Source organism: Pseudoduganella danionis, from assembly GCF_009720775.1.
Lineage (GTDB): Bacteria > Pseudomonadota > Gammaproteobacteria > Burkholderiales > Burkholderiaceae_D > Rugamonas > Rugamonas danionis.
The window spans coordinates 1-57,671 of record NZ_WNKW01000010.1 but is presented as its reverse complement, the minus strand read 5'-3'; the positions used below and the strand labels follow the sequence as shown (position 1 = coordinate 57,671).

General features: G+C 61.6%; 45 protein-coding genes (1 of these 45 running past the window's edge). 30 read left to right on the top strand and 15 right to left on the bottom strand.

The window, feature by feature from the left end; genetic code table 11:
- Positions 1 to 4,697: the 3' portion of a GH36-type glycosyl hydrolase domain-containing protein gene (locus GM655_RS21360; protein ID WP_155436689.1), read on the top strand. 3,967 nt of this gene lie to the left of the window's left edge; 4,697 of the gene's 8,664 nt are visible here — the last part of the coding sequence; its start codon lies off the left edge, out of view; the stop codon is at positions 4,695 to 4,697.
- On the opposite strand, the gene GM655_RS21355 is transcribed toward GM655_RS21360, so the two are convergent.
- A complete protein-coding gene (locus GM655_RS21355) occupies positions 4,686 to 5,261 on the bottom strand; it encodes a TMEM165/GDT1 family protein (RefSeq protein ID WP_155436688.1) in 576 nt (191 codons plus the stop codon). The two genes, GM655_RS21360 and GM655_RS21355, sit on opposite strands and share 12 nt — an antisense overlap.
- An 85-nt stretch (positions 5,262 to 5,346) precedes the next feature.
- On the opposite strand from GM655_RS21355, the gene GM655_RS21350 reads away from it, so the two are divergent.
- Together GM655_RS21350 and GM655_RS21345 are read left to right on the top strand one after the other, a co-directional pair.
- Positions 5,347 to 7,203 (top strand): M1 family metallopeptidase, encoded by a 1,857-nt coding sequence (locus GM655_RS21350; RefSeq protein WP_155436687.1) that lies wholly within the window; start codon positions 5,347 to 5,349, stop codon positions 7,201 to 7,203.
- On the top strand, positions 7,200 to 8,834 hold the full coding sequence (locus tag GM655_RS21345) for a serine hydrolase (protein ID WP_229632687.1): 1,635 nt from the start codon (positions 7,200 to 7,202) through the stop codon (positions 8,832 to 8,834). The genes GM655_RS21350 and GM655_RS21345 overlap by 4 nt, the downstream gene beginning before the upstream one ends.
- Before the next feature lies 1 nt (position 8,835).
- Here the strand turns inward: GM655_RS21345 and GM655_RS21340 are convergent, their stop codons facing one another.
- Positions 8,836 to 10,572, bottom strand: coding sequence for a GGDEF domain-containing protein (locus GM655_RS21340; protein WP_155436686.1), 1,737 nt, complete (start codon positions 10,570 to 10,572; stop codon positions 8,836 to 8,838).
- Between the two features lie 329 nt (positions 10,573 to 10,901).
- Here GM655_RS21340 and panD point away from each other — a divergent pair, with 329 nt between their 5' ends.
- Positions 10,902 to 11,261: an aspartate 1-decarboxylase gene (gene panD, locus GM655_RS21335; RefSeq protein ID WP_155436685.1), complete on the top strand. Its 360-nt coding sequence runs from the start codon at positions 10,902 to 10,904 to the stop codon at positions 11,259 to 11,261.
- Between the two features lie 115 nt (positions 11,262 to 11,376).
- On the opposite strand, the gene GM655_RS21330 is transcribed toward panD, so the two are convergent.
- Entirely contained in the window at positions 11,377 to 11,997 is a 621-nt protein-coding gene (locus GM655_RS21330) for a Crp/Fnr family transcriptional regulator (RefSeq protein ID WP_229632686.1), read from the bottom strand.
- Between the two features lie 443 nt (positions 11,998 to 12,440).
- On the opposite strand from GM655_RS21330, the gene GM655_RS23265 reads away from it, so the two are divergent.
- The 11 genes from GM655_RS23265 to GM655_RS21275 are packed head-to-tail and all read left to right on the top strand — an operon-like array spanning position 12,441 to position 23,094.
- On the top strand, positions 12,441 to 13,607 hold the full coding sequence (locus GM655_RS23265) for a methyl-accepting chemotaxis protein (RefSeq protein ID WP_155436684.1): 1,167 nt from the start codon (positions 12,441 to 12,443) through the stop codon (positions 13,605 to 13,607).
- Positions 13,608 to 13,630: 23 nt separating this feature from the next.
- The gene (locus tag GM655_RS21320) at positions 13,631 to 13,999 is read left to right on the top strand and encodes a response regulator (protein ID WP_155436683.1); all 369 of its coding nucleotides are present in this window, start codon (positions 13,631 to 13,633) and stop codon (positions 13,997 to 13,999) included.
- A 15-nt stretch (positions 14,000 to 14,014) separates the two neighbouring features.
- The gene (locus GM655_RS21315; protein WP_155436682.1) at positions 14,015 to 14,329 is read left to right on the top strand and encodes an STAS domain-containing protein; all 315 of its coding nucleotides are present in this window, start codon (positions 14,015 to 14,017) and stop codon (positions 14,327 to 14,329) included.
- A gap of 45 nt (positions 14,330 to 14,374) precedes the next feature.
- Positions 14,375 to 16,537: a chemotaxis protein CheA gene (locus GM655_RS21310; RefSeq protein ID WP_155436681.1), complete on the top strand. Its 2,163-nt coding sequence runs from the start codon at positions 14,375 to 14,377 to the stop codon at positions 16,535 to 16,537.
- Positions 16,538 to 16,553: 16 nt separating this feature from the next.
- Positions 16,554 to 17,135 carry a chemotaxis protein CheW gene (locus tag GM655_RS21305; protein WP_155436680.1) on the top strand — a complete coding sequence of 194 codons (582 nt, stop codon included), beginning with the start codon at positions 16,554 to 16,556 and terminating at the stop codon, positions 17,133 to 17,135.
- A 12-nt stretch (positions 17,136 to 17,147) separates the two neighbouring features.
- Positions 17,148 to 17,954 carry a CheR family methyltransferase gene (locus GM655_RS21300; RefSeq protein WP_155436679.1) on the top strand — a complete coding sequence of 269 codons (807 nt, stop codon included), beginning with the start codon at positions 17,148 to 17,150 and terminating at the stop codon, positions 17,952 to 17,954.
- Positions 17,951 to 18,478, top strand: coding sequence for a chemotaxis protein CheD (locus tag GM655_RS21295; protein WP_155436678.1), 528 nt, complete (start codon positions 17,951 to 17,953; stop codon positions 18,476 to 18,478). Before GM655_RS21300 ends, GM655_RS21295 begins: the two co-directional genes overlap by 4 nt.
- A complete protein-coding gene (locus GM655_RS21290) occupies positions 18,475 to 19,548 on the top strand; it encodes a protein-glutamate methylesterase/protein-glutamine glutaminase (protein WP_155436677.1) in 1,074 nt (357 codons plus the stop codon). Before GM655_RS21295 ends, GM655_RS21290 begins: the two co-directional genes overlap by 4 nt.
- 11 nt (positions 19,549 to 19,559) lie before the next feature.
- The gene (locus GM655_RS21285; RefSeq protein WP_155436676.1) at positions 19,560 to 20,834 is read left to right on the top strand and encodes an EAL domain-containing response regulator; all 1,275 of its coding nucleotides are present in this window, start codon (positions 19,560 to 19,562) and stop codon (positions 20,832 to 20,834) included.
- Positions 20,835 to 20,872: 38 nt separating this feature from the next.
- Positions 20,873 to 22,552, top strand: a complete 1,680-nt coding sequence (locus tag GM655_RS21280) for a methyl-accepting chemotaxis protein (RefSeq protein ID WP_155436675.1) — start codon at positions 20,873 to 20,875, stop codon at positions 22,550 to 22,552.
- Between the two features lie 11 nt (positions 22,553 to 22,563).
- Entirely contained in the window at positions 22,564 to 23,094 is a 531-nt protein-coding gene (locus tag GM655_RS21275; RefSeq protein ID WP_155436674.1) for a chemotaxis protein CheW, read from the top strand.
- A 61-nt stretch (positions 23,095 to 23,155) separates the two neighbouring features.
- On the opposite strand, the gene GM655_RS21270 is transcribed toward GM655_RS21275, so the two are convergent.
- Entirely contained in the window at positions 23,156 to 23,977 is an 822-nt protein-coding gene (locus GM655_RS21270) for a class I SAM-dependent methyltransferase (RefSeq protein ID WP_155436673.1), read from the bottom strand.
- Between the two features lie 390 nt (positions 23,978 to 24,367).
- Here GM655_RS21270 and GM655_RS21265 point away from each other — a divergent pair, with 390 nt between their 5' ends.
- From GM655_RS21265 to GM655_RS21220, 10 genes are all read left to right on the top strand, one after another.
- Positions 24,368 to 26,005, top strand: a complete 1,638-nt coding sequence (locus tag GM655_RS21265; RefSeq protein WP_155436672.1) for a TldD/PmbA family protein — start codon at positions 24,368 to 24,370, stop codon at positions 26,003 to 26,005.
- A gap of 17 nt (positions 26,006 to 26,022) precedes the next feature.
- Positions 26,023 to 27,360 carry a TldD/PmbA family protein gene (locus GM655_RS21260; RefSeq protein WP_155436671.1) on the top strand — a complete coding sequence of 446 codons (1,338 nt, stop codon included), beginning with the start codon at positions 26,023 to 26,025 and terminating at the stop codon, positions 27,358 to 27,360.
- 61 nt (positions 27,361 to 27,421) lie between these two features.
- The gene (locus GM655_RS21255; protein WP_371866921.1) at positions 27,422 to 29,059 is read left to right on the top strand and encodes a TldD/PmbA family protein; all 1,638 of its coding nucleotides are present in this window, start codon (positions 27,422 to 27,424) and stop codon (positions 29,057 to 29,059) included.
- A 3-nt stretch (positions 29,060 to 29,062) separates the two neighbouring features.
- The gene (locus GM655_RS21250) at positions 29,063 to 30,400 is read left to right on the top strand and encodes a TldD/PmbA family protein (protein WP_155436669.1); all 1,338 of its coding nucleotides are present in this window, start codon (positions 29,063 to 29,065) and stop codon (positions 30,398 to 30,400) included.
- An 18-nt stretch (positions 30,401 to 30,418) separates the two neighbouring features.
- Positions 30,419 to 31,039: a DUF4159 domain-containing protein gene (locus GM655_RS21245; RefSeq protein WP_371866920.1), complete on the top strand. Its 621-nt coding sequence runs from the start codon at positions 30,419 to 30,421 to the stop codon at positions 31,037 to 31,039.
- 1 nt (position 31,040) lies between these two features.
- Positions 31,041 to 32,057: an AAA family ATPase gene (locus tag GM655_RS21240; RefSeq protein WP_443094159.1), complete on the top strand. Its 1,017-nt coding sequence runs from the start codon at positions 31,041 to 31,043 to the stop codon at positions 32,055 to 32,057.
- A gap of 15 nt (positions 32,058 to 32,072) precedes the next feature.
- Positions 32,073 to 32,972 (top strand): DUF58 domain-containing protein, encoded by a 900-nt coding sequence (locus tag GM655_RS21235; protein WP_229632685.1) that lies wholly within the window; start codon positions 32,073 to 32,075, stop codon positions 32,970 to 32,972.
- The gene (locus GM655_RS21230; protein ID WP_155436668.1) at positions 32,969 to 34,039 is read left to right on the top strand and encodes a BatA domain-containing protein; all 1,071 of its coding nucleotides are present in this window, start codon (positions 32,969 to 32,971) and stop codon (positions 34,037 to 34,039) included. Before GM655_RS21235 ends, GM655_RS21230 begins: the two co-directional genes overlap by 4 nt.
- Positions 34,023 to 36,062 (top strand): DUF4175 family protein, encoded by a 2,040-nt coding sequence (locus GM655_RS21225; protein ID WP_155436667.1) that lies wholly within the window; start codon positions 34,023 to 34,025, stop codon positions 36,060 to 36,062. Before GM655_RS21230 ends, GM655_RS21225 begins: the two co-directional genes overlap by 17 nt.
- 8 nt (positions 36,063 to 36,070) lie before the next feature.
- Positions 36,071 to 37,825 carry a hypothetical protein gene (locus GM655_RS21220; RefSeq protein WP_229632684.1) on the top strand — a complete coding sequence of 585 codons (1,755 nt, stop codon included), beginning with the start codon at positions 36,071 to 36,073 and terminating at the stop codon, positions 37,823 to 37,825.
- Here GM655_RS21220 and GM655_RS21215 read toward each other — a convergent pair.
- Complete coding sequence (locus GM655_RS21215) at positions 37,782 to 38,438, bottom strand: pyridoxamine 5'-phosphate oxidase family protein (protein WP_155436666.1); 657 nt, start codon at positions 38,436 to 38,438, stop codon at positions 37,782 to 37,784. The genes GM655_RS21220 and GM655_RS21215 overlap by 44 nt on opposite strands.
- Before the next feature lie 89 nt (positions 38,439 to 38,527).
- Between GM655_RS21215 and pdxR the strand changes: the two genes are divergently transcribed.
- Positions 38,528 to 40,006, top strand: a complete 1,479-nt coding sequence (gene pdxR / locus GM655_RS21210; RefSeq protein WP_155436665.1) for a MocR-like pyridoxine biosynthesis transcription factor PdxR — start codon at positions 38,528 to 38,530, stop codon at positions 40,004 to 40,006.
- On the opposite strand, the gene GM655_RS21205 is transcribed toward pdxR, so the two are convergent.
- The 10 genes from GM655_RS21205 to GM655_RS21160 form a co-directional block, all read right to left on the bottom strand.
- Positions 40,003 to 42,423 (bottom strand): TonB-dependent receptor plug domain-containing protein, encoded by a 2,421-nt coding sequence (locus GM655_RS21205; RefSeq protein ID WP_155436664.1) that lies wholly within the window; start codon positions 42,421 to 42,423, stop codon positions 40,003 to 40,005. The two genes, pdxR and GM655_RS21205, sit on opposite strands and share 4 nt — an antisense overlap.
- 249 nt (positions 42,424 to 42,672) lie before the next feature.
- A complete protein-coding gene (locus GM655_RS21200) occupies positions 42,673 to 43,440 on the bottom strand; it encodes a spermine/spermidine synthase domain-containing protein (protein ID WP_155436663.1) in 768 nt (255 codons plus the stop codon).
- Between the two features lie 64 nt (positions 43,441 to 43,504).
- Positions 43,505 to 43,999, bottom strand: a complete 495-nt coding sequence (locus GM655_RS21195) for an FxDxF family PEP-CTERM protein (RefSeq protein ID WP_229632683.1) — start codon at positions 43,997 to 43,999, stop codon at positions 43,505 to 43,507.
- Between the two features lie 214 nt (positions 44,000 to 44,213).
- Positions 44,214 to 45,551, bottom strand: coding sequence for a sensor histidine kinase (locus tag GM655_RS21190; protein WP_229632682.1), 1,338 nt, complete (start codon positions 45,549 to 45,551; stop codon positions 44,214 to 44,216).
- Between the two features lie 29 nt (positions 45,552 to 45,580).
- Positions 45,581 to 46,915, bottom strand: a complete 1,335-nt coding sequence (locus tag GM655_RS21185) for a sigma-54-dependent transcriptional regulator (RefSeq protein WP_155436661.1) — start codon at positions 46,913 to 46,915, stop codon at positions 45,581 to 45,583.
- A gap of 66 nt (positions 46,916 to 46,981) precedes the next feature.
- Positions 46,982 to 48,217, bottom strand: coding sequence for an ABC transporter permease (locus GM655_RS21180; RefSeq protein ID WP_155436660.1), 1,236 nt, complete (start codon positions 48,215 to 48,217; stop codon positions 46,982 to 46,984).
- A 44-nt stretch (positions 48,218 to 48,261) separates the two neighbouring features.
- Positions 48,262 to 49,578 (bottom strand): ABC transporter permease, encoded by a 1,317-nt coding sequence (locus GM655_RS21175; RefSeq protein ID WP_155436659.1) that lies wholly within the window; start codon positions 49,576 to 49,578, stop codon positions 48,262 to 48,264.
- 10 nt (positions 49,579 to 49,588) lie between these two features.
- On the bottom strand, positions 49,589 to 50,299 hold the full coding sequence (locus GM655_RS21170) for an ABC transporter ATP-binding protein (protein WP_155436658.1): 711 nt from the start codon (positions 50,297 to 50,299) through the stop codon (positions 49,589 to 49,591).
- Positions 50,300 to 50,315: 16 nt separating this feature from the next.
- Positions 50,316 to 51,584: an efflux RND transporter periplasmic adaptor subunit gene (locus tag GM655_RS21165; RefSeq protein WP_155436657.1), complete on the bottom strand. Its 1,269-nt coding sequence runs from the start codon at positions 51,582 to 51,584 to the stop codon at positions 50,316 to 50,318.
- 209 nt (positions 51,585 to 51,793) lie between these two features.
- Positions 51,794 to 53,755, bottom strand: a complete 1,962-nt coding sequence (locus tag GM655_RS21160) for a phosphoethanolamine transferase (protein WP_155436656.1) — start codon at positions 53,753 to 53,755, stop codon at positions 51,794 to 51,796.
- Between the two features lie 270 nt (positions 53,756 to 54,025).
- Here GM655_RS21160 and rpsL point away from each other — a divergent pair, with 270 nt between their 5' ends.
- The 4 genes from rpsL to GM655_RS21140 all read left to right on the top strand — a co-directional run.
- Positions 54,026 to 54,409, top strand: coding sequence for a 30S ribosomal protein S12 (gene rpsL, locus GM655_RS21155; protein WP_008444270.1), 384 nt, complete (start codon positions 54,026 to 54,028; stop codon positions 54,407 to 54,409).
- A gap of 154 nt (positions 54,410 to 54,563) precedes the next feature.
- Entirely contained in the window at positions 54,564 to 55,034 is a 471-nt protein-coding gene (rpsG, locus tag GM655_RS21150) for a 30S ribosomal protein S7 (protein ID WP_155436655.1), read from the top strand.
- A gap of 111 nt (positions 55,035 to 55,145) precedes the next feature.
- Entirely contained in the window at positions 55,146 to 57,251 is a 2,106-nt protein-coding gene (gene fusA / locus GM655_RS21145) for an elongation factor G (protein WP_155436654.1), read from the top strand.
- A 71-nt stretch (positions 57,252 to 57,322) separates the two neighbouring features.
- On the top strand, positions 57,323 to 57,671 hold a 349-nt coding region (locus GM655_RS21140), incomplete at its 3' end, for a GTP-binding protein (RefSeq protein WP_196308821.1).

Genomic DNA, 57,671 nt, shown 5'->3' with positions numbered 1-57,671 from the left:
TGCTGGCGATAGGCTATAACGTCAGCGAACGCCGGCTCGATAGCAGTTATTACGATCTGCTGGCTTCGGAAGTACGGCTGGCCAGCTTCGTCGCCATTGCGCAAGGCCAGCTACCGCAGGAACACTGGTTCGCACTGGGCCGCCAGCTATGCATCGTGGCAGGCCAGCCCGTGCTGCTGTCGTGGAGCGGCTCGATGTTCGAATACCTGATGCCGCTGCTGGTCATGCCCAGCTATCCCGATACGCTGCTGGACCAGACTTACCGCGCCGTGATCGCTGCGCAGATCGAGTATGGCCGGCGCCGCAACGTGCCGTGGGGGATATCGGAATCGGGCTACAACATGGTCGATGCCAGCCTGAATTACCAGTACCGCGCATTCGGCGTGCCGGGGCTGGGCCTCAAACGCGGGCTCGGTGATGATCTGGTGGTGGCGCCGTATGCCAGCATGCTGGGGCTGATGGTGCAGCCGGAAGCGGCGTGCAGCAATCTGCAGAAAATGGCCGCGCTCGGCTATCTGGGCCGCTACGGTTTCTACGAAGCGGTGGACTTCACGGCAGCGCGCCTGCCACGCGGGCAGACGGCCGCCGTGATCCGTTCCTTCATGGTGCACCATCAGGGCATGGGCCTGCTGGCGCTGGCCTACCTGCTGCATCAGCGCCCCATGCAGCGCCGCTTCGAATCGGACCCGCTGCTGCAATCGACCCTGCTGGTGCTGCAGGAACGCAGCCCGCAGCTGGGCGCATTCTATTCCAACACCACCGAGCAGGCGGCGCTACGCAGCAATGTCGTCGAGCCGAGCATGCCTATGCGCATACTGGGCCAGCCCAGTACGGCCGTGCCGGAAACCCAGTTGCTGTCGAACGGGCGCTATCACGTGATGGTGACCAATGCAGGCGGCAGCTATAGCCGCTGGAAGGATATGGCCGTGACGCGCTGGCGCGAAGACAGCACGCGCGACCACTGGGGCAATTTCTGCTATGTGCGCGACCTCGATGATGGGCGCTACTGGTCCACCACCTATCAGCCCACGCTGGTAGAACCGCGTCGCTACGAAGTGATCTTCTCGGAAGGGCGGGCCGAGTTCCGCCGTAGCGACCGTGGCATCGATCTGTACACGGAAATCGTGGTGTCGCCGGAAGATGATATCGAACTGCGCCGCAGCCGTATCACCAACCAGTCGGAGCAGGTACGCACGCTGGAAATCACCAGCTATGCGGAAGTGGCGCTGGCACCGGCCGCCGCCGATGCTGCCCATCCGGCATTCAGCAAGCTGTTTGTGCAGAGCGAAATCCTGCATGGCGAGAATGCCATCCTGTGCACGCGCCGCCCGCGCGGCGCGCACGATGCGACACCGTGGCTGCTGCACGCCATGATGGTGCATGATGGCGTGGTCAGCGCCGTCTCGTTCGAGACGGACCGTTCGCGCTTCCTCGGCCGTGGCCGCAGCGCGCTCGATCCGGCCGCCATGGCGGAAGGCAGTACGCTGGGCGGCGCCGAAGGCTCGGTGCTCGATCCCGTGGTGGCGATACGCCAGACCATCACCCTGCAGCCCGACCAGACCGTGATTGTCGATATCGTCACCGGCATGTGCGAACAGCGCGAAGCGGCGCTGCACCTGATCGACAAGTATCAGGACCGCCATCTGGCCGACCGCGTGTTCGAACTCGCGTGGACCCATAGCCAGGTGGTGCTGCGCCAGCTCAATGCCAGCGAAGCCGATGCGCAGTTGTATGCGCGGCTGGCCAACGCCGTGATCTATCCCCATGCTTCGCTGCGCGCCGATGCGGCCATCCTGATGCGCAACCAGCGCGGCCAGTCCGGCCTGTGGGCGTATGCGATTTCGGGCGACCTGCCCATCGTGCTGCTGCAGATCCGCGACCCGGCGAATATCGAACTGGCGCGCCAGATGGTGCAGGCACACGCTTACTGGCGCCTGAAAGGGCTGGTGGTGGATCTGGTGATCTGGTACGAGGACCAGAGCGGCTACCGCCAGCTACTGCATGACCAGATCATGGGCCTGATTGCTTCCGGCATCGATGCGCAGGCCATAGACCGGCCCGGCGGCATCTTCGTGCGACTCGTGGACCAGATCGCCAACGAAGACCGCATCCTGCTGCAGTCGGTGGCGCGCGCCATCCTGAGCGATCAGCGCGGCACGCTGGCCGAGCAGATCAAGCGTTCCGTGCCCGCGCCGCTGCGTATGCCGCTGCTGCAGCCGGAAGGCGGCACGGCCTATGCCGAGGCGCTGCCGGCCTATGAAGAAACTGCGCTGCCGCAAGGCCTGCTGCTGGCTAACGGCATGGGCGGCTTCAGCGCCGACGGCCGCGAATACGTGATCGTTTCCGGCGCTGGCGAGCGCACCCCGGCGCCATGGTCGAATGTGCTGGCCAATCCGCAGTTCGGCAGCGTGATCTCGGAAAGCGGGCAGGCCTATAGCTGGCACGAAAATGCCCACGAGTTCCGCCTCACGCCGTGGCATAACGATCCTGTCAGCGACAGTAGCGGCGAAGCCTTCTACATCCGCGACGAGCAGACCGGCCAGTTCTGGTCGCCCACGCCGCTGCCGGCACCGGCGGCAGGGCGCTACGTGACGCGCCACGGCTTCGGCTACAGCAGCTTTGAACACAGCACGGCCGGTATCGCCAGCACGCTGACCACTTTCGTGGCCATTGATGCGCCTATCCGCTACACGCTGCTGAAAGTGAAAAACCTCTCGGCCAGCAGCCGCCGGCTGTCGCTGGCCGCTTATGTGGAATGGGTGCTCGGCGATATGCGTGCCAAGTCCGGCATGCATCTGCTGACGGAAGTGGATGGACCCAGTGGTGCGCTGTTTGCGCGCAATCCCTACAACACCGAGTTCACGGGGCGGGTGGCCTTCTTCAACTGCGATGCGGCGCTGCGCAGCCACACGGCCGACCGTAGCGAATTCATAGGCCGCAACGGCACGCTGGCCGCGCCGGCCGCGCTGCGCCGCTTGCGCCTGTCCGGCCGCACAGGCGCCGGTCTCGATGCGTGCGCAGCCCTGATGGTGCCGATCGAACTGCTGCCGGGACAGGAGCGCGAAGTGGTGTTTGTGCTCGGCGTGGCAGGGCGGCGCAATGCCGACGCGAGCACGCTGGTGCAGAAGCACCGCAGTGCCGAAGCGGCATACGAAGCGCTGGCCGCCGTACAGGCCTACTGGCAGGCCACGCTAGGCGCCGTGCAGATCCGCACGCCCGAGCCGGAGCTCGATGTGCTGGTCAATGGCTGGCTGATGTACCAGACCATCGCCTGCCGCATGTGGGCGCGCAGCGGCTATTACCAGTCCGGTGGTGCCTTCGGCTTCCGCGACCAGTTGCAGGATGCCATGGCCACCATCCACACCCGTCCTGCACTGCTGCGCGAACAGTTGCTGCTGTGCGCTGCCCACCAGTTCCTCGAAGGCGATGTGCAGCACTGGTGGCATCCGCCGTCCGACCGCGGTGTGCGCACCCACTGTTCGGACGACTACCTGTGGCTACCGCTGGCGGCAGCGCGCTATGTACAGGCCACGGATGATCTGGCGGTGCTGGATGAGGCGCAGCCCTATCTGGAAGGGCGCGCCGTCAAGCCGGAAGAAGATTCTTATTACGACCTGCCACTACGCTCGGCGCAGCAAGGTACGCTGTACGAGCACTGCCAGCGCGCTATCCGCCACGGCTGGCGGCTGGGCGCGCATGATCTGCCACTGATCGGCTCCTGCGACTGGAACGACGGCATGGACAAGGTGGGCGAGCAGGGCCGCGGCGAGAGTATCTGGCTGGCCTTCTTCCAGTGCGAAGTGCTGCAGCGTTTTGCTGAAGTGGCCGAGCAGCGGCAGGATGCCATCTTTGCCGCCGAATGCCGCACCCATGCGCGCGCGCTGGCTGCCGCCGTCGAGCAGCATGGCTGGGATGGCGAGTGGTACCGGCGCGCCTATTTCGACGATGGCACGCCGCTGGGCTCTCACCTCAACGAGGAATGCCAGATCGATTCGATTTCGCAGAGCTGGGGCGTGCTGTCCGGTGCGGCCGATGGCGCGCGCGTGCGCACCGCCATGACGCAGGTGAACCAGCGGCTGGTGCGGCGCGAAGATGGCATCATCCAGTTGCTGCAGCCGCCATTCGACAAGGCCGGTCCCAATCCCGGCTATATCCGCGGCTATGTGCCGGGCGTGCGTGAAAATGGTGGACAGTACACCCATGCCGCCATCTGGACGGCCATGGCTTTTGCCCGGCTGGGTGAGACGGCGCTGGCGTGGGAGCTGGCGCGCATGATCAATCCGTTGCGGCATACGGCCACGCCCGAGGCCATGCAGCGCTATCGGGTCGAACCGTATGTGATTACGGCGGACGTGTATGCGGTGCCGCCTCACGTGGGACGCGGCGGCTGGAGCTGGTACACGGGATCATCCGGCTGGATGTACCGCCTGCTGGTGGAGTCGCTGCTGGGAGTGCGGCGCACGGGCCAACTGCTGGAACTGTCGCCGCGCATGCCGCCCGCATGGGAGCATTTCGAATTGAGCTACTGCTATGGCGCGGCGCGCTATGTGATCCGCGTCCAGCGCAGCCAGTCTGACGACTGGCTGCTGGTGCTGGATGGGGAAAGACTGGCGGGGCTGCAGATCACGCTGGAGGACCAGCCGGTCACGCATACGGTGGACCTGTACGTTCCAGCCTTGTCCGTATCAGGCGCCTAGGGTGGCGCCTGCGCCCATCAGCGTAGCCACGCCGAGCAGGGCGAATACCAGTGCCGCAATGCCGTGCACCAGTTTCAGCGAAACGCGGTGGGCGATTTTATCGCCCAGGTACACGGCTGGCACATTGGCCAGCATCATGCCGAAGGTGGTGCCGCACACCACCGCCACCAGACTGTGATAGCGCGCAGCCAGTGCTACCGTAGCCACCTGCGTCTTGTCGCCCATCTCGGCGACGAAGAAGGCGATCAGGGTGGTAAGGAACACGCCGTACTTCGCCAGCGGCATATCTTCTTCATCGATCTTGTCCGGTATCAGTGTCCATACCGCCATGGCGATGAAGGACACGCCCAGCACCCAGCGCAGGATATCGGGGCCCAGCAGGCTGGTAATCCAGCTACCTATAGCGGCCGCGAACGCGTGGTTGGCGATCGTAGCCACAAATATTGCGGCCACGATGGGCAGCGGGCGGCGGAATTTGGCGGCCAGACAAAAGGCCAGCAACTGGGTCTTGTCACCGATTTCGGCCAGTGCGACGATGCCGGTGGAAATGAGGAAAGCTTCCATGATGTTCCTGCTTGAATAGTGGGGCGCATCTTAACATGGGGCTGTGCTATTCTGCTGCGCGCTCCGGTCACTTAGGATGAACCCCATGCAACTCAAGAAAACTCTCAAATCCCTTGCGGCGCTGCTGCTGGCCGCCGGTACCTCGCTCGGTCTGGCCCATGCCGATCCGCTCAGTTATGCGCGCTACGATCAGGTGCGCACCAGCGATCTGCATCTGGACCTGAAAGCCGATTTTTCCCGTCACATCCTGTCCGGCTACGCCGAGCTGACCCTGAACTGGCTCGATAAATCGGCCAGTTCGCTGGTGCTCGATACCAGCGAACTGAATATCGCCCGCGTGCAGCTGCTGCATCCTTCGGGCCGCTGGCAGGCCGCCTCCTATATGCTGGATAAACCCGATGCTGAAAAAGGCCGCGCGCTGCGCATTGCCGTGCCGTTCCAGCCGCAGAAAGTGCGCATCTACTATCGCACGGCGCCTTCGGCCACGGCACTGCAGTGGATGTCGCCGCAGCAGACCATGTCCGGCAAGCGCCCGCTCATGTTCAGCCAGTCCGAATCGATCAATGCCCGCTCGTGGGTACCGCTGCAGGATACGCCGGCCGTGCGCTTTACCTATAGCGCCCGCATCGCTGCACCGGAAGGCTTGCGCGTGGTGATGAGCGCGGCCAACGACCAGCAGTCGCATGGCGTGGGCGGCTGGAAGTTCAGCATGGCGCAGCCTATCCCGTCCTATCTGCTGGCGATCGCCATCGGCGAAATCGAAGTGCGCAATCTGGGGCCGCGTTCCGCGGTCTATGCAGAACCGGCCCGTATCGATGCGGCGGCCTACGAGCTGGCCGATACGGAAAAGATGATCAGCGCAGCCGAAGAACTGTATGGCCCGTATCGCTGGGAGCGTTACGACATGCTGGTGCTGCCGCCATCCTTCCCCATAGGCGGGATGGAGAACCCGCGCCTGACTTTTGTCACCCCCACCATGATCGCAGGCGACCGCAGTCTGGTCGACCTGATCGCCCATGAACTGGCCCACTCGTGGTCCGGCAATCTGGTGACCAACGCGACGTGGAAGCACTTCTGGCTGAACGAAGGCTTTACCAATTACGTCACCACGCGCGTGGTGGAAAAGCTGTACGGTGAAGAAGTGGCGCAGATGAATCTGCAGGTGGAGCAGGAAGAAGCCATGGCCTCGCTGGCCGCGATCCCGCCCGCCAAACAGGCGCTGGTGACGCGCGATGCCGATACGGCTGCGGCCACCTACACGGATACGGAACTGGTGTATCCCAAAGGTGCATGGCTGCTGCGCACGCTCGAGCAGCGTGCCGGACGCAGCGTGTTCGATGCCTTCCTGCGCGGCTGGTTTGACCAGCATGCGTTCCAGTCGGTGCGCACGGAAGACTTTGTCAGCTACCTCAAGACCCATCTGCTGGCGGCCCATCCCGAAGTGATGAGCGTAGCAGAGCTGGACGAGTGGCTGTATGGCGCCGGCATACCGGCCAGCGCGCGCCATGAAGCGTCACCACGGCTGGCCACGCTCGATACCCAGCGCAGCGCATGGCTGCAGGGCACCCTGGCCACGGCCGACCTGCCGGCACAGGGCTGGATTGCACTTGAATGGATGCACTTCCTGAACGATATCGATGGCAAGGCCACGGCCAGCCAGCTACAGGAACTGGACCAGCGCTTCGGGCTGGCGAAGAGCGGCAACAATGAAATCGCCTACCGTTTCTACCTGTCGTCGATCAAGGCCGGCTACAACGTGCGCGCACCGCTGCAGACCTTCCTGCTCAACGTGGGGCGGCAGAAGTTCGTGGTGCCACTGTATGCGGCGCTGCTGAACCATCCGGCCGAACGCGCATGGGCCAAAACGCTGTACGCGCAGGCGCGCCAGCACTATCATCCCGTGACGCAAAGCTCGGTCGATAAACTATTCAAGAAACCATGATGCTGAAATTTACTCCTACTCTCGGTGCCACGCTGGTGCTGCTGGCACTGAGCACGAACGCGCTGGCTACCTCGCCGGTGGCGGTCGCTCCTCCTCCTTTGCAGCAAGCTGCGGGTGCGCCGGCACCGGTGCCGGCCTTCGACCTTGAAGCGGATGTGCAGCGCGTGCTGAAGACTTTCGATGTGCCGGGCATGGCAGTGGCCATCGTCAAGGACGGCAAGGTGGTGGCAGCCAATGGCTATGGCGTGCGCAAGCTGGGAGTAGCCACGCCCGTGGACGGCCACACGCTGTTTGAAATCGCCTCCAACTCGAAAGCCTTTACGGCCGCCGCGCTGGCGCAACTCGTCGATGACGGCAAGCTGGCATGGGACGATCCGGTGACCAAGCATCTGCCGGATTTCCAGATGCACGACTCGTATGTGACGGGCGTGATGACGGTGCGCGATCTGCTGACCCACCGCAGCGGTCTGGGACTGGGTGCGGGCGATCTGCTGTGGTGGCCCACCACCAGTTTCAGCACGGATGAAATCATCGCCCGCCTGCGTTACGTGAAGCCGGCCACCAGCTTCCGCAACAACTACGCCTACGACAATCTGCTCTACATCGTGGCCGGAAAAATCATCGCGCAGAAGGCGGGCAAGCCGTGGGGCGCGGTCGTGCGCGAACGCATCCTCACCCCGCTGGCCATGCAGGAAACCACTACCAGCGTGGATGCCATGCGCGCTGGCAGCAACTACTCTGCGCCACATAGCAAGATCAACGACAAGATCAGCGTGGTCAAACCCATGCAGGTGGAGAATGCCATCGGCGCAGTCGGCATCAATACCAGTGCCAGTGATATCGCCCGCTGGATGAATATGTTGCTCAACGAGGGCAAGCTGGAAGACGGCAGCCAGATCCTCAGCAGCAAGCAGATCGGCGAACTGTGGACCGAGCAGACGCCTATGCGCATCCGCACGCCCAAGCCGCCGCTGGCTGCCACCAAGCCTAATTTCGCCGGCTATGGACTGGGCTTCAGTCTGCGCGATTACAAGGGCCGCAAGATTGCCATGCATGGTGGCGCGCTGCAGGGCTTTTATTCGACCGTGCTGATGGTGCCGGAAGAAAAGCTCGGCATCGCCATACTGACCAATGCGGAGAACAGCCCGGCCATGGCGGCGCTGTACTGGCGCATACTGGACCAGTATCTGAACGTGCCGGCCAGCGACTGGATTACGCTGTATGCGGAACAGGAAGCGGCAGCCCACAAGGAGGAGCTGGAGCGCCAGTGCAAGGAGAGCGCAGCGCGCGCTGCCAAGTCATCGCCATCGCTGCCGCTGGCAGCCTATGAGGGCGAGTATGAAGATGCGTGGTATGGCAAGGTCAGTATCCGGCGCGAAGGCCGCAAGCAGATCATGCGCTTTAGCCGCACGCCCGATCTCGAAGGCGAACTGGAACACTTCCAGCACGACACCTTCATCGTGCGCTGGAAAGAGCGCAACTTCAACGCCGATGCCTACGTCAGCTTTGCGCTCAATCCGGACGCCAGCATCGAGCGCATGAAGATGGCGCCCGTCTCGACGGAGACGGATTTCAGCTTCGATTTCCGCGATCTGAGTTTCACGCCTGTGGCAGCGCCCAAGACCAAGTAAATCAGAGCTGGGTTTCGACCCGGTTGCGGCCCTGGCTCTTGGCGCGGTACAGGGCTAGATCCGCCGAGTGGAACAGGTCGTCCAGTGCGGCGTGGGGGCCATGGGCCACGGCCACGCCGAAGCTGGCGGTCACGCGCAGGATGTAGCCGTCGCTGAGCGTGAGCGGCTCCTGTTCGATGGCCACGCGCAGCCGTTCGGCGAGCGCACGGGCAGCTTCCAGCCCGCAGAAGCTAGGCATGACGACGAATTCCTCGCCGCCGTAGCGCGCCAGTATCTCGCCGTCGCGCAGGGTGGAGCGCACCACTTCGGCGATGCGGATCAGCACCTGATCGCCGGCATCGTGGCCGTAACAGTCGTTGACGGATTTGAAGTGGTCGATGTCGAACAGGATTACGGCCAGCGATTCATCTTTTTCGTGCGCACCGCGCAAGCGCAAATTTCCGGCCGTGGCAAAGGCGCGCCGGTTCAGGATGCCGGTCAGGTAGTCAGTGTCTGCACGCGTCTTGAGTTCCTCGATCAGGCGCGCACGCTCTTGTTCGAGCCGCTGGCGCTCCATGCTGTTTTCGCGCAGAGTGGCCAGCGCGCGCAGCATATCGCCGATTTCATCCTGACGCCGGCTGATGCGTGAAGGCGGCGTGTAATCGCCGTTGCCGAGGCGGACCACGGCGCGCGTGGCGCGCAGCAGCGGCGTCACCACGCGCACGCGCACAATCACCAGCAGAGTGACCAGTACCAGCAGGATGGCGGCGCCATTCAGCATGGCCCAGCTCAGCTCATGGCGGGCGCGCGCAAACTCGTCCCGCGCCTGATTTTCCGCTTCCTGCAGCAGCGCATCGCGTACCGCCAGTATCGGCGCCATGGTGGGCACATAGCGCTGGGCAAACTGCGCCGTGTCCATGTCGTAGTGACGCGCCGTGCTATCGCGTGCGCCATTGCTGCTGGTCTGCTCCACGGCGCTGATGATGCGCTGGCCGGCGTCGAAATAATCGCTATCCATGTGCGCCACGGCCGCTTTGATATGCACTGCCTGATCGGCATCGTTATTGGCAGTCTTGATGAGCTGGCGTAGTTGTTCCAGCCGGCCGCGCAGGAATTGCAGGCGTTGCTGCTGCGCGCTGCTGAGGGCTTGGGCGGTGGCCAGCGGAGCGGTCAATGTGGACCCCAGCCGGCCTGCGTATTCGCGCAGTTCTACTGCCAGCCGTGCTTTGACCAGCAGGCGGGTAATGCGCGGATAGGCTTGCTCGGACGCGCGCGTGGCTTCGGTGACGGCGTCGAGGGCCAGCGGCACCAGAGCATACATGCGCTCGACTGCCGCATCGAGCTGGGCCGGCGTGCGGCCGGCGGGTGGTTGGGCCGCCAACTGGTCGACATGGCGGCGCGCTTCGCGCAAAGCCAGTTCCAGTCCGGCCAATTGGCTGGCCGGCACTGTGTTGCCATGGCTGAGTTGTTGCTGTAGTTGGCGCAGCGCGGCGTTGGTATCGTTGCGCGCGGTGCGCAGGCGTTCTTGCTTGGCGGGTGCGGCAGGGTGGCCGTCGCCCATGACAGCATTGCTGGGGCCGCGTTCGAATGAGAGCTTTTCCGCCGCGCGCATGGATGCGGCCACTAATTGCAGCGCCTGCAAACCCTGCTCGGCAGCCTGATACTGGCGCCATTCAGCCCACAGCGAACGGCCCTGTACGCCACACACGAGCAGCGCCAGTATGGCGCTGATCAGGGTGAATAGTCGGGTGAGTCGCATTGTGGCTTTTCTGAATATTTTTTTGCTAGTTAGCAATATGCCACAAACTGCCTGCTTCAGGTGTAAATCTGCCTGACGCTGCCGTGATCGGCGCGCACGGGCCTGTCTGCAGCCACGCTGAATGGGGTAGTAGCGCGCAAATTAGCCGCAATTAGCGTGCAATAGGATGGCAATAGGACCACGAATAGGCTCAAAGCCTGCAATAAAGCTGAGCCAGGGCGGGCGGCGAAGCGCAGCTAATGGTAGGATGTCGGCCTCACGTTGTCCGGCGCAGCCGTAGACGATGGAAAGCTTGTCAGTTTATTAAATGAAGGATGAAGAAGATGTCTATGCAACGAGTTATGCTGCGCTCCAAGCTGCACCGCGTGACGGTGACCCAGGCCGATCTGCACTACGAAGGTTCCTGCGGTATCGATCAGGATCTGCTGGAAGCGGCCGATATCTGGGTCAACGAGAAGATCGAACTCTACAATGTCAACAACGGTGAACGTTTCTCCACCTATGCGATTCCGGGCCTGCGCGGCACGGGCGAGATTTCGCTCAATGGCGCGGCCGCACGCCGCGCCCAGCTCGGCGACCTGCTGATCATCTGCACCTATGCGCCGATGACGGAAGAGCAGGCCAAGGATTACAAACCGAAGGTCGTGTTCGTCGATGACAAGAACAAGATCAAGGGTATGAAAGCCTAAGCGCCGAACTAGCACAGTTATCTGTCGCTCAATAGCCACGGGGCAGGTCGCGATTTCCTTGGAAATCGTCGCCTGCCCCGTGGTTTTTTTTTGTGCGCGTCGTGTGCCGAGCGGCTTATTTGTCGATGCCGTCGCTGCGCAGTAGTTGCGACATGTATTGTGGCGTGATGCCGAGGAAGGATGCCACGACTTTCTGCGAAATGCGCTGCTCCAGTCCCGGATATTCGCGCCGGAACGCTGCCAGCCGACCCTGTGCCGGCGAAGCATTGATGCACATGCGGCGTGCCTGTTCCATGATGCTGCACTCGGAGACTTTCAGATAGTAGTCGCGCAGCATGCTATTGGTTTCGCGCATGGCCGTGTAGGCGGCCCAGTCCAGCTTGAAACCATGCACTGCCGTTTCCGCCACCACGAAATGCTGGGCCGGCAGACCATCGCGCGCGCGCAGCAGATCGTCATGCGAAGCGGCTGGTTCGCCATCGGTGACGAAGTGCAGCGTGACTTCGGTGCCCGCTTCCGTGATAAAACCAGTGCGCGCCACGCCGCTGTGCAGCCAGTACAGATTCTGGGCGATCGTGCCTATGCGCTGCAGGAATTCGCCTTTACGGAAACTGACGGGCGTAGCCAGTGGCGCCAGCAAAACCGTAACCTCATCATACATAGCGGGTGTAACTTTATAACGCTGAGAGGTGATGTCACGGTATTTCGCGCGGTGGTCGATGAATGCCTGGCTCATTTTGATGTCGTTTTATTCCGGCGCGCGAAGCGGCCTATCATGGGAGCCGAAAGTGTAAACCTTTTTTACGGTCTGTAGCGCAATTTTCATTGTATTTCGGAATTAAAATTAGAGAGATACTTCAGATTTAAACTAGTTGAACGCCGGCCAAACGTCCCATTCTCATAGGTAAAACCCGGCTAAATGAAGTTAAATCGGACAAGCTTGTCAAAAACAGTTGCAAACTTGCAACAAGCTACTCTCTGGCCGGTAGAAGCTGTACTCCGACTACATCATATTGCATTTTAAGTATGAAATTACAGGCTGTTGTTTAACTGCCAGTGGCCATTGTTTTGCCAGTGACTTTGTGGCGCGGAAATAGTTTCTGGGATACATTTGTACAACAGGTGTCGCAAGAAAAACGCTGTAAAAAGAAGCTGTAGCCAACCTCGGGGACGCGAGTAATGAGCACAAATACGGGTTTCGATAGCAGAGTTGTGATCCCACTGGGACTGGCCGGTGCGGGCGCCGCCGGAACCATCGTGGCGGGCTGGTCCCGCTGGGGCTGGTACACCGTATTGTGGGGCGCCGTGCTGATGGCGCTGGCTGTGTGGAGCGTGCTGCGTCAGCAGGCGGGCGGTGGCGGTGCCAGTGGCGCCTCTGCCAGTGTCGAGCAGTACCTGCAATCGCGCGAGCAGTTCAGTGATGCCGTGCTGCCGGTCTGGTGCCGGCATATCGAAAATTCCCGCAACCAGATGGAGGAAGCCGTGTCCGATCTGGCCACGCGTTTTTCCAACATCGTCGACCGGCTCGATACGGCGGTGCACGTCTCCAGCCACGACAGCGGGCGTGATGGCCAGGGCATGACGGAGATATTCAGCCGCAGCGAAGCCCAGTTAGGCTCCGTGGTCGGCTCGATGAAATCAGCCTTTGAATCGAAACAGGCCATGCTGGCGCAGATCAAGGATCTGGAACGCTTTACGCGCGAGCTGCGCGACATGGCCGAAGGCGTGGCCAGCATCGCCGCCCAGACCAATCTGCTGGCGCTGAATGCCGCCATCGAAGCAGCGCGTGCCGGTCCGGCCGGGCGTGGTTTCGCCGTGGTGGCGCAGGAAGTGCGCCACTTGTCCAGCCGTTCGGCCGAGACGGGCAAGAACATCGCCAACCGCGTGGGCCTGATCAGCAGCGCCATTCTCGCCGCCAGTGAAGCGGCCGACCGCACGGCGGCACAGGAAAACAGTTCCATGCAATCGGCCGAAGCCATGATAGAGAGCGTGCTGCACGATTTCCGCAGCATGACCGATGCACTGGTGGCCTCCTCCGAACAGCTCAAGCAGGAGAGCGTGGGCATACAGGGCGAAGTGGGCGAAGCGCTGGTGCAACTACAGTTCCAGGACCGCGTGAGCCAGGTGCTGGCCCACGTACAGGAAAACATCACCCGCCTGCCTGCGCTGCTGCGCGAGCACAGCGACCGCTATCACGCGGCACAGATACTGGAGCCCATGGATGCCCAGCCGCTGCTGCGCGAACTCCAGAAAACCTATGCCATGGCTGAAGAACACGCCGTGCATAGCGGCTCCAGCCGTGCCACGCCGGCCGCTGCCGCCGCGGATGAAATCACCTTCTTCTGATTCGTAACCGGAGTAGAAAGACTATGGCAAAGACAATTATGGTGGTGGACGATTCCGCCTCGCTGCGGCAGGTGGTAGGCATCGCTCTCAAAGGCGCAGGCTATGACGTGATCGAAGGACGGGATGGCGCCGATGCCCTGTCCAAGTGCACGGGCCAGAAAATCCATCTGGTGGTGTGCGATGTGAACATGCCCAATATGGATGGGATTACGTTTGTACGCGAGTTCAAGGCGCTGCCCAGCTACCGCTTCACGCCGGTCATCATGCTGACCACGGAATCGCAGGAGAGCAAGAAGGAAGAAGGCAAGGCAGCGGGCGCCAAGGCCTGGGTGGTCAAGCCCTTCAAGCCGGAAGTGCTGCTGGGTGCCGTGGCCAAGCTGGTCCTGCCTTAAGCCGGGGAGGCTGCCATGTCCGCGACGCCAACTGCGCAGGATAACGTAGGCCATCTGGCCCTCGAGGGTGAGCTGACTATCTACCATGCGGCCGAAGTCAGGCAGCAGGTGCTGGCGGCGCTGCGCGCGAGCCCCGTGCTGGAGCTGGATCTGGCCGGCGTGACGGAACTCGATACGGCCGGCCTGCAAGTGCTGATGCTGGCCAAGCAGACCGCGCAGGCCGAGCAGCGCGAACTGCGGCTGGTGCAGCATAGCCAGCCCGTGGTGGAAGTGTTCCAGTTGCTCGATCTGGGCGCATTTTTTGGTGACGCATTACTGATACACGCTTGACGCATTACGACTGATCCCACGTTCCATCTGTTCTGAGGGCATGCCATGAATCTGGATGAAGCACTACAGACGTTTATCACCGAGAGTCGCGAGCTGCTGGAGGAAATGGAGAACGCGCTGCTCAACGTCGATCTGGCCGGCGATCAGAATGAGGCGATCAATGCGATCTTCCGCGCCGCCCACACCATCAAGGGTTCCGCCGGTCTGTTCAGCCTCGATCACATCGTCGCCTTTACCCATGTAGTGGAAAGCCTGCTGGACGGCGTGCGCGATGGCACGGTGGCCCTCAATGACGAAATGATCGTGCTGCTGCTGTCCTGCTGCGATTATCTGTCCGAGCTGACGGATGCGCTGGCGGCGGGCCGCCTCGATGCCGATCCCGATATGGCACCGCAAGGCGAAATGCTGCTGGCCCAGTTGCGCCGCCATATGGACGGTGAAACGGCCGAAGGCGCGGGCGAAGCAGCGTTGGTGCTGCCGGCCGAGCCGGGCGTAGAGCGCATCGATCAGGAGCCTGGTCATAGCGATTACTGGCATATCTCGCTGCGTTTCGGGCGCGAGGTGCTGCAGAACGGCATGGACCCGATAGCCTTCCTGCGCTATCTGACCAAGCTCGGACGCATCGTCGGCATCGCCACCGTGCCCGATGCCATGCCGCCCGCCGATGAAATGGATGCCGAGCTGTGTTACCTCGGTTTTGAAATCGCTTTCGACAGCAATGCCGACCGCGAAGCCATCGCCGGCGTGTTCGAGTTCGTGCAGGATGATGCCGAGATCCGCATCATCCCGCCGCACAGCAAGGTGTCGCATTACGTCGATCTGATCCGCGCCTTGCCCGAGCAGGGCGCGCGGCTGGGCGAAATACTGGTGCGCTGCGGCAGCGTGACGGCGCAGGAACTGGCCGGCGCCCTGCAGCAGCAATCGGAACGCAGCGAGGCGGAAGCGCCGCAGCAACTGGGCAGCATACTGGTGGACGGTGGCAACGTGCCGCCCGTGGTGGTGGAAGCGGCACTGGCCAAGCAGCGCCAGGTGAGCGAACAGAAGGCGCAGGAGAGCCGTTCGATACGCGTCGATTCCGACAAGCTCGACAGGCTGATTGATCTGGTGGGCGAACTGATTATTGCCGGTGCCCGCACCAGCATGGTGGGCCAGCATTTGCAGAACAGCGAACTGCAGGAATGCACTTCAGCCTTATCGGGGCTGGTCGAGGAAGTGCGTGACGCTGCGCTGGAACTGCGCATGGTGAAGATAGGCGCCACCTTCAACCGCTTCCAGCGCGTGGTGCATGATGTGGCGCGCGAACTGGGCAAGGATATCGGCCTGATCGTCGATGGCGAAGACACGGAACTCGACAAGACCGTGGTGGAAAAAATCGGCGATCCGCTGCTGCATCTGGTGCGCAATGCGATGGACCACGGCATCGAAGCGGCCGGCCAGCGGCTGGCCAATGGCAAACCGGCCAAGGGCATGATCAAGCTGAATGCCTTTCATGAATCAGGCAGCATCGTGATCCAGGTCAGTGATGATGGCGGCGGCCTGCGCAAGGACAGAATACTGGCCAAGGCCATAGAGCGGGGCCTGATCGATCCCGAGCGCAAGCTGTCGGACAGCGAAATCTACAACCTGATTTTCGAAGCGGGTTTCTCGACGGCGGAAAAGATCACCAACCTGTCTGGCCGCGGGGTCGGCATGGATGTGGTCAAGCGCAATATCCAGGCCCTGCGCGGCAGTGTCGATATCAGCAGCGAAGAAGGCCAGGGCACCACCGTGACCGTACGTTTGCCGCTTACGCTGGCCATCATCGATGGCTTCCTGGTACAGGTGGGCAGCTCGGTGTTCGTGATCCCGCTCGACATGATAGAAGAGTGCATCGAATACGCCACCGAGCCGGGGCAGGATTACTGCAATCTGCGCGGGCAGGTGCTGCCCTTCGTGCGGCTGCGCGAGCTGTTCCGCCTGGGCGGCGCCGCGACGCGGCGCGAAAGCATCGTGGTGCTCAAACTGGGCAACCAGCGCGCCGGCCTGGTGGTCGATACCCTGCTGGGCGAGTTCCAGACGGTGATCAAGCCACTCAGCCCGCTATTTAGCGAAGTGCGCTGCATCAGCGGCTCGACCATACTGGGTAGCGGCGAAGTGGCGCTGATACTCGATGTGGCGGCACTGATGCAGTCCGTTAGCGGCAAGGGCACGGCGATACTGGCCGCCTGACACCGGAAAGGAAACCATGAATATCGTTGCGACTCCCGCTGCTCCCGATCTGGCCCCGCAGGCGATCACCTATGGCAGCAGTGCCATCGTCGCGCTGCAGTCCGGCGCAGCCCTGCCCAGCCAGTTCCTGACCTTTATGCTGGCCGACGAGCAGTACGCTGTGGGCATCCTGCACATCAAGGAAATCATCGAATACGGCAGCCTGGCCACCGTACCCATGATGCCGCCGTGCGTACGCGGCGTGATCAATCTGCGCGGCGCAGTAGTGCCCGTACTGGACCTGTCGGCCCGTTTCGGCCGCGCACCCAGCGTGATCGGCAAGCGTAGCTGCATCGTCATTGTCGAAGTGGCAGGCGGCGAAGATGAAGACAAGCAGGTGCTGGGCATGCTGGTCGATGCCGTCAACGCGGTGGTGGAAATCGCCGCCGGCGACATCGAGCCGGCGCCTAGCTTCGGTACCCGCATCCGGCCCGATTTCATCGCCGGCATCGGCAAGTACAACGGCAAGTTCGTGATCCTGCTCGATATCGAACATGTGCTGTCGAGCGAAGAAATCATCGAGCTGACACGTGGCAGTGTCAGCACGCATTTGTCCTGAGGAGCGGCATCTATGACAGTGGTGGCCTTGTCCGACAAGGAGTTCTCGCAGTTCCAGCGCTTCATCTACGATGCGGCGGGGATATCCATGGCCGATGGCAAACAGGCACTGGTCAGCGGCCGACTGGCCAAGCGGCTGGCGCACCACCAACTGAACAGTTATGGCGACTATCTGCGCATGCTGGAGAACCGCGACCATAGCCGCGAACTGCAGATCGCCGTCGATCTGCTGACCACCAACGAGACGTATTTTTTCCGCGAACCCAAGCACTTTGCCCTGCTGCGTGAACTGGCCGAACAGGCGCGTGCAGCGCGGCGCGGCATGCGGGTCTGGAGTGCCGCCAGTTCCACCGGCGAGGAACCGTACAGCATCGCCATGGTATTGGCCGATGTGCTGGGCGACGGCGCATGGGAAGTGCTGGGCACGGACATCAGCACGCGCGTGCTGGAGCGGGCTCGCCTTGGCCACTATTCGATGGAGCGGGCCAGCGGCATCCCGCTCGACCTGCTGCGCCGCTTCTGCCTGAAAGGGCAGGGCAAGGAAGCCGGCACCATGCTGGTGGAAAAGACCTTGCGCCAGCGCGTGCAGTTCATGCATCTGAACCTGAACCAGCACTTGCCCAAGCTGGGCAGCTTCGATGTGATCTTCCTGCGCAATGTGATGATCTATTTTAATCTGGAGACCAAGCGGCAACTGGTGGCACGCCTGCTCACGCACCTGCGCCCAGGCGGCTATCTGCTGATCGGCCATTCGGAAACGCTGAACGATATCAATGACACGCTGCAGGCGGTGGCCCCGTCCATTTATCGCAAGCCATGAATACCATGCCCGATACCAAAGTGATCGATATTTTTCTGATGCCCGGCGATGTGTTCGTCGGCGATGAACAATATCGCGTACGCACTTTGCTGGGATCCTGCGTTTCCGTCACGCTGTGGCATCCGTTGCTGCGTATCGGCGCCATGTCGCACTTCCAGTTGCCCGGCTACGGCCGTCGCCGTATCCATAGCCAGCCCGGTATCTACGGCGCCGATGCGATGGAGCTGATGTGTGACGGGCTGGCCCAGCATGGCGTGCCACTGATCCAGTGCCAGGGCAAGATTTTTGGTGGCGGCGCCATGTTCCCCGGGAATAGCAACGCGCCCGACATCGGCGCCCAGAACGGTGATTTTGCGCGCGACTGCCTGCGCGAACACGGCATACCGCTGGTGTCGGAAAGCCTGTTCGGCGTCGGCCACCGGCAGCTGATATTCACCATCCGCACGGGCGAAGTGCTGAGCCGGCAGGTGGCGCCGGAGCTGGCGCTGGTGGGCGGCAAGCAGATGAAAAAAGGACGGCTATGAGTGGAATCAATGTGATGATCGTGGATGATTCGGCCGTGGTGCGGCAGGTGCTGAGCGGCCTGCTGAACGACGCACCCGGCATCCATGTCAGCTATGCGGTGGCCAATCCGCTGCTGGCCATCGACCGCATGAAAGTGCAGTGGCCCGATGTGATCGTGCTCGATGTGGAAATGCCCAAAATGGATGGGATTACCTTCCTGCGCAAGATTATGGCCGAGCGTCCCACGCCGGTGGTGATCTGTTCCACCCTGACGGAAAAAGGTGCGCAGACGTCGATGGAAGCGCTCAGCGCCGGTGCGGTGGCCATCATCACCAAGCCGCGGCTGGACCTCAAGCAGTTCCTGCATGACAGTGCCGATGAACTGATTTCGGCCGTGCGTGCAGCGGCCGGTGCGCGTGTGGGTAAGCTGATCAACCGTCCTGCACCACCACCCGTCACGGCCAAGCTGAATGCCGATGCGGTGCTGCCGCCGCTCGATAGCCGCCCGATGACCACCACCACCGAGCGGGTGGTGGCAATCGGCACCTCGACGGGCGGCACGCAGGCGCTGGAAGAAGTGCTGACCGCACTGCCACGGGTGGCGCCCGGCATCGTGGTGGTGCAGCACATGCCGGAGAAATTCACCGCAGCGTTCGCAGCGCGGCTCGATAGCGTGTGCCAGGTGCGGGTCAAGGAAGCGGCGAATAACGACCGCGTGCTGCAGGGGCAAGTGCTGATCGCACCGGGCGGCAAGCATATGCTGCTGCGCCGTACGGGTGCGCAGTATTTTGTCGAAGTGGTGGACGGGCCGCTGGTGAACCGCCACCGGCCTTCGGTGGATGTGCTGTTCCGTTCAGCAGCGCGTGCGGCCGGCGCCAATGCGCTGGGGGTGATCATGACGGGCATGGGCGACGATGGCGCGGCGGGGCTGCTGGAAATGCTCAAGGCCGGTGCGCGCACGGTGGCGCAGGATGAAGCGAGCTGCGTGGTGTATGGCATGCCCAAGGAAGCCGTCAAGCGCGGGGCAGTGGAGAAGTCGATGCCGCTCAATCTGATCTACCGTGAAATTCTGCAGCAACTGTCGTATTGATGGGATTCTTGATGAACCAGACCACCAACACCGCTGCACTGGAAAACCCGCCGCCGGCACGGGCGTGGGCGGGCCAGCGCGTGCTGGTGGTGGAGGACAGCACGGTGCAGCGCGGCTATCTGGCCGGGCTGTTGCGCCAGCTCGAATTCGGCGAAATTCTGGAAGCGGGCGATGGCAACGAAGCCTTGCAGGTGCTGGAGCGCTTTGGCGAGTTCGGCACTTTTCTGGTGCTGACGGATCTGGAAATGCCGGGCATGGATGGCATCGAGCTGACCTGCCAGTTGCGCGAGCGCTGTCTGGCCCGTCATCTGATCGTGGTCAGCGCGCGCGATCCCCGGCTGCTGGAAATCATCGAAAGCATGAGCTTCGAGGAAGGCCATATCGACCTGCTGGGCACTCTGCTCAAACCCGTGCAGCTCGATGCGCTGGGTATGCTGCTGGCGCGCGCCGGCAACAAGGCCGAGCCGCGTACGGCTTGTGCCCAGCCGGACCGGCCTTGCATCGATGTGCTGAAAGCGGCGATAGCGCAGAAACAGTTCGTGCCCTATTTTCAGCCCAAGATCGCCATCGCCAATGGCCATCTGCGTGGCCTGGAAGCGCTGGCGCGCTGGCAGCATCCCGAACGCGGCGTGCTGGCGCCGCTGCACTTTATCGAAGCACTGGAAGGCACGCCGCTGATGGCCGACTTCACGCTGCTGATCGTGGAGCAGGTGCTGGAACGGCTGACGGAATGGAAGCATGCAGGCTTGCCGCCGCTGACGGTGGCGATCAATCTGTCGGCCGACAATCTGGCCGAGCGCAGCTTTATCGACCGCATGACGGAGCTGGTGGAAGCCTCCGGCGTGCCCACTTCCTCGCTGGTGTGGGAGGTGACGGAGACGGCGGTGATGCGCCAGTTGTCGCAGGCGCTGACCAATATGGGACGCTTGCGCCTGATGGGCTACGGGCTGGCGATGGACGATTTCGGCATCGGCTATTCGTCCATGCAGCAGTTTGCCCGCTGTCCGTTCACGGAACTGAAAATCGACCGTGCCTTCGTCAATGGTGCGGCACAGTGGCCCAACCGGCTAGGCGTGCTGAAAGGCGCGCTGGATCTGGCACGCAGCCTGAACGTGGCCACTGTGGCTGAAGGCGTGGAGTTAATGGAAGACTGGCAGTTGTTGGGCAAGCTGGGATGCGATATGGCGCAGGGATATCTGCTGGCCAGACCGATGCCGGCGCAGGATCTGGTGGGGTGGATCAAGCATGACCGGCGCCGTTTGAAAGCGCTGGCGGAACAGAGGTAGAAAAAAATCAATCGGTTTCAACTCTGAGGGGAATCACTATGTTTTCGACTTTAACGGTTCGGACGAAATTGATCGCGCTACTGACGATCGCCGTGCTGGCACTGATGGTGGTAGTACTAATCGCATTTAATGGCCTGAAGCAGGATGCCGTCATGCTCGATGAAATAGGCAAGAACCGCATGCCGTCGGTGAAAGCACTGCAGGTGATTAACGAGGGCAAGACCGCCCTTCGTTCCTCTAGCCGCGCGATGGATTCCACTGCGCTGTATCCTGAGGAAGTCGCGTCGCTTACGCATGAGACCAAGCGCAAGCAGGAGATCTACGCCGAAATCGACAAGGCCTGGAAGGCCTACGATGCTCTGCCGCAGGAGCCGGAAGAAGCCAAGGTCTGGGATGTATTCGTCAAGCAGTGGGAAGCCTGGAAAGCGCGCGATACCATCGTCAATGAGCTGGCAGCACAGATCGTGCGTAGCGAACCGGCCAAACGTAAGGAGATGTTCGAACAGCTGCACAAGACGCTGGCCGAGAATCGCCCGTTCTTCCATGCTGCCTCAGAAAGTCTGGACAAACTGGTGGCGCTCAACGTGGGGTATGGCGAAAATGCGGTCAAAAATGCCGAGCTAGCATCTGAGCGGGCCCGCAATCTCATGTATGTTGCGAGTGGCATTTCGCTGGCCTTGCTGGTGCTGGTGGGCATATTGATCCTGAACGGCATCATGAAGCAGCTCGGTGGTGATCCCGCGTATGCGGCCGAGATTGTGCGACAGGTGGCGGACGGCGACCTGAGCGCCGATGTGGAGCTCAAAAATGGCGACACCACCAGCTTGCTGGCGGCGATGAGAGGCATGATCGAGAAGCTGTCGCACGTGGTCAATGAAGTCAATAACGGCGCGGAAGCGCTGGCCAGTGCTTCCGAGGAAGTCAGCGCCACGGCCCAGTCGCTGTCGCAGGCAGCCAGCGAGCAGGCTGCCGGCACGGAAGAGACCAGTGCTTCGGTCGAGCAGATGACGGCATCGATTTCGCAGAATACGGAGAATGCCCGCGTCACCGACGGCATCGCCAGCAAGGCCGCGCTGGAAGCGGCTGAAGGCGGCGAGGCCGTGAAGTCCACCGTGGCTGCGATGCAGCAGATCGCCAAGAAAATCAGCATCATCGACGATATCGCTTACCAGACCAATCTGCTGGCGCTGAATGCGGCCATCGAGGCCGCGCGCGCGGGCGAGCATGGCAAAGGCTTTGCCGTGGTGGCGGCGGAAGTGCGCAAGCTGGCCGAACGCAGCCAGGTGGCGGCGCAGGAAATCGAGCAGGTGGCATCGAGCAGCGTGGAACTGGCCGAGAAGGCGGGCCGTCTGCTCGATGAAATGGTGCCGAATATTCGCCGTACATCGAATCTGGTACAGGAAATCACGGCCGCTTCGGAAGAGCAGTCGGCCGGTGTGGGGCAGATAAATTCGGCTGTGACGCAGCTCAGCCAGACCACCCAGCAGAATGCCTCAAGCTCGGAAGAACTGGCGGCGACGGCCGAGGAAATGAGTTCGCAGGCCGAGCAACTGCAGCAGACCATGTCCTTCTTCAAGCTGGCCGGTGGCACGCGCAGCGTACGGCCAGCCATGGTGCACCGTCCCGGCAAGCCTTCGGCCCGCAGCGGCGGCATGGGCAGCAACCGGCGCATGGCAGAAATGAGCGAGCCTGACGAGTCGCACTTCGTCAAGTTCTGAGCGGGGCCGCCATGAGCAGCCTGACGCTAGCGCCGGCGCAGCCCGCAGTGGCGGCCGGCTCGGCCCAATACCTGAGTTTCATGCTGGGACGGGAGATGTTCGCCATCGGCATCCTGGCCGTGCGCGAGATACTCGAGTATCTGGGCGTGACGCCGGTGCCGCAGATGCCGTCCTGTATCAGCGGCGTGATCAATCTGCGCGGCACCGCCGTGCCGGTGCTAGATCTGGCGCGCCGGCTGGAACGCGAACCTGGTGCCATCAGCAAACGCACCTGCATCATCGTGGTGGAAGTGGATAGCGCGGAAGGGCCGTTTGTGATCGGTATCTTGGTCGATGCCGTGAATGCCGTGCTCGATATTGATGCAGCCGATATCGAAGCGCCGCCCACTTTCGGTGCGCAGGTACGCGCTGAAATGCTGCAAGGCATAGGCAAAGTGCAGGGACGTTTCGTGCTGCTGCTGAATGTGCAGAGCGTGGTCTCGGGCAGCGATCTTGCCGCGCTGATGAGCCGCGGAGCCGGGGCGCAGGCAACGGCCGACTGACGGAAACCCTGCGCGCAGGCGGACTGGCGGCATAGGCCGTCAGTGCCGCCCGTTGGCCGTTTTAAGGTTTGACGAACTTCAGGGTCATGCGGTCGCTTTCGCCTATGGCCTGATACTTGGCGCGGTCCTCATCCTTGTTGGTATAGGTCGGCGGCAGCGCCCATACGCCGCCTTTGTGGTCGGCCGTATCTTTCGGGTTGGCGTTGACTTCCGACTTGGCGGCCAGCTTGAAGCCCGCTGCTTCGGCCAGACCGATCACATACTTCTCGTGCATATAGCCGCTGCTGGCCGACGCATCCTGCACTTTGCTGTCGGGCAGACGGTGCTCGACGATGCCGAACACGCCGCCTTTTTTCAGGCTGGTGTAGACGCTGCCGAACAGTACTTTCAGATTATCGGGGCCGGTCGGCATCCAGTTGTGGATGTTACGGAAGGTCAGCACCATGTCCACGCTGCCAGCCGGTGCAAATGCGTACGCGCCGCGCGACGGAACGAACACGCCCAGCGCGACCTTGTTGTACACCTCGGGCTTGGTGTTCAGACGGGCCAGAAAGCGCTCGGCCGATTTGCGCTCGGCTTCGCCGGGTGCTGCCAGATCAGAGCCGGCTGCAATCAGCTTGCCGCGCTCGCGCAGATACGGTGCCAGTATCTCCGTGTACCAGCCGCCGCCCGGAGCCAGTTCCACCACCGTCATGCCGGGCTGGATGCCCAAGAAGTTCAGCGTTTCATACGGGTGGCGGTAGACGTCGCGTGCGACGTTTTCCGGCGTGCGCGATGGTGCGGCGATGGCCGCCTTGAGTGCCGCGTCTTCTGCAGCGGTGGCACCGGTGGCAGCGCAGAACAGCAGCGTGCTTGCCAGTGCCGACAGGATGGAACGTTTCATGCGAAGTCTCCTCGGGTTGCAGTATCGGGTGACACGCCGTAGCGCGTCCAGCGCGATGATCGGCCAAGCTTGTCGTAAGGTCAAGTAAATACCACTAGAGTGGCCCGGGTATTTTATCGGACACCGGGCGGACACTGGCCGGACAGTTTGCGGACACCGGCGCCGCTCAAATGACCGGTTTCAGCCGCGCCTACCAGCAGATTGCGTCCTGCAATCGATGGCACATATTTTGCCTGTACCGTAGCTTAATCTGGCGCTAAGATTGCATTACCAGCCATTACAGCGGCGGATATGTCAGGTGCAGTAGAACGTAGAAAGCGGCGGAGCAAAACTCTAGCCGCGGCCAGCAGGCCAGTCTTCCCAACCTAGTTGTGACAATCTGGAGATACGATGGAACGACGTGCATTCCTCAATATAAGTAGTCTGGCGCTGGGCACCATGCTGTTGCCCGCCTTCGGCCGCGCGATTGCGGCAGAAGATCTGCTCAAGCCAGTCGCCCTGCAATTCAAGAAGATGCTGGCCGATACCGCCATGACGGCGGCAACCCAGGCCGGCGCCTCCTACTGCGACGTGCGGGTAGGGCGCTATCTGAACCAGTTCATCACCACGCGTGATCTGAATGTGGAAAACGTGGTCAACACGGAATCGGCCGGTGTCGGTATCCGCGTGATCGCTGGTGGTGCCTACGGCTTTGCTGCGACCAATGACATGAGCGCCGACGGCGTGGCGGCTGCCGCGCGTCAGGCCGTGGCGATCGCCAAGGCCAATGCCAAACTGCAGACCGAGCCGCTGATCCTGGCGCCTGTCAAAGGCGTGGGCGAAGTGGCGTGGGCCACGCCTATCGTCAAGGACTGGCGCACCGTGCCGATCAAGGAGAAGGCTGAACTGCTGATCGCCGCCAACAAGGCCGGCATGGAAGGCGGTGCCAACTTCATGCAGTCGCTGCTGTTCCAGGTGAACCAGCAGAAGTACTTCGCTTCCACCGATGGCTCCTACATCGATCAGGATATGCACCGCCTGTGGATGCCCGTCTTCGCGACTGCCGTGGACCAGAAGACCAACAAGTTCCGCTCGCGTCAGGGCCTGTCGGCGCCGGTCGGCATGGGTTATGAATACCTCGATGCGCGTCCCGAGCACAAGATCAAGGCGGCTGGTGGCGTGACCACGCTGTACACCAAGTCCTACGACCTGATCGAAGATGCGCGCGCGGCCGGCAAGCAGGCTAAGGCCAAGCTGACAGCCAAATCCGTCGAGCCGGGCAAATATGATCTGGTGCTGTCACCGGAACACCTGTGGCTGACCATCCACGAATCGGTCGGCCACCCGACCGAACTCGATCGCGTGCTTGGCTACGAAGCCAACTACGCCGGCACCAGCTTCGCCACGCTGGATAAGTGGCAGAGCAAGACCTTCAAATACGGTTCCGAGCACGTCAACATTGTGGCCGACAAGACCACCCCGGGCTCGCTCGGCAATGTGGGCTACGACGATGAAGGCGTCAAGTGCAAGCGCTGGGACATCATCAAGGACGGTATTCTGGTCAACTATCAGGCCACGCGCGATCAGGCTCACATCATCGGCGAGAAAGAGTCGCACGGCTGCTCGTACGCCGATAACTGGAGCAGCGTGCAGTTCCAGCGTATGCCTAACGTCTCTCTGTCCGCAGGCAAGAAGAAGCTGACGCCGGACGAAATGATCAAGGACGTCAAGAAGGGCATCTACATCGTCGGCGACGGTTCCTTCTCGATCGACCAGCAGCGCTACAACTTCCAGTTTGGCGGCCAGTTGTACTACGAAATCAAGGATGGCAAGATTGGCCAGATGCTGGAAGACGTGGCCTATCAATCGAATACCCAGGAGTTCTGGAATGCCTGCGTGGGCATCTGCGACGAGCGCGACTGGCGCATGGGCGGTTCCTTCTTCGATGGTAAGGGACAGCCGTCGCAGGTTTCGGTGGTGTCGCACGGCGCAAGTACCACGCGCTTCAACGGCATCAACGTCATTAACACCGCACGCAAAATCGGCTAAGCCCTGGAGATCACGAGATGAAGAATTTGAGTCAAGAAGAAGCAAAACAGATTTGCGACAAGGTGCTGTCCTATTCCACGGCTGACCAGTGCGAAGTGAATATCAACGGCAGCCGCAAGGGCAATATCCGCTACGCGCGCAATGCCGTCTCCACGGCCGGTCTGATCGAAGATACCCAGTTGGTGGTATCGGTCGCCTTCGGCAAGAAGCAGGGCACGGCCACCATCAACGAGTTCGATGACAAGTCGCTGGAAAAAGCCGTGCGCCGCGCGGAAGATCTGGCCAAGCTGGCACCGGAAAATCCGGAGTTCATGCCTACCCCGGACAAGCAGGTTTTCCGCGCCAGCGAAACCTTCTTCCAGAAGACGGCCGATATCGATCCTGAATTCCGTGCCCAGGTGGCCGCCTACAGCATCGAGAACAGCAAGAAGAACAAGCTGGTAGCTGCCGGTTTCTTCAGCGATAACGCCACCTTCAATGCCGTGGCCAACTCGAAAGGCGTGTTCGGCTTCCAGCGCGATACGGGGCTGGACTTCACCGTCACCGTGCGTACCGAAGATGGCCGCGGTTCGGGCTGGGCCAAGCGCAGCGTGGGCGACGTCAACAAGTTCGATGCACGCGAAGCGTCGAATGTGGCGATCGAAAAAGCCCTGCGCTCGGTCGATGCCAAGGCACTGGAACCAGGCCGCTACACGGTGATTCTGGAGCCGGCTGCGACTTCGGACCTGCTGGGCTTTATGTTCTCCGGCTTCGATGCGCGTCAGGCCGACGAAGGCCGCAGCTTCCTGTCCAAGAAAGGCGGCGGCAACCGTCTGGGCGAGAAGCTGTTCGACGAGCAGGTAAATGTCTGGTCCGACCCGTGGGACAAGGATGTGGCCGTGCTGCCATGGGATGGCCGCAGCCTGCTGGCGCGCGAACGTCAGGACATCATCAAGGGCGGCAAAGTGGCCAACCTCGATTACTCGACTTACTGGGCCAAGAAGCAGGGCAAGCGTGCCGTGGGCACGCCCGGCAACATCATCATGGCCGGTACCAGCAAGTCGACCGAAGAGCTGATCGCCAATACCAAGAAGGGTGTGCTGGTCACTCGTACCTGGTACATCCGCATGGTCGATCCGCAATCGGTGCTGCTGACGGGCCTGACCCGCGACGGTACGTTCTACATCGAGAACGGCAAGATCAAGCACCCGATCAAGAACTTCCGCTTCAACGAAAGCCCCGTCACGATGTTGAACAACATCGAAGAGCTGGGCCGTCCGGAAATCCTGTCGGGTGACGAGTCGCAGTTCCAGCTCTTGATTCCGGCCATGAAGGTACGTGACTTCAACTTCACGTCGCTGTCGGATGCCGTATAAAGCTGGGTAGTAGCCGGGGCCGGAAGCCATTCCGGCCCTGTTTTCATTTCAGGGAGTTATTGTGGAACGACGTTCATTTCTCAAGATAAGCGCTGCCGCTGGCGGTAGCCTGCTGATACCGGTGTTCGGCCATGCCATCGCCGCGGAAGAGCTGCTCAACCCGATGGCGCTGCAGTTCAAGAAAGCGCTGGCCGATGCGGCCATGAACGCGGCCACGCAGGCCGGTGCCAGTTATTGCGACGTACGCATAGGGCGCTACCTGAACCAGTTCCTCACCACGCGCGATCTGAATGTGGAAAACATCGTCAACACGGAATCGTCCGGTGTCGGTGTGCGCGTGATCGCCAACGGCGCTTACGGCTTCTGTTCGACCAATGTGATGACGCCCGACTCGGTGGTGGCGGCGGCACGCCAGGCGGTGGCGATAGCCCGTGCCAATGCCAAGCTGCAGACTGAGCCTGTGGTGCTGGCGCCCGTCAAAGGCGTGGGCGAAGTAGCGTGGGCTACGCCATTCAAAAAGGACTGGCGTACGGTGCCCATCAAGGAAAAGGCCGAGATGCTGATCGCGGCCAACAAGGCCGGCCTGGAAGCCGGGGCCAGCTTCATGGCGGCCAATCTGTTCCAGGTAAATCAGCAGAAGTATTTTGCCTCCACTGATGGTTCCTATATCGATCAGGATATCCACCGTCTGTGGTCGCCATTGACGGCAACCGCCGTCGATAAAGCCACCAACCGTTTCCGTACCCGTGACGGCCTGTCTTCGCCGGCCAGCATGGGCTATGAATTCTTCGATGCCAAGCCGGCCAACAAGGTCGCCGCTGCCGGCGGCGTCACCACGCTGTACAAGGGCGCTTACGATCTGATCGAAGATGCGCGTGCAGCGGGCCGTCAGGCGCGCGAGAAGCTGAGCGCCAAATCCGTCGAACCGGGCAAATACGATCTGGTGCTGTCGCCCGAGCACCTGTTCCTGACCATCCACGAATCAGTCGGTCACGCCACCGAACTCGATCGCGTGCTGGGCTACGAAGCCAACTACGCCGGTACCAGCTTCGCTACGCTCGACAAATGGCGTACCAAGAATTTCAAGTACGGCTCGGATATCGTCAACTTCGTCGCCGACAAGACTACGCCCGGTTCGCTCGGCTGCGTGGGCTACGATGATGAAGGCGTGCCGTCCAAACGCTGGGACATCATACGCAACGGTATTCTCGTGAACTACCAGGCCACGCGCGATCAGGCGGCCATCATCGGCGAGAAGGAATCGCATGGCTGCTCATATGCCGATAGCTGGAGCAGCGTGCAGTTCCAGCGCATGCCTAACGTTTCGCTGGAAGCAGGCAAACAAAAACTGACGCCCGACGAAATGGTCAAGGACGTCAAGAAAGGCATCTACATCCTCGGCCGCGGCTCGTATTCGATCGACCAGCAGCGCTACAACTTCCAGTTCGGCGGCCAGTTGTACTTCGAAATCAAGAACGGCAAAATCACCAACCCTATCGAAGACGTGGCCTACCAGTCGAACACCCAGGAGTTCTGGAATGCCTGTTCGGCCCTGTGCGATGAGCGCGACTGGCGCATGGGCGGGTCCTTCTTCGACGGCAAAGGCCAGCCTAGTCAGGTCAGCGCTGTCTCGCATGGTTCGCCCACCACGCGCTTCAACGGTATCAATGTCATCAACACTGCCCGCAAGATAGGATAAGCCATGAAGATCTTGACTCAGGAAGAAACCAAGCGTATCTGCGACAAGGTGATCGGCTATTCGCATGCCGATGAATGCCGCGTGCAGATCAGTGGCAGCCGCCAGGGCAATATCCGCTATGCGCGCAACAGCGTGTCGACGGCCGGGCTGGTGGAGAATACCCAGCTCACCGTTAGCGTCGCGTTTGGCAAGCGTCAGGGCACGGCGTCGATCAACGAGTTCGATGACAAGTCGCTGGAAAAAGCCGTGCGCCGTGCCGAGGACGTGGCGCGGCTGGCACCGGAAAATCCCGAGTTCATGCCCGCTATCACGCAGCAGGACTACAAGGCTAGCGCCACTTTCAGCGAGGCTAGCGCAGCCATCGATCCCGAATACCGTGCCGAAGTGGCGGCCAGCAGCATCAACGCCTGCCGCAAGCAGGGGCTGGTGGCAGCGGGCTTCTTTGTCGATAACACGGGCTTCGCCACCATCGCCAATTCGAATGGCGTGTTTGGCCATCAGACCTACACTGATCTGGATTTCACCGTCACCACCCGCACCGAAGATGGGCGTGGTTCCGGCTGGGCTACCCGTGCGGCTACCGATGCGCGCCGCTTCAATGCGCGCGAAGCATCGGAGATCGCGATAGAAAAAGCCCTGCGCTCGGTGGAAGCCAAGGCGCTGGAGCCGGGCCGCTACACGGTGATACTGGAACCGGCCGCCACCTCGGAAATCATAGGCCGCATGTTCGGCGCGTTCGATGCACGTCAGGCCGACGAGGGGCGCAGCTTCCTGTCGAAGAAGGGCGGCGGTAACCGCCTCGGTGAAAAGCTGTTCGACGAACAGGTGAATGTCTGGGCCGACCCGTGGAATCCGGAAGTGCCGGTGCTGCCATGGGACAGTGCTTCCATGCTGGCGCGCCACCGCACGGATGTGATCAAGGGCGGCCAGATCGCTTCGCTCGACTACACGCGTTTCTGGGCTGCCAAACAGGGGCAGCAGGCGTTCGGCCGGCACGGCAATATGATCATGGCCGGTGGCGGCAAGTCTACGGAGGAGCTGATCGCCAATACCAAGAAGGGGGTGCTGGTGACGCGCACCTGGTATATCCGCATGGTCGATCCGCAATCGCTGCTGCTGACGGGTCTGACCCGCGACGGCACTTTCTACATCGAGAACGGCAAGATCAAGCACCCGATCAAGAACTTCCGCTTCAACGAAAGCCCCGTATCGATGCTGAACAATATCGAGGAGCTGGGCAAGCCGGTGGTGATAGGCGGTGACGAAGTGCGCTTCCAGATGCTGATTCCGCCGATGAAGGTGCGCGACTTTAATTTCACCTCGCTGTCGGACGCGGTCTGAGGCAGCACGGGACACAGCGTGGCCAGTTACGATTTTTATTTCACCCGCCTGACTTACGAGTCGGGCGACTGGGATGTGGACATCCGCATGCCGAGCAATGTGCTCAACTCGCTGGTCGAATACACGACCTTGCGGGTGGACCCCGTTGAACGCATCGTCGCGCTATCCGATCCGAAAATGCTGGAAGCGCCGTTCTGCTATTTCGCCGGCCACAAGCTGGTGCAGTTCACACCGGCCGAGCGGCGCAATCTGGAGCGCTACATCCGTGGCGGCGGTTTCCTGTTCGTGGATGACTGCAACCACGATATCGATGGCCTGTTTGCCAAATCGTTCGAGGCCGAGATCGGCCGTATCTTCGGCGCGAAAGCCCTGCACAAGATACCGAATAGCCATCCCGTGTATTCGAGCTTCTTCCATTTCGACGGGCCGCCGAATACCAGCGTGGAGCTGAACGGCTGGGGCGACGATCTGGTGCACGATTATCTGAAGGCCGTGGAATTCGGTGGCCGCGTGCGGCTTTTGTACAGTAACAAGGACTACGGTTGCGAGTGGGATTACGACTTCCGCAACAAACGCTGGCTGGCGATCGATAACACCCGCTTTGCCGTCAACATCATTCAATACGCGTTGGGAGCTTGATTTGTCTACATTGATGCAGGCCGAAGGTGCCGTCGCCTGGAGCGAAAATGAAATCGGAGCGCTGTGTGCCAAAGTTACGGCGCTCAAGGCCAGCATGGCGCGCGTGATCATCGGTCAGGAAAACGTGATCGACTCGCTCATCATCTGTCTGCTGGCTGGCGGCCACGCGCTGGTGGAGGGCGTGCCCGGGTTGGGCAAGACGCTGCTGGTGAAATCGCTGTCGCAGGCCACGGATATGGACTTCCACCGCGTACAGTTTACGCCTGACCTGATGCCGTCCGATATCGTCGGCACGGAGATACTGGAAGAAGACCATGCCACCGGCAAGCGCGAGTTCCGCTTCCAGCAAGGCCCCGTGTTCACCCAGGTGCTGCTGGCCGACGAGATCAACCGCGCTCCGCCCAAGACCCAGTCGGCACTGCTGGAAGCCATGCAGGAGCGCAGCGTCACGTTTGCAGGCCGCACCCACCGTCTGCCCAAACCCTTCTTTGTGCTGGCGACCCAGAACCCCATCGAGCAGGCCGGTACTTATCCGCTGCCGGAAGCGCAGCTAGATCGTTTCCTGCTGCGCATCGACGTGGGCTATCCGACCGAGGCGGAAGAAATCGCCATGGTCTCGGCCACCACCCATACCGGTCTGCGCGATGCCGAACCCGTCATGGATGTGGCGACTCTGCTGCGCTTGCAGCAGCTCGTACGCGATATCGAGATCGGCGACCATCTGCTGGCTTATGCCACCCGCTTGATCCGCGCGACCCGCCCCGCACTGAGCACGGTGCCTGCCGTGCAGAAGCACGTGGGCTGGGGCGCAGGCCCCCGTGCCGGACAGGCGCTGGTATTGGCCGCCAAGGCACGCGCGCTGATGCACCAGCGGCTGGCCGTTACTCGCGAAGACATCGCCGAGATGCTGTTGCCGGTGCTGGCCCACCGCGTGCTGCGCAACTTCGAAGCGGAAGCGGACGGCATCGCCATCGCCGAGATTCTGCAGGCCCTGCGCGAACATATCCGTCCCGATTAAGGCCGTACGCTGACGATGATGCCTACCACCGCCATGATGGCGCAGACCCGTGATCTGGATCTGGTGATCCGGCACGTGCTGGCAGGACTCGGCCATGGCATTCATGCAGGCCGTGAGCGCGGTGCTGGCGTGGAGTTCTCCGAGTACCGTGCGTATGCGCCCGGTGATGAATGGCGCCGCGTGGACTGGAAGCTGCTGGCCCGTGCCGATCGCTATTTCATCCGCGAAGCGGAGCGTGACAGCCACGTCGCGGTCTGGTTATGGCTGGATGCGACTGCGTCCATGGCGGAACCCAGCCGCGAGATCAACGGCATCGACAAGCTGTGGTTTGCCCGCACCGTGCTGGCCTGTGTGGCGGCGATAGCCCAGCGTCAGGGCGATGCCTTCGGTCTGGTGGTGTGCAGTGGCGACAAGGTGGATTTCACACCTGCGGCTCGTGGCCCACGTCAGTTGCAGCGCGTACTGGCACAGCTGAACAAGGCGCAGCCGCTGGGTGGCCTGCCCACCAGCGAGGTACTGAAAGCCCATCTGCACTTTGCCCGCAGCCCTGCGGTGATGTTCGTCGCCAGCGATTTTCTGGACTGGCCTTCGCCACTCAGCGAGGCGTTGCAGCGGCTGCGCCGCATGCAGCACGACGTACGGCTGCTGACGCTGCGTACGCAGGCGGAAGTCGATGCCAGCTTCCGTGCTGGTACAGCCTATCGTGATCCCGAACGCAGTGGCGGCCTGCATCGCTTGAGCGGCGCGGACCGTGTCAGTTATCGCGAACAGAGCCGTGCCCATTTCGATGCGGTGGCACAGGCCTGCCGTCAGAGCGATATCGTGCACACTGTGGCCTGTATCGAGCAGCCGGTAGTGGAAGTGCTGCGCGGTTGGCTACGTGCGGCAGGCGCGAGAAGGGCTGCCAGCCGATGATCTTCAGTTCCTATCCCTACTGGTGGCTGGCTTTGCCGCTGCTGTTGCTGCCATGGTGGTGGCACCGGCAGAAGCGTCAGCGGCTGACGGCAGAGCCGCTGGCGACTGCGCGCTTCCTGCCCGCTGCCGAACCCCAGCAATTGCGCATCTGGCAGTGGCGCGACCGCCTGCTGCTACTGGTGCGCTGTCTGCTGCTGATCGTACTGCTGGCATGGCTGGCTGCCACCATCGTGCCGTGGCGCGGGGATACCGTGCTACTGGATAAAGGTGCGGACCCGGTGTGGGCACAGCAGCAGATTGCCGCCGCTGGCATGGGCCACGCACAGCAACTGGAGCTGCCTGCCCAGCCTTTGCGCTGGCTGGCCGAACATGAGCGCGAGTGGCGCGCCACCGCCCGTCTGCTGGTGGTCAGCCGCGATCAGCAACTGGCCATGCCCGCACGGCCGCCCCAGTTCGCCCATGCGGTGACGCTGCGTACCATGGCTGGCACTGCGAGCGGCGATCAAGCGCCGCCGCCTGGGCTGGCCATACAGGAAGTAGTGCTGGCGACTACGCCGGAACGACTGCCCTTGTGGCGCGCCATGTTTGCCGCGTTTGCAAGTGTCGGCGCCGATCAGGCTAAAGGCGGGTTGGCCGTGCGTTTTGTCGATACGCCTGGTCCGGCCACCAGCCTGATTATCTGGGACCGGCCAGACCCCGCGCCCGCCCGGTGGTCAGCGCCACACTGGTGGCTGGGCACCGCACGCGTGCACAGCGAAAAAGCTGCAGGGCAGAGCGTGAGCCTGAATGGCCTGCGTCTGCAATATGCCGACACCGCGCAAGGCCGTATCTGGACTTCGGACGCATTTCCGCCACGCGATGCGGAAGCTGCATACGCACTGTACCAGAGCTGGCAGCAGCTACAGCCAGCAGCGGCAACGCCGTACGGACTGACTTCGCAGCAGTGGAGCGCCACGCCTGCGACGGGTGGCAGAGCTGCCGAAGCTGAACCGGCACGCTGGCTGGCATATGTGCTGCTGGCGCTATTGATGATCGAACGGGTACTGAGTCATGCGCGACGAAACTGAGTTATTACGTCAGCGTTTGCGTCGCGCCATCTTCCTGCGCCGTTTGCCAGTATGGGCGGCGCTGCTGGTGCCACTGCTGCTCGCCCTCTGGCTGCTGCCTGCGGCACGGCTGTTCATATTGGCAGGCTTGCTGCTGGCGGTATTGTGGGTGGCGTTTGATGTACAGCGCTGGCGCCGGCGCCTCCATGCAGAATGGACGTCGTGGCTGAATGCTGCTGTTCCGGCACTTGAGGATAGTGCCGATCTGCTGGCGATGGATGCCATTTCCGCCATCGGCCGTCTGCAGCAGCAGCGCTTGCTGGCGCGCCTGCATGCCGTGCTGGGTGAGGCCGACTATGCCGCCATTGCCCGTGGCCGTGTGCGCTGGCCAGTGGCACCGCTACTGGTGCTAGTGCTGTGGCTAGTAATTGGCAGCGTGGTGCAGAGCCGCCAGTCCTCCGCCGGCATGCCGTCTGCAGCGCAGCGCAGCGCCCGCGTGGCCGGTGGTGGCGAAGTTTATCTGCGCGTGGAACCGCCCGCCTATACGGGTAGCAAACCTTTTGAAACGGCGGCACGGGATGTGCAGATACCGCAGTATTCCACGGTGTACTGGTGCCTCAAGGACGCAGGCAGCGTGTTGCCCGTGGTGGAGTTAGGCGATGGCAGCGCGCTGCAGTTGGGTGCTGAATGTATCCGCCAGCGCGTCGATGAATCGCTGTTCTGGCGTCTGCGCCAGCCGGGCGCTACGCGCTACACCATCAGGGTGATTCCCGATCAGGCACCCGAGGTGACGATTACGGAGCCTACTGAGCTGATACATATGTTGGCCCGTGATGCGCGCAGCGTGCAGATTGCCGTCAGCGCGAAGGATGATTACGCGATCAGCCGTGCCAGCCTGCACATGACACTCGCGCGCGGCAGCGGCGAGAACATCCGCTTCAGCGACCGCGAAGTGCCGCTGCCGCAGTCGGCCAATCCGAAAGAGCGCAACTGGAAGAAGCAATGGAATCTGAGTGAACTGGGTATGGAACCCGGCGACGAGCTGTATTTCTTCGTGCGGGCTAGCGACAATGCGCCCGACCATCCGCACACCACCCAGTCGCCGACTTACACGCTGCGCTTGCCCGCGCCTGAAGCGGAGAGTCTGGAAGCGACCGCGCTGCCTAGTCTGGCCAAGCCGGAAACGCTGCGCAGCCAGCGTCAGATCATCATCGATACGGAGCAGCTGCTGGCCGATATGCAGGCGCAGCCTTCGATGCCGCCTGCCACGGTGCGTAGCCGCAGCGAGGCGATTGCTAACGATCAGGCCAAGCTAAGGCTGCGCTATGGCCAGTTCCTCGGTGAGGAATCCAGCCTGTTCGGCGACGAGCACGAGGGCGAGCATGGCCACGAAGGCGGCCCACCGGCAGCCGGCTTTGGCCGTGACAGTTCCATGCTCAAGGAGTTTGGCCACGCCCACGATCAGGAAGATAATGCCACCATCTTCGATCCCAAGACCAAAGCGATCCTGAAGCGCGCATTGGCCGCCATGTGGGATGCGGAGAAGTCGCTGCGTGCAATCACGCCGAAGACGGCGCTAGCGCCAGAATACAAGGCGCTGGAAGCGATCAAGGAATTGCAGGCGGCCGAGCGGGTCTATCTGCACCGTACGGCATTCGTTCCGCCTGCGCTGAAAGAAGAGAAGCGCATGAGTGGCGATATAGTCGGTGTGCTTGGCTACAAGCGTGCGCAAGGAGCGGCCAGTGTGAGCGTGCCAGCCGAAGTGCGCGAGCTGGTACAGGCGCTGGCGCAGGACAGCGCCTTGCCTGCCCTATGGAGCAAGGCCGCACGGGAAGCGATTAGCCAGCGCATCACCGATCCGGAACAGAAGCTGGCGGCGCAGCGCGCCGTGCAGGATGTGCAGGATGGCTGCTTGCCCTGCCGTGGCGAACTGCGCGCGTGGCTGCGCGGTACGCTGACCGAGGCGCCCGTGCTGCTACAGTCGCGCAGCGTGAGCGATACCGCTTTCCGTCGCGCCTGGAATGGCAAGGAGCCCGCACAATGAATGCTGCCATGATGTCTGCCCTATGGTCGTCGATTCCGCTGAGCCAGTGGCTAGTGCCGCTGGCCGTTGTGCTGACTGGTATGGTGAGTGCTGCGCTGTATCTGCGGCGGCATCAGCAGATCAACGCAGCGCTGGTGCTGCTGGCGGCACTGGCGCTGGCGCTTACATTGGCCGGATTGCGCCTGCCTGCCGGTGCAGCGGCGCCTGTTGTGATCCAGAGCGATGCGCCTGCTGCCGTCACGGCAACGCAACTGCAGCGTGTGGCCGCAGCCAGCGCTGTGGAGCTGCGCGGCGATGGCTTGCGCGATGCGGAGTGGCGCGATGTGCCGGCCCGTCCGCTGCAATGGACGCCCAAGGCGGCCGATCTGCTCTGGCTGGATTTTCCGCGCACGCTGGCATTGGGTCGGCAGTTCACGCTGACAGTGCGGCGTGGCGAAGCACAGGCAGGCTGGCGGCTGCAGCTACTGGCAGAAAACCATCAGGTGCTGGCGGATTCCGGTCCAGCGGCAAAGGCTGGTACAACTCAGAGTGTGCAATGGCTGCCACCTGTGGCGGAAGCGATGGTGCTACAGGCGCGCATACTGGATGCGGCTGGCAAAGTGCAGGCGCAGGGACCGTTGCCGCTGCAGGTGAGGGAGGCGACACCGTTGCAGGTACGCGGGCTGTTTGATGCGCCGTCGTTCGATGCGCGTAGCCTGAATCAGTTGCTGGTGGATGGCGGAGCACTGGTGGACTGGAATGTCACGCTGGGCAAGGCCATCGCCCGTCAGGAAGCAGCACGCGAAGCTTTGACAGCGCCCAACCTGCTGTTTGCTGACGCGGCCTATATCGAACATTTGGCGCCGGCTGCACGCAGCGCCTTGCTGGCGCAAGTGAGACAGGGAGTGCCGCTGGTGGTGCTGGGCGCGAATGCGGCCGATACGGCATTGTGGCAGCGCGAATTTGGCCTGCATCTGCAAGCCCAGTCGGCCACTACGGAGAAGGAAGACATGCGCCAGTTTGCGCTGGCTGGTACGCAGTTGGCGCTGGCGCCAGCACCCTGGAATCCGGCCGGGCAGAGTGCCGGCTGGAGCGTGCTGGCACAGGATGACAGGAAGCAGCCATGGTTGTGGCAGCGCGAACTGCAGCGTGGCCGCGTGATCTGGCTCGGGCTGACGGAATGGCATCGCTACGCCATCAGTGCGCCGCAGGCGCTGGCAGCATGGTGGCAGGTGGCGCTGGATACGATAGCCTTGCCGAGCAAGGGCAAGCTGGCATGGCAGCTGGATGACCCAATGCCGCTGGCGGGACTGCGCAGCGAGCTATGTGTGCAAGGTGCGCCAGCGGGCGCCATGCTGCAGGTGGAGGGCTTGTCGCAGCAGCCATTGCAGCGCCGCCGTGACAAAGCCGATGCGGCCTGCGCCGCAGTCTGGCCAGCGCAGGCAGGCTGGCTGACTATGACACTGGGCGGTACGCAGGAAGCGGAGCGCCTGTATGTGTACGGGCCGAATGACTGGCCGGCGTGGCAGCGCGCGCTGCGGCGCGATGCCACGGTGCGTTATGCTGCGCGCCACACCCCGCAGGGAATGGCCCAGGCGCAGCCCATGACTTCGGCCTCGCCAGCGCTGGCAGCCACATCGGCGCAGCAAGCTGCACCGGCTACCACCGCGCTGCTGCCGATTGCCTCATCCGGCCTGCTGTTCATCGCTTGCATGCTGGTGCTGTGGTGGCGCGAGCAGTTCAATCCTGCAGCCACTGCTGCACGTAGGCCGGAGCCGGCATAAGGCAGCCCTCGTCGACTATTGGCGCCTGTGGTTTGAGTGCCAGCGGTAGTACACCGGCCCATGCGGGCTGCTGCATGTCTTCTTCGTCGTCGTTCGGGCCGCCGCTGCGGATCTTGCAGGCCGCTTCATCGAGGCTGATGCGCAGGATGGTGGTGGCCGCATATTCCTTGTCCGAACCGGCGCGGATTTCTGCCTGACGCCCGGGCGCCAGATGCTCCATGAAGTTTTCCAGCGCACGGTGGCGCTGTGCTTCGTCGCTGACTACTTCAAAGCGGCCGTAAATCATGGCCGAGCGGTAGTTCATCGAGTGATTGAAGGCGGAACGCGCCAGCACCAGCCCATCGAGATGGGTAATCGTCACGCAGCATTCACTGTCCGTCAGGCGCTTGAGCATACGGCTGCCATTCGAGCCGTGGATGTACAGGTGGCCGTCTTCGCGCCAGCATGCCGTGGGGATGCAATGCGCGCCCCGCTCATCGGCAAAAGCGATGTGGCACAGGTAGGCCGCATCGACGATGGCGTGCAGTGTGGCTGTGTCATAGGCGGCATTGGTGGGGATGCGGCGGATACGCGTGCGTTCGCTCGGTGCTGCGGCAGTTTCTGGTGTGGTCATAATCTCCATCCGGTTGAATTGAAGTGCCAATATAATGGAGTGATGGTTCCTTAAAAAGATCCAGAACTGTGTTATTTTTTGGAGCCACGATGGATTATTCCCTGCTTTTCAACGCCTACATCGCGCAGCACGCGCAGCATGGCTGGTCGCGTCAGCGCCTGCTGCATGAGTGCCTGCGCAGCGCAATCCGGCAGGGCAGGCTGACAGCGGGAACGCTGCTGGCACCTTCGCGCGCGCTGGCCGAGGAATTGCAGGTGGCGCGCAATACTGTGCTGTATGCCTACGAGCAGCTAGCCAGTGAGGGCTATGTGCATAGCGACCGGCGCGGCACAGTGGTAGCTACGGTGCCGCTGCAGGCGGCCAGTGCGCATGTGGTGCCACCTGCCGTACAGGCCGGACTGGCGCAGCGCGTGTGCAATCTGCGTACGCCGCCTACGGCCGTGCACCTGGCCGGTGCCTTTGTGCCCGGCGTGCCGGCCCTCGATCACTTCCCGCTGGCGCTGTGGCGCCGTATGCTGGAACGCGCGTGGCGCAGTCTGACGCCGGCCCAGCTTAACTATGGCGATGCGGCTGGCGAGTGGCCGCTGCGGGTGGCGGTGGCCGAACACCTACGCGCCGCGCGCGGCGTGGTGTGCGATGCGGCGCAGGTATTCATCACCGATGGTACCCAGAGCAGCCTCGATATGTGCCTACGTGCGCTGGCCGATGTGGGCGATACCATCTGGATCGAGCATCCCGGCTATGCTGGCGCGCTCGCTGCGGCGCGTGGCGCCAGCCTGAATGTGGCCGGCATTGAGGTGGACGAGGAGGGCATAGCACCGCAGCCGGATGACTGGTTGCTACGTCCGCCGCGGCTGATCTACACCACTCCGTCGCACCAGTACCCGCTGGGTAGTGTGCTGAGTCTGAGCCGCCGCATAGCGCTGATCGAAGCGGCGCGCCATGCCGGGGCGCTGATTATCGAAGACGATTACGACAGCGAATTCCGTCATGATGGGGCGCCGCTGTCGGCCATGCAGGGGCTGGCCGATGATGCGCCCGTGGTGTATCTGGGCACCTTCAGCAAGACCATGTTTCCCGCGCTACGCATAGGCTTTGTAGTGGTGCCGGCCATACTGGCACCGGCCTTTGCGCAGATGCGTGCGCAGTCGTCTGCACGCGGGCGCGTGGGCGAACAGCTGGCGCTGGCCGAGTTTCTGCGCAGCGGACAGTTTGCGCGCCATGTGCGGCGTATGCGGCGCCTCTACCGTCAGCGGCGCGATGCGCTGGTGGCGGCGCTACAGCGCCATCTGGGCCAGCACGTCACGCTGCATGGCGTGTCTGCCGGCATGCATCTGGTGTTGTGTTTTAGGGATCAGAACTGGAGTGATGTGGCGATCAGCCAGCGCCTGCTGGAGCAGGGCATGGTGGCGGAACCATTGAGCGCCAAGGCGACGCAGGGGAGTCTGGCCCTGCAGGGATTGATGCTCGGCTATGCACAGGTGCCAGCCGAGCAGATGGAGCTACTGGTGAAGCAACTGGCAGCAGTGCTGCCAGTTGTGCTTCCCATATCAACTGCGGGTGCTTAGAAGGCAGTGTCCGCGCGCAGGTACATCGAGCGGCCGTTCACGCCGATAGGGCAGGTTTCCCAGCACTTGGTGAAGCCCAGTTTCGGGAATACACCACCGTTGGTCCAGTCGGACGGAGTCTGGTTGAACAGATTGTTCACGCCCACGCTGAAGAAGGTGCGCTTGGTGTAGGCATAACGCACCGAAGCATCCACCAGCCAGCGCGCATCCCATTTCTGCAGCGGGCTGAAGTTCTCAGCTTGGACTTCGCCGTAGTAGTTGGCGCGCGTGTTCAGGTTCCACTGGCCGGCCGTGTAGTCAGCTGCGACCACATGGTGCTTGCGTGGCTGACCGTGCTCGATCAGCGTCACTTGCGACTGGTCGAACAACTGTGCACCGGTCAGCACGGACGAAGTGGAGTGGCGCTTGGTGACTTCCGTCTTGTTGAAGCCCAACTGGCCGGACAGCACCAGCGTGGACGCGGCAAACTTGGAAGTGTGCTCGGCCACGATGTCCAGACCACGGGTACGGGTATCGACCGCGTTGGTGAAGAACTGTGCCTGGCCTACGCCCAGCGGTTTGAGGATGTTGGCAATCGGGCCGCCGTTGGCTTCCGGTGCGATCTCGCTCGAGAACACGATGCGGTCCTTGATCTTGATCTCGTACAGGTCAGCCGTCAGCGACATATTGCTGGCCGGACGCAGCACCATGCCGATGCTGCCGTTGGTCGAGGTTTCTTCTTTCAGCGGAGCGATGCCGAACGCCTTGGTCACCGCGCTGCCCTGACGTGCGGTCAGGGTTTCCGTCAGCACGCCATTATTCAGGTTGGTGGAGACGGAGCTGTAGAACTCCTGCTGCACGCTCGGTGCACGGAAGCCGGTGGACAGGCTGCCGCGCAGACCGAATTGCTTGGTCGGGTCGAAGCGGGCGCTCAGCTTGCCGGTGACGGTGCTGCCGAAGTCCGAGTATTTTTCGTAGCGCACAGCGCCGCCCAGCGTCAGTTCGTTGACAGGCTTGTGTTCAGCGTCGAGGAACAGGGCAATGTTGTGGCGACCCGAATCGACTGCCGTCGCTGGCGTGTAGCCAGGGAAGCCCTGGATGCCGGAAGCTGCGGTAGCGCCGCTAGGCGTCTTGATCACGATGGCCGGGTTGTTGGTACGGCCATACTGGTAGGACACCGGATCACCGGCGACGATCTGGTAGTTGTCGGCGCGGTATTCGAAGCCGGTGGCCAGGAAGATGCTGGCGCCGCCCAGTTGCACCGGCCCTTTGATGTCGGCGTTGAAGGTGGTCTGGTTGAATTTCAGCGTGCCCGTATCGGCTTCGCGTGGCGATTCGCCGTAGATGCTGCCATCGGCTTTTTTCTCGTACCAGTAGCTGACGTTCAGACTGTCCGATTCATGGAAGGCCAGTTCGCTGGCGCCGTAGTTGATGCTGATGTCGGCCTTCCAGTCGTTGGCCAGATCGCGGCGGTAGCCGAAGGCGAACGAAGCGTCCTTGATGGTGGTGTGGATGGCTGGCAGGTAGCCGTTAGGCGATACCGAAGCCACGGTGCGGTCGTCGCCGGCCGAACGGAAGAAGCCGAAGGAATCGCTCTTGCGTTTGGAGACGCCGCCGAAGGCGTAGAACTCGCTGGCCTTGTCGATCGGCAGGGCGCCGTTCCACCACAGGTAGCCGTCCTTGGTATTGCTGTCGCCGATATGTTGGGTCACGCGCGGCGGGTTGACGCGCAGCGAATCGACACCCGCGCGGTTGGTTTCGCCACGTTTGCGCGCTTCTGCCGTCAGGTTGAGGAAGCCGCCATCCTGGCCCAGTGCAAAGCCGGTATTCGCGCTGGCCGAGTACAGATCGCCGTCGCCTTCCGAGGTGGTGCCGACGCTGCCGCTGACCTGGGTTTCATTGACCTGCGACTTCAGCACGATATTGATCACGCCGGCGATCGCATCGGAGCCATATTGTGCGGCCGCACCGTCGCGCAGCACTTCGATGTGGTGGATCGCGCCCAGCGGAATCGCGTTGATGTCGGTACCGGCCGAACCGCGACCGATGGTCTGCTGCACATTGAGCAGGGCTTGCTGGTGGCGGCGCTTGCCGTTCACCAGTACCAGCACCTGATCAGGGCCCAGCGAACGCAGCGTGGCCGGACGGATCGAATCGGTACCGTCGCTGATGAAGGTGCTGGAGAAGTTGAAGGATGGGTCCAGCGTCTGCAGCAGCTTGCCCAGCTCCAGCGGGCCGGCCGTCTGCATATCTTTCAGGCCGATCAGGCCCACCGGGGCGGCCGTATCGAGGGCCGTTTTGGCCACCGAGCGCGAGCCCAGTACCACTACGGTTTGTTCGGCCGGGGCGTCATTGCCTTCGGCGCTGGCGTAGCCGGCGGACAGGGCCAGAACGGCGGCCGCCAGCAGCGTGCGTTGGAATTGCGGTGCTCTTTTCATCGTTATCTCTTTCTAGTTGGGACCTGCGGGCGCGTAACTGGCGCAGGGCAGAGAAAAATACTAACGGTTGTTTTTGCACCGCCGCAATTGTGGATGCCCCAATTTGTTGCGGATTCTGCACATCTGGCAATTTTTAGTGATTTAAATTGGTGCGTGCCGTATTATGTTCGATGCATTCTGCATTTTTTGCGAAAAAATGGTGCAAATCCACCACAGATCAACCTGCGCTGCGCCGTCTTGGTGCCTGCCTCAATGTTGATCTAGCATCCAGCCTTTGAGCCCGTTCACCCATGATTTGGCGGGCAGGTTATAGGCTTTCTTGATGGCTCCGGCCCGCTCGTACAGCACGCTGAAATCGAGTACGGGCGCGCGCTTGAACGCAATCACGATGATGTTGGCGTCATGTACTTCCGGTAACCAGACGACGGCATCGAACACCTGTTCCATGGCCTGCAGATTCTTGTCGTAGTTGGAGAAGTCGCCGAACACATTGGTGGTCATCATGCCGTCTTCGCTCAGGCAGTCGTAGCAGGCCTGATAGAACTCCGGACTATCGAGCACGGGGCCGCGCGCTTCTTCGTCATACAGGTCGACCTGCAGAATATCCACCTTGCCGTGGTTGGCCGTATCGAGCACGAAGTCCATGGCATTCATCTCCCTGACCTGCAGGCGCTCGTCATTGGGCGGCAGCGCGAACTGGGCTTCGCACATGGCGATCACGTTCGGGTTGAGTTCGATGGCGGTGACACGGGTATCGGGCAGGCGGCGGTAGCAGAATTTGGTCAGGGCGGCGCTGCCCAGACCCAGTTGCACCACCTGACGCGGCTGGGGATTGAACAGCAGCCACATCATCATCATCTGGACGTACTCGAGTTCGATTTGGTCGGGCTTGGCGATGCGCATGGCACCTTGCACCCATGAGGTGCCCAGATGCAGGCTGCGTACGCCTTGAAATTCGGTGATGGTGGCTGGCGGATGGCCGGGAGCGTCGTAGCGGGTTTTGGCAGAGAGTTTCATGCCGGCAGTGTAGCAGCCGGCATGGCGGGGACGTAAAAAAAGACGCCGTAGCGTCTTTGGGGGATTAGCCTTTGCGGCGTCGTGCCACTACACCGAGCAGGGCCAGACCGCCCAGCATCATGCCGTAGGTGGCAGGCTCTGGTACTGGCGTCTTGATGTCGAGCGTACCGGCATAGCTGGCAACACCCGTATCGCTACCCTTGATGGTCAGCGTAATCAGACCGGACACTGGCGTGGCGAAAATCGCAGAGACGGAAAACGCGCCGGTATTGGATATGAGCAGTGGCGTGCCATTGATATCGGCCCAGGAAAAGTCCAGATCACCGGTGGGCGAGGCAAGGTTGAAGATCGCTACAGTGGCTGAACCAGGCGCGCCCGAATAGCTGAACTGATAGGTGTCAGTGAAGTTCAGACCATCCGTGTGGCTAGTCCCGAACGAAATGGACCAGTCGGTTGGGCCGCCCGTCATGGCGACGACGGCTGGTGCATAGTCGTTTGCATATGCACCAGTACTAGCTACAGCCAGCAAGCTGGCTGCCAAGAGTGATTTTAATTTCATGTGATCCCCGCGTAGTGAGACATGTGAAAAAAGAAAACATTGACTGCGAAACCAAGTTACGCCTGTCCTTTTTGCATGTCAATTCGCTATTTTTTTATGGAGATAGCAGAGCTAATAGTTTTGTACTACTACAGGGGCTAAATCAGAAACATTTTCCCAAATACAATTTCCATTGTGCAAAATATCACGGAAAACCACGCGCTTAGTTGAGTCTTTAGTGGTGCGTTGCAGACACTGGCAGGAATAGAGTGACGCTCAGACCACCGCCAGCGCGGTTGGCGAGCAGAATGCGTCCGCCATGGGCTTCGGCGATTTCGCGCGCGAGCGCCAGGCCCAGGCCGGTGCCGCTGCGCTTGGTCGAATAGAACGGCACCAGCGCATTCGCCAGCACGGTTTCGCTCATGCCAGGGCCACGGTCGTGCACATCAATGCGCACGGCACCCGGCAGTGGCCGCACTTCCAGCGTGACGGCGTTGGCCGGTGAGCCAGACTCGTGAGCGTTCTTGATCAGGTTGAGCAAAGCTTGCTGCAACTGGGCGGTATCGAAACTGGCCGGCTCGGCCGGTGGCGTGCCCAGCAACTTGAATTCCACCAGCTCCCCTAGCTGGGCCAGAAACTCCGCCCAGTTGTGGGCTGTCACGCGCGGTGCCGGCAGCTTGGCAAAGCGTGCATAGCCGAGAATGAAGTTTTCCAGATGGCGCGTACGTTCCTCGATGGTGGCGAGAATTTGCGGCAGCCGTTCGGTCTGGCCGCGCCGCACCAGTTCGGCGCCCGAATGGGCCAGCGACGTGAGCGGCGCCAGCGAGTTATTCAGCTCGTGGCTGATGACGCGGATGACCTTTTTCCAGGTCTGCACTTCCTGCCGGCGCAGTTCCATGGTGAGCTGGCGCAGCAGCAGCAGTTCGTGCTGGCGTCCGTTCAGGTGGAAGCGCCGGCGCGCCAGATGGAACACTTCTTCGTCTTCGGCTTCGGCTGCAGGATCGGCGCCACTGCTGGTGAATAGTCCGTCACCACCACGATCGAGTGCTTCGCGCAGTGCCGGCGTGGCTTGCGCGAGTATGGTGGCGAGCTTGTGGCCTTCCAGCTTGTGGCCCTGGTGCAGCAGCTGGCGCGCCGCGATATTCGCGTACACGATGGTGCCGCTATCGTTATGCAGCAGCATGGCGACGGGAGTGTTCTGCACCATGGTGTCGAGCAGCAGTTCGCGCTGTACCAGATCGAGCCGCTGCTGACGCAGCACATCGCCGAGTGCATTGTGGGCCGCGACCAGATCGCTGAGTTCATCGTTCTGTGGCCAGTGCAGGCTGAAGGAAAAATCGCCATCGCGGTAGCTGGTGACAGTGCCGCTCAGCGCGCGGAATAGCGACAGCATGGTTTCTAGCTGGGCGCGGATGGTGATGATGCCTATCGGGAGTACGCACAGCAGGCAGATGGCCAGTACCAACCAGGGCTGGTCCGGCAGGTAGTGCAGCAGAGCCAGTGCGATCAGCATGCCCAGCGTGAGCAGGGTGGCGATCATGGCCGTCCAGCGCGTCAGCAGCGAGAGCCGCATGGGTGGACGGCGCGGGCTTGGGCGCGGCATCAGGGACGGGCGATGCCGAGCCGCTCCATGCGGCGATACAGCGCCTGACGAGACAGCCCCAGATCGGCAGCTGCCTGCGCCACCACGCCACCGGCGCGGCTCAGTGCCAGACCGATGGCATCGCGGTCCGGCTCGCGCACAGCGTCTTCGTTGCCGGCAGCGGGCAAGCCCAGATCGGCCACTTTGATGCTGTCACCGCTGGCCAGCAGGCCCGCGCGGGCCATCACGTTTTTGAGTTCGCGTACATTGCCGGGCCAGTTGTGCGCCAGCAGCGCTGCCTGCGCGGAAGCATGTAGCGGGCGGGCTTGCGCACCGAGGAAATGGCGTGCCAGCGGCAGGATGTCGGCCGGACGGGCGGCCAGTGGCGGCAACTTGAGTTCGATCACGTTGAGGCGATAGAACAGGTCTTCGCGGAAGCTGCCGGCCCGTATCATGGCGGGCAGGTCGGCATTGGTGGCGCTGATCACCCGCACTTTGACCTGCCGTTCGCGGTTGGAGCCTAGCCGTTCGAAACGCCCCGTCTCCAGCACCCGCAGCAGCTTCATCTGGCCGGCCAGCGGCAGGTTGCCGATTTCATCGAGGAACAAGGTGCCACCATCGGCCGCTTCGAATTTGCCTTCGCGTGCGCGCGATGCACCCGTGTAGGCGCCGGCTTCGGCGCCGAACAGTTCTGCTTCGATCAGCTCGGACGGCAGGGCGCCACAGTTGAGCACCACGAAGGGGCCGTTGCGCACGCTGGAATTGGCCTGAATGATGGCGGCGATGCCTTCCTTGCCCGTGCCATTCGGGCCGTTGATCAGCACCGGCACATCGGCCCGCGCCACTTGGCAGGCTAGATGAATCACCCGTTCCGTGGCCGGGTCCTGCCACACCATGCCGCGCAGATCGTATTCGCTTTCGAGTGCGTGGCGCTGGCGCTGCTCACTCTGCAGGCGCTGTTGCAGCGCGCGTTTGGTGCGGCCCAGATCGATCAGGTTGTTGACGGTAGCGATCAGGCGGTGGTCATCCCACGGCTTGGCCAGATAGTCGGCGGCGCCAGCCTTGACCAGTTCCACCGCCGCATCCAGATGGGTCCATGCCGTCAGCAGGATCACGGGGAGATCGGGATGGCGTGCGCGGATGGCACGGAACAGCGCCGTGCCTTCCTCGCCCGAGGTGGTGTCGGCACTGAAGTTCATATCCTGTATCACCAGATCGACCGGATGACGTGCCAGCAGGGCCAGCCCTTCTTCCGGCGTGGCGGCGCGCAGCGCTTCGATCTCGTGCAGCGAGAACAGCACTTCCAGTGCAATGGCGACGGCAGCGTTGTCGTCGATGATTAAAACGGTAGGCATGTTGCAAGCATATCATTGTCGTGCTGCGTGCGGGGCACGCCCGCAGCACAAGGTCCAGGTACTAGGTTAGGTGCTGCGCGTGGCGGTGGCCGGCGAAATGCTGGCAGCGCGCCAGGCCGGCCCGTACACGGCAGCTACACCGAGCGTCCATAACAGCGCTGCACCGGCCAGCAGATAGCCGGCCGGCAGGCGCGGCATTTCCAGTTGGCTGACCAGTAGCTGATTCAGCGCCAAGGCCAGCAGCACGCCGGCCACCACACCGGCGCTGGTGATCAGCAGGTTCTCCGTGATGAAGTAGCGCAGGATATCGCTGCGGCGCGCACCGAGCGCACGCCGCACGCCGATTTGCTTGCGGCGCTGGGTGACCCACAGGCTGGCCATGCCGACGATGCCGCTGGCCGTGATCAGCAACAGCAACACGCTGACGGTGACCAGCATCCACGCCAGCGCCTGATCGGCGCGATAACGGTCGCGCCGCAGTTCGCTGACGGCCTGCAGGCGGGTGATGACAGGCAGAACGGAAGATTTGCGCAGCGCCGCTTCGCTTTCCTGCATGACCCGTTCGCGCTGGCCCGGTTCCGTGCGCACCGTGTAGGTGGATGCATCATCGCCGGTCAGGCGGACGGGAAGCAGCATCGAGAATTCAGCGCCTTCGGCATTGGCGGCACCTGGTGTCTGCAAGCGCGCCACCACGCCTACTACGCGTAATTCCGAAGTGTTGGGGCCGACCCCGTAGTAAATCGTGTTGCCCAGATAGTTGCTGGCGTTGGGCCACAGTTTCTGTCCCAGCGAGCGGGTGATGATCACACTGTGGGGAAAGTCCTTGCTGGTGTTGGTGTCGACTTCGGGCACTTCGCTAGGCTGGAAATCGCGTCCTTCGACCAGTTGCAGTCCCCAGGTGTAGATCAGCGAATCGGGCGAATAGTAGGTCGTGACCGCAGCACTCGAGGTGACCTGTTTGCGGTCCAGCGACACGCTGGTGTAGTTGCCCGAGCGCGACAGCGGCATCTGGGTGGTGTAGGCCACCGACTGCACGCCGGCCACGGCGCGCAGTGCTGCCGTCTCACGACGCTGTTCGTCGAGCTGGGCCTGATGGCTGCGCGGCTCGAGGTGGCGCACTTTGATCGAGAAGACATCAGCTTCGCTGGCGAGGCCGCTGGGGCGGCTGGCTACGGCCTGACGCACTTGCACGATGTGCAGGGCGTTGGCGAGGATGGCCAGACTGAGCGCAACCTGTATGGCCACCAGCAGCGGACCGGTCTTGTTGCGTAGCAGGGCAGACAGTATGGGGTGCAAGTTCATGATGCAGGGTTCCTTAAAGCGGAGGTATCACAGCGCTGTGTGCATTACTGGGACTTCAGTTGCAGAGCGGGCGTGGTCTGGCAGGCGCGCCAGGTCGGCAGCAGACCGGCCAGCACGGCCGACAGTACGGACAGGGCAAAGGTCAGTAGCAGCATCAGCCAGTCCATATGCGCCACCACCGTCAGTGCTTTCGACTGCATGGCGATCAGTGCCAGCGCGCCGAACGCCAGCAGCAGGCCGAGCAGACCGCCGGCCATTCCGATCACGGTGGTTTCGATCAGGAATTGCTGGAAGATTTCGCGCCGCGAGGCGCCCAGCGCACGGCGTATGCCCACTTCGGCCGCGCGCACGGAGAACTTGGCCAGCAGCAGGCCGACGGTATTGACCAGACACAGAATCAGGAAGCCGAACGCCAGCCAGGCCGACAGCTTGCTATCGTTGCCGACCACTTTCATGTAATCGAGCCATTCGCGCACGTCATACAGCTTGTTGGGTGCCTGCCGCTGCAGGCGTCCCAGCTTGCGCTGTTCGGTGGCATAGCTGTTCAGATAGTCCTGCAGCGCGCCCCGTTCACGAGCACTGCGCAGCTCGAACCAGAACTGTATCCACGTGCATTCCGAATCGAGGTAGGCCTGATAGCCGGGGGCGATATCGCTGCTGCAGCTGGAATTGCCGTTGCGCTGCATTTCATGGCGCACGCTGGTGGCGAACGGCACATACAGCTCGTCTTCGTCGCTGAAGGCGCCATCGGGCGTGCCGATGATGCGGTGGAAACGTGGTACCACATTCCATTTATCGAGCACACCCACGACCTGATACTGCTGGCTGTTGATGCGCAGGCGCTGGCCGACCGGATCGCTATCGCCATACAGCTTCTCGGCCAACTGGCGGCTCAGCACCACCACGTCGGCCGCTGCCTTGTCTTCGGCCGGACTCCAGCCGGCACCGTAGCGGAACGGCACGTCGAACATATTGAAGAAATCACTGGTGGGAGCCAGGCCACGTGCATTGAACAGGGGCAGTTCCTTGCGTGCCGGCTCCACCGCCACGCTGATGCCGTACAGCGCCGTGCTGCGTTCGGCCACTTTGTTGGCCAGCAGGTTGTTGGCATCGCGGTAGCTGAGCTGGCGATCATTCGGTTCTTCGCCTGGCGTGTAACCGGCCAGCGGGCCGTTGTCGATCACCGGCACCAGCAGACGGTCGCTCTTGTGCGGTATCGGGTCGCCCGACATCACGTGCAGGATGGTCAGGGTGGCGATGCTGGCGGCCACGCCCACGGCCAGCGTCAGCACCATCAGCGCGGTCAGGGCCGGATTGCGGCGCAGGCTGCGCAGGCCGAGCATGAAGTAGTACTGGAACATGCGAGGCTCCTTATGCCGTATGGGTGTGTGGCTGGACCAGCGTGGGCGCCTTGCGCACCAGATCGGCCACCTGGCCGTCGATGATGTGCACATTGCGCTGCGAGCGTACGGCCAGTTCCGGATCGTGCGTCACCATCAGGATGGTGGTGCCCTGCGCATTGATCTCTTCCAGCAGCTCCATCACGCCGCGCGCCATCTGGGTATCCAGATTGCCGGTCGGTTCGTCGGCCAGCAGCAGCTTGGGCGAGCCAGCCAGTGCACGGGCGATCGCCACGCGCTGCTGCTGGCCGCCCGACAGTTCGGCCGGATAGTGCTTCATGCGCGAACCCAGGCCCACCTTGGCCAGTGCATCCTCGATGCGCTCCTTGCGTTCGGCCGCATTGAAGCCACGGTAGCGCAGCGGCACGTCGACGTTATCGAACAGCGACAGATCGGGGATCAGGTTAAAACCCTGGAAGATGAAACCCAGCTTCTCGTTGCGCAGGCGCGAGCGGGCATTGTCGTCCATGCCTTTGACGTTGATGCCGTCGAGGATGTACTCGCCATCGGTGAATTCTTCCAGCAGGCCGGCGATGTTGAGGAAGCTGGTCTTGCCGGAACCGGAAGGTCCCGTCACGGTGACGAACTCGCCCTGCTGGACGTTGATCTCGAAGCCGCGCAGGGCATGGGTTTCGATCATGTGGGTGCGGTAGACTTTGCTCAGGTTTTTCATGCGCAGCATGGCAGGCCTCGTGAGGTTATGGATTGATCGAGACGCGCGCGGCGTTCTCGAAGGTTTCGGTACCGGCAATGACGACTTTGTCGCCCGCTTGCAGGCCGCTGAGAATTTCGACGTTGCTGATGCTGGTGGCGCCCAGCTTGACGGGCGTGCGGATGGCGATGCCGTCGCGTACCACGTAGGCATAGCGGCCGCCTTCCGATTCGACGAAAGGACCGCGCGCCAACATCAGCGTGTTGGCCCGTTCGTCGATCAGCAGGCGGGCGCTGACGCGCTGGTTCTGGCGCAGGCCAGCCGGCTGTTCCTTCTCGAAGCGCACCCGTGCCAACACCTGATTTTTCACCACTTCAGGCGACAATGCCGACAGCTTGCCGGTGGCACGGCCGGCGCCGAAATCCACCTCGGCATGCATGCCCAGTCCCAGATCGGCGACATAGGTTTCCGGCACTTCCAGTTCGACTTCGAGGCGTGACAGATCGACCAGCGTCATCAGCGGCGCGTGGACCGGCACCACGCTGCGGTTGGCCACTGACAGCGTGCCGATGAAGCCATCGACGGGCGCGCGCACGGTCAGTTCGTCGACGCGGCGCTGGGCGTTGGCCAGCGACAGACGCTGGCGGTCCAGCTCATTGCGCTTGGTCTGCAGCGCCAGCGCCACGTTATCGCTTTCCAGTTCGGCCGCCTGCGCCGCGTGGCGGGCGCGGATTTCGGCCGAATTCAGCGCATCCTTGGCTTTCTGGTATTCGATCTTGGCGATAATGCCTTCGTTGGAGACGGCGTTGTAGCGCTCCAGAGTGCGCTGGGCCGACAGCCGTTCGATTTCCGCCGTATCGGCATCGCGCCGCGCCAGCAGCTTCTGCTGGCGTGCCAGAATCTGCTGGCGCGCCACTTCCGCTTCCAGTTGCAGATAGCTTGATTGTTCGCGCTTGAGCGCATCGCTGAGGTCGGGCGATTCCAGCAGGGCCAGCACATCGCCTTTTTTCACCGTATCGCCAGCGGCCACCTTGAGCGTGACGGTGGCCGGTGCAGCCGCATACAGGGTAGGGCTGACGGCGGCAACGATGCGGCCATTGACGGCGGCATCGCGCACCAGCGTGCCGCGCCCCACTTCGGCGATGCGCAGGCGCGCCATGCTGACGGAGTGGCTGCTACCGCGCCAGCTATGCAGCACGGCATAGGCGGCGCCCAGTAGCAGCACGGCGCCGGCAGCGATGAGCAGCAAACGGCGGCGGCGCTGGCCGGCCGGTGCGGTGAGTACGGTGTCCTGTTGTGAAGTATCGCGGATCATGGCAGCGTCTGAGTAAGAGTTGCGACTCTTTATGCAGAAACCGTGCCATATTGTAAGTTATTGATTTGTAATGGCTTTGCTGCTGACGTCCGCTGTCCGCGCACGTCCGGCCTGTCCGCTGACAGTGTTGCGGACCAGCTAGTCGCAAGCGAGGAAAAAGTCCGCTCAAAAAAACTGTTGCGTCAGCTATTCCCGCTGACGCACAGGAATTATTTCTCCTGCTTTAGCGGCTTGCCCTTGTCGATGACTTCGCGGCAATCACCACGGAAGCTGGCGTTGTCGTAATTGCTCCAGCCGTAGCTGTCGACGTAGCGCTTGTGCGCCTTCAGTTGCGGACTGAGGAAGCTCCATTCCAGCTTCTCGTCGGGATAGGCAATGTCGGCCAGATCGAGCAGGGTGTGGAACACGTTTTCCGTGGCCAGCTTGTTCTTGCGGTGCGCGATCAGCTGCGCCACCTTGTCCGGATAGTCGCTGCGGTACTGGTCGGAATACCACAGCATGGCCGGCACATGGAATTCGTACTGGGTGTTGTGGCCGTGGAAGGCCAGATTGCAGCGGTCGTCGTACAGGGTCTGACCATGGTCGGCCACGTACAGCATGGCGCTGCGGCGTGGCCCGCCTTTGAGCTGGCCTATCACCTGCGACAGGAACCAGTCGGTGTAGAGGATGGAGTTGTCGTAGCTGTTGTTCAAGCGGGTCTTGATCTTCAGATCCGTGTAGACGGGGTTATCCACCCCATACAGCGAGGGCTGCCAGCGGTCGTACTGCTGCGGGTAGCGCTGGCTGTAGTTCCAGTGATTGCCCAGCGTGTGCAGCACGATGAGTTTTTTCGGCGACGGGTCGGCCATGGCGTGCTGCAGCGGTTCCAGCAGCACCTGATCGTAGTTCGAATGCTTGGTGTAGCCGCCCAGATTCATGAACTGCACTACGTCGGCCTCTTTGGCGAACACGGAAACAGGCGTATCGAATTTACCGAAGGCGATCTGGTTGGACAGCCACCAGGTCTTGAAGCCGGCTTCGCGGTAGGCCGTGATGAAGGATTTTTCCGAGAAGCCCTCGCGCAGGCTTTGCGTGGCCGGCTTACGGGAAATCATGATGGGCACGGACAAACGAGTAGCGGAGACGGAGGTGATCACATCGGCCAGCGTGACGAGGTTGGGCTCTTTACTGAGCAGCGGGGTGGTGTCGCGCTGATAGCCGTTGATGCCCCAGCGGTCGTAGCGCGAGGATTCGCCTATCACCATGATGACGACTTCCGGCGTGTTATCGCTTTGGCGCTGGTGGGCGCTGAAGCGGAAGTTGCGGCTGCGCTGGCCCAGATCGGCCAGATAGCTGCGTTCCTTGTAGAAGTCCACGCCGCGCACGCTCAGGCCGAACGGCCACGAGGCCGCCACGTGCGAGAGATTGAAGGGCGAGCCTAGCCACCACGGCAGGGCGGCAAGGTGCAATCGGGTCTGGTGGGCGCCGGCGACGGCGCTGCCGGCGGCTTCATCGTCCTCGTCGTCCTCATCCTCCGCGTCGCTGGCGCTGTCGGCGCTGACCGAGGCCAAGGCCGAAGCCGAGGCCGAAGCCGAACCGGAGGCGGCGGCAGAAGCGCTGGCCGCCAGTGGCCGATAGGCGCCGGCCGGCGGTGCACTACGCGGCACGGGCTTGCCTTTGACGCCGAATTCCCAGCCGTACCACTGCCAGCCGGCCAGCAGGGCCAGCAGCGCCAGGACGATCCAGCGGCTTAGGCCGCGCCATGCCAGTTGCGGGCAGCGCCGCGCTGCCAGTTGCACGGCCAGCCACCAGCCCAGCACAGCCAGCATCAGGCCACCCATCAGCCAGACTTTATTACCCAGAAACTCCATCGCTTCCTTGGGGCTGGTTTCGGCAATGATGCCCAGATGGTGGGTGGAAATGCCCTGGCCATAGTATTTGTATAGATACACTTCCGTCGGCAGGGCTAGAAACGCTGGCAGTAGCAGCCAGTGAAACCATGCCGGACGCTGCAATATTGCCCATACGGCAAGCCAGAGCAGGCCGGCCACGACCATGGTCTGGGGCAGTTCGGTGGCGCTGCCGCCTAGTACCAGTGGTAGCAGGGGTACCAGCGTCAGCAGGGCGTAGCTGAACAGGACGAACAGGGGAGCAGGGCGCAGCAGCGAGCGTGGGGCGGAAAGCAGTATCATGGCCGGTATTATCCGGTGTTTGGCCACCTTCTTGCTAGTCTGGCCACGGCCTGCCAGCCCGCATTCTGCCGCGAAATTGATTGACTGCGCCACCGGTCAGGTCTATACTCGCGAGTTCTCAATTTAGTCTGCGCATCGTATACGCTATTTTTGGCTACTCTTCGTGAGTGGCTTTTGGCGCCTGCGCTGTGGCAGCAAATCGGGACGAAGTTTTAGTCGCCGGACTCCGGTCCGGGTTATTAACTGTTGTAATTTTGTTGGGTTTAAACGATGCCAACCATCAATCAACTGATTCGCAATCCACGCGTCGCTCTGACCGTGAAAAGCAAATCGCCGGCGCTGGAAAACAGCCCGCAAAAACGTGGTGTTTGCACCCGTGTGTACACCACCACTCCTAAGAAGCCTAACTCGGCTTTGCGTAAAGTCGCTAAAGTGCGTCTGACCAACGGTTTCGAAGTGATTTCGTACATCGGCGGTGAAGGCCACAACCTGCAAGAGCACAGCGTTGTTCTGCTGCGCGGCGGTCGTGTAAAAGACTTGCCAGGTGTGCGTTACCACATGGTTCGCGGTGCACTGGATACCCAGGGCGTTAAAGACCGTAAACAAGCTCGCTCGAAATACGGTACCAAGCGCGCTAAACAAGCGAAGAAGTAATCGCTCAGTAGTAGACAGTTTTCGCTTTGTGGCAGCTCACTTAGTGAATGTAATCGACCGCATTTGGTCGAGTAAGTGGATGGCTATGATGGTCCTCCGCGAGAGTGCGAATCCCATATCTGCGCACCTCAACTGAAGATTGAAAGGAATTGATATGCCACGTCGTCGTGAAGTACCCAAGCGCGAAATTCTGCCGGATCCAAAATTCGGCAACACGGATGTCGCGAAATTCGTGAACGTTCTGATGCTGTCCGGTAAAAAATCGGTCGCAGAAAACATCATCTACGGTGCCTTCGAGCACATCGCAGCGAAAACCGGTAAAGATCCACTGGAAGTTTTCGCTACCGCCCTGAACAACGCCAAGCCACTGGTTGAAGTTAAATCCCGTCGCGTTGGTGGTGCTAACTACCAAGTGCCGGTTGAAGTGCGCCCAGTACGTCGTATGGCTCTGTCCATGCGCTGGCTGCGTGAAGCCGCTAACAAGCGTAGCGAAAAATCCATGCCACAACGCCTCGGCGGTGAGCTGATGGAAGCGGCTGAAGGCCGCGGCGGTGCGATGAAAAAGCGTGATGAAGTGCACCGTATGGCAGAAGCGAACAAGGCGTTCTCGCACTTCCGCTTCTAATCAAATCGGCCGGTTTTTTCGGAAACTGGCTGTTATCTGTTGTTCGAGGCCGGGCACACTTTGTAATTTGAAGTGGCTCGGTTTTGTCCATTCAAAGATTTAGGAATAATTATGGCCCGCAAGACCCCCATCGAGCGCTACCGCAACATCGGTATCTCCGCTCACATCGATGCAGGTAAGACCACCACCACCGAGCGCGTTCTGTTCTACACGGGCGTGAACCACAAGATCGGTGAAGTTCACGATGGCGCCGCCACCATGGACTGGATGGAACAGGAGCAAGAGCGCGGCATTACCATTACCTCGGCAGCGACCACCTGCTTCTGGAAAGGTATGGCTAACAACTTCCCTGAGCACCACATCAACATCATCGACACCCCAGGCCACGTGGACTTCACCATCGAGGTGGAACGTTCGATGCGTGTTCTGGACGGCGCATGCATGGTTTACTGCGCAGTCGGTGGCGTACAGCCTCAGTCGGAAACCGTATGGCGTCAGGCTAACAAGTACAAAGTGCCACGTCTGGCCTTCGTAAACAAGATGGACCGTACCGGTGCCAACTTCTTCAAAGTTTACGATCAGATGCGCGCTCGTCTGAAAGCCAACCCAGTTCTGATCCAGATCCCTATCGGCGCTGAAGAAAACTTCAAAGGCGTGATCGACCTGGTCAAGATGAAAGCCATCATCTGGGACGACGCAACCCAGGGTATGAAGTTCGACTACGTCGACATTCCTGCCGAGCTGGCTGATTCGGCCGCTGAATGGCGCGAAAAAATGGTTGAAGCGGCTGCTGAAGCCAGCGAAGACCTGATGAACAAGTACCTGGAAGAGGGCGACCTGTCCGAAGCCGAAATCAAGAAAGCACTGCGCGATCGTACTATCGCGTCGGAAATCGTGCCGATGATGTGCGGTACCGCGTTCAAAAACAAAGGCGTACAGGCTATGCTGGACGCTGTGATCGAATACCTGCCATCGCCAGTGGACATCGCTGCTGTGACCGGTACCGACGAGCACGAAGAGCCAGCCAGCCGTAAAGCGGCTGACGACGAGAAATTCTCGGCACTGGCCTTCAAGATCATGACCGACCCGTTCGTTGGCCAGCTGGCCTTCTTCCGCGTGTACTCGGGCGTGATCAATGCTGGCGACACCGTGTACAACTCGGTAAAAGGCCGTAAAGAACGTCTGGGCCGTATTCTGCAGATGCACGCTAACCAGCGCGAAGAGATCAAAGAAGTGCGCGCCGGCGACATCGCTGCTGCAGTGGGTCTGAAAGACGTGACCACCGGTGAAACCCTGTGCGATCCAGCATCGATCATCACCCTGGAAAAAATGGTCTTCCCAGAGCCAGTGATTCAACAGGCTGTGGAACCAAAAACCAAGGCTGACCAGGAAAAAATGGGTCTGGCACTGAACCGTCTGGCTCAGGAAGATCCTTCGTTCCGCGTGAAGACCGATGAAGAATCGGGCCAGACCATTATCGGTGGTATGGGCGAGCTGCACCTGGAAATTATCGTTGACCGTATGAAGCGCGAATTCGGCGTTGAAGCGACCGTCGGCAAGCCACAAGTTGCTTACCGCGAAACCATCCGTAAGACTTGCGAAGAGTCCGAAGGTAAGTTCGTTAAGCAGTCCGGTGGTCGTGGTCAGTACGGTCACGTGGTTCTGAAGATCGAACCGCAAGAACCAGGTAAGGGCTTCGAGTTCGTGGACGCCATCAAAGGCGGTACCGTTCCACGTGAATACATCCCTGCAGTTGAGAAGGGTGTACGTGGCACGCTGAACACCGGTGTTCTGGCTGGCTACCCAGTGGTTGACGTTAAAGTAACGCTGTTCTTCGGTTCGTACCACGATGTGGACTCGAACGAAAACGCGTTCCAGATGGCTGCTTCGATGGCCTTCAAAGACGGCTGCCGCAAAGCTAACCCAGTGATTCTGGAGCCGATGATGGCTGTGGAAGTGGAAACGCCAGAAGACTACGCTGGTACCGTGATGGGCGACCTGTCGTCCCGTCGTGGTATGGTGCAAGGTATGGACGAGATCCCAGGCGGCGGTGGCAAGATCATCAAAGCTGAAGTGCCTCTGTCGGAAATGTTCGGTTACTCGACCACCCTGCGTTCCGCAACGCAAGGTCGCGCTACCTACACGATGGAATTCAAGCACTACTCGGAAGCGCCTAAGCACGTTATCGACGCTATCGTTACCGCGAAAGCCAAGTAATTTTTTATATTTTTTGCGGGCGGGATGATCCCCGCCTGCAACTTTAAAACTTTGATCTAAGGAAGATTGAAATGGCAAAAGAGAAATTCGAACGGACCAAGCCGCACGTTAACGTCGGCACCATCGGTCACGTTGACCACGGCAAAACCACCCTGACCGCAGCTATCGCTACCGTTCTGTCGAAGAAATTCGGCGGCGAAGCAAAAGCTTACGACCAGATCGACGCTGCTCCAGAAGAGAAAGCACGTGGTATTACCATTAACACCGCTCACGTTGAGTACGAAACCTCGGGTCGTCACTACGCTCACGTTGACTGCCCAGGCCACGCCGACTACATCAAAAACATGATTACCGGTGCTGCTCAGATGGACGGCGCAATCCTGGTTTGCTCCGCAGCTGACGGCCCAATGCCACAGACCC

Bases quoted from the DNA above. Each gene is read 5' to 3' on its own strand.
- panD (WP_155436685.1), top strand. From the start codon at position 10,902: ATGCAACGAGTTATGCTGCGCTCCAAGCTGCACCGCGTGACGGTGACC.
- GM655_RS21270 (WP_155436673.1), bottom strand. From the start codon at position 23,977: ATGAAACGTTCCATCCTGTCGGCACTGGCAAGCACGCTGCTGTTCTGC.
- GM655_RS21185 (WP_155436661.1), bottom strand. From the start codon at position 46,915: ATGCCTACCGTTTTAATCATCGACGACAACGCTGCCGTCGCCATTGCA.
- GM655_RS21220 (WP_229632684.1), top strand. From the start codon at position 36,071: ATGATGTCTGCCCTATGGTCGTCGATTCCGCTGAGCCAGTGGCTAGTG.
- GM655_RS21300 (WP_155436679.1), top strand. From the start codon at position 17,148: ATGACAGTGGTGGCCTTGTCCGACAAGGAGTTCTCGCAGTTCCAGCGC.
- rpsG (WP_155436655.1), top strand. From the start codon at position 54,564: ATGCCACGTCGTCGTGAAGTACCCAAGCGCGAAATTCTGCCGGATCCA.
- GM655_RS21285 (WP_155436676.1), top strand. From the start codon at position 19,560: ATGAACCAGACCACCAACACCGCTGCACTGGAAAACCCGCCGCCGGCA.
- GM655_RS21195 (WP_229632683.1), bottom strand. From the start codon at position 43,999: ATGAAATTAAAATCACTCTTGGCAGCCAGCTTGCTGGCTGTAGCTAGT.
- GM655_RS21215 (WP_155436666.1), bottom strand. From the start codon at position 38,438: ATGACCACACCAGAAACTGCCGCAGCACCGAGCGAACGCACGCGTATC.
- GM655_RS21205 (WP_155436664.1), bottom strand. From the start codon at position 42,423: ATGAAAAGAGCACCGCAATTCCAACGCACGCTGCTGGCGGCCGCCGTT.
- GM655_RS21230 (WP_155436668.1), top strand. From the start codon at position 32,969: ATGATCTTCAGTTCCTATCCCTACTGGTGGCTGGCTTTGCCGCTGCTG.
- GM655_RS21260 (WP_155436671.1), top strand. From the start codon at position 26,023: ATGAAGAATTTGAGTCAAGAAGAAGCAAAACAGATTTGCGACAAGGTG.
- GM655_RS21200 (WP_155436663.1), bottom strand. From the start codon at position 43,440: ATGAAACTCTCTGCCAAAACCCGCTACGACGCTCCCGGCCATCCGCCA.
- GM655_RS21225 (WP_155436667.1), top strand. From the start codon at position 34,023: ATGCGCGACGAAACTGAGTTATTACGTCAGCGTTTGCGTCGCGCCATC.
- GM655_RS21250 (WP_155436669.1), top strand. From the start codon at position 29,063: ATGAAGATCTTGACTCAGGAAGAAACCAAGCGTATCTGCGACAAGGTG.
- GM655_RS21295 (WP_155436678.1), top strand. From the start codon at position 17,951: ATGAATACCATGCCCGATACCAAAGTGATCGATATTTTTCTGATGCCC.
- GM655_RS21190 (WP_229632682.1), bottom strand. From the start codon at position 45,551: ATGCGGCTCTCGCTGCTGACGCGCTGGACGGCCATGATCGCCACCCTG.
- GM655_RS21280 (WP_155436675.1), top strand. From the start codon at position 20,873: ATGTTTTCGACTTTAACGGTTCGGACGAAATTGATCGCGCTACTGACG.
- GM655_RS21310 (WP_155436681.1), top strand. From the start codon at position 14,375: ATGAATCTGGATGAAGCACTACAGACGTTTATCACCGAGAGTCGCGAG.
- GM655_RS21355 (WP_155436688.1), bottom strand. From the start codon at position 5,261: ATGGAAGCTTTCCTCATTTCCACCGGCATCGTCGCACTGGCCGAAATC.
- GM655_RS21175 (WP_155436659.1), bottom strand. From the start codon at position 49,578: ATGTTCCAGTACTACTTCATGCTCGGCCTGCGCAGCCTGCGCCGCAAT.
- GM655_RS21160 (WP_155436656.1), bottom strand. From the start codon at position 53,755: ATGATACTGCTTTCCGCCCCACGCTCGCTGCTGCGCCCTGCTCCCCTG.
- GM655_RS21340 (WP_155436686.1), bottom strand. From the start codon at position 10,572: ATGCGACTCACCCGACTATTCACCCTGATCAGCGCCATACTGGCGCTG.
- GM655_RS21305 (WP_155436680.1), top strand. From the start codon at position 16,554: ATGAATATCGTTGCGACTCCCGCTGCTCCCGATCTGGCCCCGCAGGCG.
- GM655_RS21315 (WP_155436682.1), top strand. From the start codon at position 14,015: ATGTCCGCGACGCCAACTGCGCAGGATAACGTAGGCCATCTGGCCCTC.
- GM655_RS21170 (WP_155436658.1), bottom strand. From the start codon at position 50,299: ATGCTGCGCATGAAAAACCTGAGCAAAGTCTACCGCACCCACATGATC.
- GM655_RS21290 (WP_155436677.1), top strand. From the start codon at position 18,475: ATGAGTGGAATCAATGTGATGATCGTGGATGATTCGGCCGTGGTGCGG.
- GM655_RS21180 (WP_155436660.1), bottom strand. From the start codon at position 48,217: ATGAACTTGCACCCCATACTGTCTGCCCTGCTACGCAACAAGACCGGT.
- rpsL (WP_008444270.1), top strand. From the start codon at position 54,026: ATGCCAACCATCAATCAACTGATTCGCAATCCACGCGTCGCTCTGACC.
- fusA (WP_155436654.1), top strand. From the start codon at position 55,146: ATGGCCCGCAAGACCCCCATCGAGCGCTACCGCAACATCGGTATCTCC.
- GM655_RS21235 (WP_229632685.1), top strand. From the start codon at position 32,073: ATGATGCCTACCACCGCCATGATGGCGCAGACCCGTGATCTGGATCTG.
- GM655_RS23265 (WP_155436684.1), top strand. From the start codon at position 12,441: ATGAGCACAAATACGGGTTTCGATAGCAGAGTTGTGATCCCACTGGGA.
- GM655_RS21275 (WP_155436674.1), top strand. From the start codon at position 22,564: ATGAGCAGCCTGACGCTAGCGCCGGCGCAGCCCGCAGTGGCGGCCGGC.
- GM655_RS21350 (WP_155436687.1), top strand. From the start codon at position 5,347: ATGCAACTCAAGAAAACTCTCAAATCCCTTGCGGCGCTGCTGCTGGCC.
- GM655_RS21330 (WP_229632686.1), bottom strand. From the start codon at position 11,997: ATGAGCCAGGCATTCATCGACCACCGCGCGAAATACCGTGACATCACC.
- GM655_RS21265 (WP_155436672.1), top strand. From the start codon at position 24,368: ATGGAACGACGTGCATTCCTCAATATAAGTAGTCTGGCGCTGGGCACC.
- GM655_RS21320 (WP_155436683.1), top strand. From the start codon at position 13,631: ATGGCAAAGACAATTATGGTGGTGGACGATTCCGCCTCGCTGCGGCAG.
- GM655_RS21165 (WP_155436657.1), bottom strand. From the start codon at position 51,584: ATGATCCGCGATACTTCACAACAGGACACCGTACTCACCGCACCGGCC.
- GM655_RS21345 (WP_229632687.1), top strand. From the start codon at position 7,200: ATGATGCTGAAATTTACTCCTACTCTCGGTGCCACGCTGGTGCTGCTG.
- pdxR (WP_155436665.1), top strand. From the start codon at position 38,528: ATGGATTATTCCCTGCTTTTCAACGCCTACATCGCGCAGCACGCGCAG.